This window comes from Nostoc sp., assembly GCF_036917655.1.
Taxonomy (GTDB): domain Bacteria; phylum Cyanobacteriota; class Cyanobacteriia; order Cyanobacteriales; family Nostocaceae; genus Nostoc.
Genome location: NZ_JBALCY010000031.1, coordinates 1 through 50,115 on the forward strand (window position 1 = coordinate 1; position 50,115 = coordinate 50,115).

Here is a 50,115-nt window from a genome sequence, read left to right on the forward strand (position 1 = left end):
AATAGCTGCGATGCTTTTAGTAAGTTTTTAATACAATTTTTAATCTTATTTTACGGGCATAGCTAATAATTTGGCATAGCAAGTACTGAAGAACCACTGAATTAGAGGTGGGCTATGTGGTTTTGGGAAAAAGAATCGGTTGAGTACGAGGTATTTAAGAAATACGAACGAGCGCTGGTAACTATCGGTGTGAATTTTACCGATGTGGAAGTCCAAGACGTTCTTGAAGGTTGTTCGTATGATTTAGAGGATGCGTTGCGAAGTGCAATTGAATATGCACTGTGGTTGCGTGAACATGAGAAAGATATTTTCCCGAATGCCTTATTAATTCGTGCGCTACAGGATAATTGGAAGCCGAAAGCATGGCGTGATGAATATTTAGAAAGGGAGATGTTTGAATCGCCTGGGCAACGGTGGTGGAATGCCGCAGCTTCTATGTGGGGACGCGATGTGCGTAATCTATTGGTTGTTGATGTATTTTATGACGAAGGTAGAGAATTTATCAAATTCAGCAACGGTAAAGAAATACTAGTAAAAACTGCATGGGTGTGGGGATGGGAACGATTGCTTGAATATGCCAGCCCAATATCTGTTTAACGATAATGACTTTTTTTGTTGCCTTTGGAGAATGCGGCACACTCCCAAACTATTTAACTGGAGAAAGAGACATCATCTGCGACAATTTGTTGAGCAGGGCTATTTCTAAGTAACTCTCACTACCTCTCGATCGCCACATCCCGATGCTGGTGGATCTCGATAAACGCTTCCAAGTTATGGATATGTTCGGTAAGAATTACCGTCAAATTCTGTCGCTGGCCTCGCCGCCAACTTCCCCGACTATCAAAGTGAGGATAGTATGCACATATTTACTTCAGCATTCGAGGAGCGGGGCCACGAGTGGTATCCAATCCTGACACACGAGGTAGGGTAATGGTTTTGCCTGTTTGTGCGGCTTGGTAAATTAACGCTATCAGTTTTTGGTCTTGCAAACCTTCTTCACCAGGAGTATGGGGTTGCTTATTCTGAATCACACAATCTGCCATGTGATCAATTTCTAAAGCGAACTGATTCTTCTCGCCCATCCGCACTTCGCTGACATTTTCTGCCATGCTGTTAGTTGGCGATTTACGTGAAATCATCATCCGCAAACCGTTGTAAGAGAATGCCGGATCGAGTTGTCCCCAAGCATCAGAGCCGAAGATGCGAAACCGCCGCGCTTCGTGAAAGCCGTAGCTAGTGGAGCAAATCGCTAGCACTCCACTGGGAAACCGCAGCTGGAAAGTAACACTTTCTTCCACCTCTTTGAAACGCGCATCGCCAGGAGTGCTGAAGGTTTGGGCGCTAATTGCGATTGGTTCTTCTCCCGTCAAATAGCGAGTCGCATTCAAGCAATAAATTCCCACATCCGGTAAACAGCCACCTCCAGCTAGAGCGTGTTTCAACCGCCACTGGTTTAAGTCACCACCCTGGTTTTGTCCGTTGTCTGCCTGAATCACCTTCACAGTTCCCAATTCTTTGCTGCGGATTATCTGAATCATGGCGCGATGGTGCGGCTCATATTGGCAGCGATAAGCAATCATCAGCTTGCGATCGGCTTGTTTGCACGCGTCGATCATCTGTTGAGCATCTTCAACCGTGGTTGCCATTGGCTTCTCACACAAGATATGCTTCCCGGCTTTGGCACCACGCACCGTATATTCCCGGTGCATACTGTTGGGCAGCACAATATAAATCACATCAACGTCTGAATTGTTGCGGAGATTGTCGTAATTTTGATAGTTGTAAACGTTCTGCGGTTTGATGCCATACTGTTGGGCAACTTGATTCGCTTTGGCAGCATCGCCACTAACTAATGCAGTTGGCTTTGCTAGTTTACATTCTGCAAACGCAGGCATGATTTCTTCCAATGTCAGTCTGCCCAGTCCAACGATCGCAAATCCCAAGCGTCGCTCTGGAGGCAATGCAGTCGGAGGCCCACCCGTATCCACTTCGGTCTGTGCTGAGATGGAGGGAAACTGAATCTGAGGCGGCAGAGTTCCTCCGTGTGGTGTGGCTTGCTCAGTCGGTTGTTGGGCAGCAACCTGTTCACCCATACTACCAAGTGCGGCGGCTGAAATGGCTCCTAATCCAGCAGTAGTCAGAATCTGACGACGAGAAAATTCCCCTTTAAACAATTCAGGCATCGTGGTTCCTTAATGATTAAATTTTGGACTGATATCAAGTCCGCTTAATAACCGTCATTGTGACCGTTCGCTACTTAGTACAGCATTTCATTAATTCCTAGCAAATTAAATTTGGCAGTCCGTTGCAATGCCAGTGCGTCGGCTGCAATGTTAATGCGTCCCCCTGCAATGCCAATGTATTCCGATACAATGTTAATGGGTCGGCTGCATTGTTAATGCGTCCCCTTACAATGCCAATGCATCCCTTTGCAATGCCAATGCATCCCGATACAATGCCAATGCGTCGGCTGCATTAAAAACGCTACCCTTTTACGCAAAACTGTACTTAACGTTTTCGCAGGGTAGGGAAGCAATCCCAAAAACCCTGCGATTGTGTCATTTAACTCGCAATTGACTAATTACCTGTGATTTACCGGACATCATATTACGGGGTAGTAGTTGGAGTTGGGGTGCTAGTTGAAGTTGGGGTGCTAGTTGAAGTTGGAGTGCTAGTTGGAGTTGGGGTACTAGTTGAAGTTCCAGGATTAACAATGGAACGAACCTGTTGCAGGTGTTCTTGGAGGGTTGGTAGCGCTTGAGCCGCAAATGCTTTCACGTCTGGATCTTGTCCTTGTTGAGCTTCACTTTGAAATGCAGCGACATCCTTTTCATGATCTTGAAGCATCTGATTCAGATATTGGCGATCAAAGTTAGTACCAGAAAGCTTGGATAAGCGTTGCTTGACTTGTTGATTTTTGCTGCCGATACTAGTTGGCAGCGTGACACCTTTTTGAGTCGCCAACTGTTTGAGTTGATTGTTCACCTGGGTGTGATCTTGAACCATACGCTGTCCATACTGTTTTACTGCATCACTAGTTCCATGTTGTGATGCCAGTTGTCCTAGTTGGACTTCTGCTAAACCACCTTGAGCTGCTTCAGTCATGAACTTTCTGTCTGAAGAACTGAGGCTATTTTGCCCTGATGCAGTTGGGGACACAGTTGGAGATGGATTCTCTGTCGTTTGTACAGGCACAGCAGATGGAGCTTCCGATGTATTCTGGTCATGCGGAGTAGTTGGTGTGCAACCAGTCGCCAGAGATAAGGCGATCGCTACTATACCAGTAGAGAATATTTTGAAGTTGGACATAATCAATGCTCTCCTTAGATAAAGCTATATTTTGCAACAGAGAATGAAAAACAAACGCGATCGCCCAATTGGGTACAATCAGTAATGCGATGACGAGTTGAAATCACGAACCAGAAACAAAGCCGATTAATGTGAACTAGATGCCGTCGGTGTGAATTGTGCAAACAGATTTAACTCCAGGTTTTATTTAATAATTTGCAGTTATGATTCAACAGTTACTCCTGCTTCTAACTCCAAAGCTTTGATTAATGCCGATGCATTTTCTTCCCCCCATCCTTGATTAACTGCTGTTTTAATGGTTTCTCTGACAATTGCAGCCGCAGGCATTGGAGAATTTAAATCTTGGGCAAATCGGGCGATCAAATTGGCATCTTTGAGCAAATGCTTTAACGCAAAACTCGGCGTGAAATCGCGATTCACCAGCATTTTGCCTATGCCGTCAAAAATCGGAGAGCGAAAATCTACCACATGCAGCACATCAAGAACGTCTTGTGAATTCAGTCCGGCTTTGGTTGCCAGAATTAGCGCTTCTCCTAACGCTTCGATTTGGGTTGCCACAATCGAGTTACCGATGAGTTTCATCGATGCGCCTTTGCCAGTGTCGCCCAGATAATGGATCGTTTTGCTCAAGGGCTCCAAAATTGGTTTAACTTGCTCAAATATCTCCCGTTTGCCACCAACGACAATCCATAATCCCCCAGATGCGGATTCGTTTTTACTGCCGAAAACGGGAGCATCAAGAAATTCGACGTGCTTTTCGGCATAGGCTGCGGCTTCTTTGCGGGACGTGTCAGGATGAACTGTACTCATGTCGATCGCAATTTGTCCCGATCGCACGTTCGATAAAATGCCATCTTGCCCAAAGACAACTTCTTCAACCACATTATCATTCGAGAGCGAGTACATAATTGCCTCGGCATTTTCTACAGCTTGTGCAGGTGTTTGTGCTTGTGTTGCACCCTGTTCAACTAGAGGCTTACAAGACTCTGGGCTGCGATTCCAAACCGTGACTTCGTAGCCCGCTTTCAGCAAGTTGGTTGCCATCCCACTGCCCATGATGCCGAGTCCTAAATATGCAATGCGTTTCATAATGATGTTTTAAATGGTGTCTTACTTCAAGGAAATAGCGATACTTTTGGCACAGACAAAGTGTGTCAAAGTCAACCGATTTGTACTCTCCCTTCACATCATCGAAGCTTTGAGGATAAATTCATCTTCCAATCGATAGACTCCGCAGCATTCAAGACCGGCATAGCAGTAAATACCCCTGGCTTTTTGTGAAAATGCATCGACTCAAGTGACACAAGAATTGATTTTGAGAGGATGTGCATAACGCATCAACTCAATCTATCTACACCTGCAAAATTGCGTAGGCGTAGCCCGTCGTAGACATCGCTGTTTGCATAAAAACACAGTTGAATATAGTATTAATCTTTACCCCAGAAAAGCTGGATTCATCGCTGTAGTGTCATTTTGGTTTGTGGTCTTATATCGTTCGTACAGCCCTTTAGCCGCTGCCTCACGGGTACGCGCTAACAGTGCTGTAACTTGTGCCTGATCCATTGGCTTAAACGTGCGAACTGCCTCAAACGCTTGGTCTAAAATTCTCATGCTATCGATACCCGTAATTACAACTGAGGTTGGCAAATTCATTGCGTAGTGCAGGCAGTCAATCGCACTGACAGTGTTGCTTCTGAGAATGTAAGACTCCCCGATCGATTTCATTCCCAGCACACCAATGTTGTTTTTTACCAGCACAGGTAAAACCTGATGTTCAAAACTTCTAAAATGGGCATCCATCACATTCAATGGCATCTGTACGGTGTCAAAGCGGAAACCATTTTGTGTGGCAGTTTCCAGCATCTGAAGGTGAATCAGGGGATTCTTGTGTCCTGTGAAACCGATATAGCGAATTTTGCCCGCTTTCTGCGCTTCGACAACTGCTTCCATCGAACCGCCAGGAGCAAAGACGCGATCGGGGTCTTCAAAGCGCAGTATTTCATGATGCTGCACTAAATCAATGTGATCTACCTGCAAATCTTTGAGCGATTCATCAATCTGCATCTTGGCAGCACCTTTGGTGCGACCATCAATTTTCGTCATTAGGAAGACCTTTTGACGATAGCCCTCCTTAAGAGCATTTCCCATCCAACGGTGGCTACGTCCGTTGTGATAGTCCCAAGAGTTATCCATAAAGTTGATGCCGCGATCGATGGCACTGCGGATCAGCTTGATACTTTCTTGCTCCTCTTCAATTTTTCCAATGTGAAAGCCACCCAAGCCAATTACAGATACTTGTTCTCCGGTGCGTCCGAGGTTGCGATACAACATTTCGCCGCGTCGAGTTGGAGTGGGTGAACTTTGGGTTAGCAGTTGAGTCTTTTCATCAACAGGTTCTGTTTGAGCTAGGAGCGGCTGCAAAAATCCTTCCGAAACTGCAAGTCCTGCCGCCACTAATCCCGAAGCAGAAGCAGTTTTCAACAAGCTGCGTCTACTGATTTCCATAATTGTCTCCTACAAGCAACAACAGGAATGAGCCGTATAGTAGCACGACTATCTGGCACAGGGACTCTAACTAAGGTGTGTTTTGAAACATACTTCGTAAGAGGCATTCACAATGCAAGCCGATGCATTCCCAATCTAAGTTGATGCATTCCCAATCTAAGTTGATGTATTCACAATGCAAGTCGATGCATTCACAATGCAAGTCGATGCATTCCCAATGCAAGCCGATGTATTCCCAATGCAAGCCGATGCATTAGGAATTTCTAAGAAATCATCGAAGCAGAACGAACCACAGAGGCCCAGAGGGCACGGAGAAATGAAGAGGAGAGAGGATTGTTGTAGAAGATTTTTGGATGTTTTTTAATTTGGAAGTCCCTTAAGAATGCAAGCCGATGCGTTGCAAAAGGCGAATAGAATTCGCTACTACACAAACGAAGTTCACCTTTCCTGCGGAACGCTACGCGAACGTGGACTAAGAGAAAATCAAAGATTTTTAACCCACGGAGGTGGGTTTTGTCTGTCTAGCCGCGACTTCTAGTCGCCAGGGCTTTATATCACTGGTAGTTTTTTGGTTGTAATGGGTACATTAGATGTACACTATACGACTGTATATATCTATGACTATCCAAGATACAACACGCCGTTTGCGCCCTCAAAGCATCAGTCAAGATATTAGCTCATTTCACGGTTTGCAAACCGTCAGCACTTACAACACAACTCGTGCTGATGCCTCGGCTGCAAACTTACAGGAAGTTTATCAGGCGATGTTGATTTCTCAACAAACTGAAACCGAGAAACTAGCTTTATACCGTGCTGCTTCTGATGCTGCCCGATTAGGAGAATGGGAATTTCATAATGCTGTATTAGCTATGAAAGAAGTTGTGCGTGGGCAATATGGCTCAGATAGCGATCAAGCTCAAGCTGTGGGACTGAAGAAAAAATCAGACCGCAAGCGTCCTTCTCGCAAAAAGCCAGTTGCGATCGCCAGTTAATCAACTTAATTGGGTTTGGAAACGAGCGATCGCCAATTGTATGATTGAGCTTTCATCGTTTCGGCAATGCCTACGGCTGGCTACGCCTACGCATTTGCAATATTCGGCGTTGCAGTTGATGAGAGATGCGATCGCACGATTCCTTAAAGCTCAACGGCAGCAATTAAGGGACTGACAAAAAATAAATTATCCAAAATTATTTATCCGTTTGTAGGGGATCTTGTCCTTGCGCCCCTACGATGGGATGTTTTTTTAACTGGAAGTCCCTAATCTGTTATCTCATATCTTGCATTTGCTGATTGCTCGGACGCTCCAGCTCCAAATCTTCCCAAGAAACTGGATCTTCTACAGGTTCCAGGTGAGTTGTAACGTGGGTTGAAGGCAGCACCCGAAGAATAGTAAGCTCAATTACCTCGCACAAATCATGCCCTTGTTGCACTGTCCAAGATCCAGGCACAAGAACATGAAAGGAAACAAAGCGGAGGGTTCCAGCAGTGCGGGTTCGCAAGGCATGGAACTGAATGTCCTGATGTTTGTACTCGTCAAGGATGCTCTTAATTACGTCAATTTCTTTTTTAGGCAAAGCTGCATCCAGTAACGCGCTACTAGTTTCCCGCAGCAAACGAAATCCTGTCCAAGTAATATTTGCTGCTACTATCAGTGCGACAATAGGATCAAGCACGAGAGCGCCTGTTACTTTGACGAGCAAGATTCCAACTACCACACCACCCGAAGTCACTACATCGGTAAATAGGTGGTGAGCATCAGCCCTCAGTGTAATGGAACGCAATCTTCGCCCTGCCCGTAGCAAGATAAAGGCAACAACACCGTTGATTGTGGTTGCAAATAGGGAGAGTGCCAACCCCAATCCCAGCTGTGTTAACGGTTCTGGATGCAACAAGTGTCCCCAAGCTTCAACAGCAATGCTAATGGCTGCCACTATAATCAACGCACCTTCTGCACCACTGGAGAAGTATTCGGCTTTAGAATGCCCAAAGGCGTGTTCGGTATCGGCTGGTTTATCAGCATAGGTCAATGCCCATACAGCGACCAATGCTGCCACAAGATTTACAATTGATTCAATAGCATCTGAAAGCAAACCTACTGACCCGGTTAGCAAGTAAGCGCCAAACTTTAGGGCAATAGTAACGATTGCTGCTGCAATTGACACGAAAGCGTAGGAGCGGGCTGTTCGACTACTCATCTCGGTCACGGAGGTAACTACAGTGATTCCGAACTAAGAGTACCAAATTTGACTTTAATCGTCATCAGCCCTGAGACTTCTACTGATTGGTAAAAGAAACTACAGGATATCATTGCCATCGCCGAAGTGTGATTGAGCTTTCATCGTTTCGGCGATCGCAAATCTATCTAAAGCAGCTTGTCTAATGTAATTGGCAAATCACGTCCGCGCTTACCTGTGGCATGATAAACAGCGTTAGCGATCGCCGCCGCAGTTCCGGTAATCCCAATTTCACCAATTCCTTTGACACCAAGCGGGTTGATATGTGGATCGTGTTCATCAACAAACAACACCTCAATATGAGGAACGTCTGCATTGACTGGTACGTGATATTCAGCTAAATCGGCGTTGACAACATGCCCCGATGAGGGGCTGTTACCGTGTGTTCCATTAACGCCATACTGATACCCAGGGTTAGCGCATCTCAAATGCTATTGGATTTCGTGACCAATGATTGCTATCTACGCACTCGTCGAAGTATTTTTACTCAAAGCTTCTGCTTTCCTTTTTGCATTCACTTTGGGATATTTGCTTAGGACAGGAGTGATTACATCTATTTTTTCCGAAAATGGTATTGACATGGATGCATTAGAGCTAATCTCTTTTGTTTGAGGCTTGTCCTCTATGGTAGCTTCCCATGAGTAGTTGCAGATTTTACTGTGAAGTAGTGTACCTAGTGTTACATTAATTACAAAGGCAAAGGAATCTACAAAGATTATGTCCACAGCCCGATTAATCATGAGTCCCTCTTGAGCTAAATTGAGCTTCAAGTGATAGTTGAAGTAGACTACACCAGGCATTATGCCTTTTCCAGAAATCTACCGAAAACGGCATTGCAATTTGGGTTCGGTAGCTTGATTGCATATAAAAGAGGGAAAACTGAAAATAGTTGGAAATAACGCGATCGCACAAGCAGCAAAGCTTACCCTATGGTGAAATCTGGGCAATTCGCATTTTTCCATCTGTACGTGTCAATGCCACAGACTAACATACCGTCCCCATACTCGACCCCATGATAATTAGAGCAACTAGCCCTTTCAAGGTGGGTAAAAATTTTGGTCAATAAATTCCTCTTTAAGCTCTTTACTCTGTGTCATCTGCGCCTAATAAGGTTAAAAAAATTACTTTTAAACCGCATAAGTACAGAGAGCGATGAGAAAAAATAAGAGATTTTACGAGTCACCTTCAAAGGGCTAATTTCTAAAAAGCTGCCTGCAAGTAACGGCATCCATCTTTCTACTTTGATGATGAATGGTGGCATAATATATCTCTCTAATCAAGCCATGTTAATCACGCTAAACCACAACTCATTACCAGAATATTCAGCATTTAATTAAATCTTTATCTGCTCTTTAATTAGATTTAATCGGAAAATTATCCAGCATTTCTTTCAGTTATATTTTTATCTCAATAAATAAAAATGTATGTTTACAAATAGTTTAGATTAGCACTTATGAGCCTTAAATAACAGATGCTTATTCTCATCACCAAGATGTTACAGTTTGTCACTACAATCGGAGAATTTTTTGGGATAATTGAAAAGATAATAACTTTACTTTCTGGCATTTCGCAATTATGAACCCTAACCTTAAAGAGATATCCCCAAATTTGCCCCGGCGTCAAATTATCAAAACTGCTCTCACCTTTGTGGCTGGTTTAACTGCGACATCACTGGTATCTTTTTTGATTCCCAAATCCACAAAGCCAGCACAAGCAATTGTTGTGCAACGACCAAATGAGTTTGAACTTAAGGGCGAAGATACTGACATTCAGTATTCAATTCTCAATGGAGTTCCACAGCTTGATTACAGAACTCAAAACATTTCCACTCATTTCAGTGGTAACGAAATTCAGACATTAGCTACTGATATCGGTACACTACTGACGGTAATTATTAGCAAGCCACCAAACCCTAATTTAGGAGGAAATAGAGTCAAACTGAGCTTACTCTTACCAATTATCAACCTAGCTATCGGGACTAAAGAAGCTCCTGTCCAAACCGAAGCCATTTTAACTACTGAAAAAACATCAGGATTTATCCGTACTCCTCTGTTTGGACAATTACAGTCATATCAGACTCTCGTACTCAAGGGAACCGCTAGATACCGCTAGATACGGCAAGTCAGGAGACATCACTCCTTAAGAAATATCTAGCAGCCAACTCAATCATCAGTATGTTCAACTTAGTTACAGTCAGCCGTCTCTGTGACAACTGACAAATACAGTAGTGCCTCTGTACCACGACTGATTCGAGGCACCCAATCTTTCAGATTTGAGTGTTGGCTCTGATACCCATGTTTCACTTCGTTACACGGCAAGGGTGCGGAGGGAAAAGCTCTTTTATGAATACAGTGGAGAGCGATCGCTTGCGGCATTTTGTTCGCGATCGCTCTTTTGGTATGGGTTGTGAATATCTCCAAAATATTAAAACGCCTTTTCGTACCGTATTGCAATCCAAATCTGACCAAAATCTCTAATTTCTATGCTGGTTCCATATATTTAGATCAGCGGGAAACCAAGAGCTTTAGCTTTCGTTTATAAGAGGTAATGAGAAGATTGGGAGCGATCGCTTTAACGATAAAATCTTAGAGCGCCAAAGTGAAAACTTGTTTTCACGAAGCCATCAACAGATTGCTCAAGAAACAAAATATTAAGCCGTTTTGGTTCTATCTTCCGATTGTGATTCTTTCGTTTCCGGCATTTTCAGCCAAAACCATAGAAGTCCGATGGCAGCGATTACGCCTAGTGTGATAAAACCAATCTTATAACCAGCTGCTTTGACAATCACCATATAGCTAATTGCAACGGCTAGGGTAGCGATCGCAATCAGTAACCGTTTGTGACCGGAGGCATCAACTAGCGCACCCGTTGGCGTTTGTGCCAGAATTCCAGCAATGCTTGTGGCCGATAGAGCAATACCCACTTGGGCAGGATTCCAATGACGATCTGCGGCTAAGAAAATTGCCAAGTAAGGTTCAAAAACATCTCGCACATCGCCCAAGGAAAGGTTGAGCCGATCCAGACTACGAACAGATGTGCTTTTAGAATTACCCAAGGAATGTTTATAACGACCAAAAAGCAGGTTATTAATCTTGCGTTTAAGTTTTTGCATAAATCTGCTTTGGTCTGATTTGTTACTATTAAAATAAAAATATTAATAATATGTAATATTATTGGTCTCATTCTTCAGACTGATTATTAATAAAAAAATTAACTAAAATAGATGATTTCGTAGTCTGAAATTTGACGTTAGCAAAAAGATATGAAGACTATATAAAGACTATGCCTTGATTAGTAAAGCTTTTAGTAAGAGCAGACAGACGGTAATTTTTGATAGCTTCTGTTGGGAGAGTTTTAATTACCACTAATCATACTGTAGGTAGATTCCAAATAAATGAGAAAATATCGAAAATAGAGTTACAAATATTAATAATTTTCGACTGTAGATGAATATACTGTGTCGTTGTTCCTGGAGATGGAAAAATGGTTTTTATGGAAAGTAAGCGCTTGTTTTTCGTTGCTGACTTTCCATCTGTACAACTTGATAAAGACTTTTCTCAACCTTTAGTCAAAATACCGCCGTCACCGCATTGTGAAGTTTGTGTAATTGTTCCAGTTCGCAATGAAGCTCAGACGTTGGCAGCAACCCTTACTGCCTTAATACATCAAGTTGATCTAGAAGGACAGCTTTTAGATCCCAGACGCTACGAAATAATTTTGTTAGCAAATAATTGTAGTGATGATTCAGCAGATATAGCCCGGACTTTCGCTCAACAACATCCAGATATAGTACTGCATGTAGTTGAAAAAACTCTGCCTCCTGCGGAAGCATATATTGGTCGAGTCCGTCAGATTTTGATGGATGAAGCATACCGCCGTTTGTGTAGCTTAGGACGTACAAGGGGGGTAATTGCTTCAACTGATGGAGACTCGCAGGTAAGCCCAACTTGGATTGCTGCCAACCTATACGAAATTAACTGTGGTGCTGATGCTGTAGGTGGGCGAATTCTTGTTGAACGCGCTGGTCGTGCTGATTTAGACCCTTACGCCAGAGCTTGCTATCTGCGTGAAGTAGGCTACCGCTATTTAATTACCGAATTAGAAACTTATCTTGATCCCGACCCTTATGACAGCTTTCCCCGCCATTATCAACACTATGGGGCAAGTTTGGCAGTAACAGCAGAAATGTATGCACTCGCAGGAGGCTTACCGGCAGTGCGGACTCCTGAAGATGTAGCTTTTTACCGTGCCTTAGTACGGGTAAATGCCCGTTTTCGTCACAGTTCCCTAGTGCGGGTAGTAACTTCGGCAAGACAAATCGGACGTACCAATGTTGGTTTAGCAAATCAACTGAGTAAATGGATAGAAATGGGAAGGCAACAGCAACCATTTGTAGTCGAGCCAGCAGGGGCTATCGAAACTCGTTTTGTTGCACGTCGCCAATTACGAGTGATGTGGGGGTGCGCTCTCAATGGCTATCAGCCAAGTCATCACGGCGTCGTCTCCTTGGCAGAGATGCTGGGAGTTTCAAGCCAATGGCTTGTGCAGAAATTGAGCCAACCTTATACCTTTGGTCAGTTGTTTGAACAAGTCGAAGAACGCCAGCAGTCAGAAGAAACTTGGGCTTCGCGCTGGAAATACGTGGAAATTGAACAAGCAATTGGAGATTTGCGTTTGCGTCTTGAGAGTTTGCGTCAGTAATTGCTAAGAGGTTATATCATGTCCGCCAAATTACTACCCATAATAAAAGAACCCCACCCCCAACCCCTCCCCGCTCTTCGGGAGGGGGCTATGATGTACCTCATGTGATTAGGAAACGCTATATTAGCTCTCGTTATTACTGAACAGGTACTAAGTAAGTGGGTCAAATTAAATATAAAACCTCACCCTGCCTCCGGCTTCCCTCTCCTTACTAAGAGGATGTTTGAAAAGTCATGATTGATGTATCAAATATTTTTTTACCCCACCCTAACCCTCCCCTTATAAAGGGGAGGGAACTGGATTTTCTTGTTTCCCCCCAATATATCGGGGGGATTAAGGGGGGTAAGAATGTGATTAAAAGCACAATATACCACTTTTGAAACATCCTCTAAGGAGAGGGATTGAGGGTGAGGTTTGATCTTATATTTAATTACGTCTACCTACTTAACAAGAAGCTATTACCCTACAGTAGGGTAATGCTTCCAAAGTGGTTTCTTCTAAAAGTTAAAATCTAAACACCAAAAAATAAGGTAGGTTTTATTTCTTAAACTCGCTCGAATAAATCAAGTCGATATTCTTCCTCCCGTTGACCTTTTAAATGCCGCAGTTTATTTGGGGCCAATTCAAAAAACGAGTTATGAACTTCATCCCCACTCAAGGGATAATCACGGGCATAGAGTGTCCAATGAACTAATAATAAATGTCCTCCAGGTTCCAGGTGTTCTAAAATGCACTGTTGGGATTTTTTCAGGTCTTCCCAGCTCCAGTAATAGCCAACTTCTGAGACTAGGGTCAAATCAAACATCTGATCAGGATATTCCTCTGGGACACGCATAATCTGGAAGTTGACATTGGAGAGATGCTGACAACGCTCTTTTGCTCTATTCTGCGCCAGTTCTGATACATCAACTGAGAATAATCTGTCACAACGCGCTTGTAGCTTCTCAGTTAAAACGCCAATGGAACCACCGATTTCAAAGGCAGACCGATAGCGCTCTTTGGGTAAAGCTGCGATCGTGGCAGCATATTTGTTAGCTTCGTATTCCCTCGTCTCAAACTTCCACGGGTCGGGGTCTTCGCTGTAGAGTTTATCGAAGTAGCTGGGTGGTAAGGAGTCTGATTGTAACGGGTTCATTGGATTTCCTCTATATAAACTTCCCAAGGATGAGTAAAGTTTGCTAACATTTCGGCACTCAGGCGAAAGCCTTCTGGGTCATCATCAATTAAGTCTGTAATTTGGGAAAGATAAGCAGCGATCGCTTGCTGTTTCAACTCCACCACCGTGCTAATATTTAACCGCCAAGTTGTCACCTTAAGAGATGTGGGCAGACTCTCCCGTTGCTCTGAGTCCCAATCCCAAATCGGATACTCAATCAATCGGGGGGATAAGCGCAAATCATCCAGTGCTGCATGAATTAACTTCCACGTCGCTCGGTGGTCTGCGTGAGGGTCATATCGCCACGGTAAAAAGATAATTTCTGGGGCGATTTCTGTGATATAAGCACGACAACTCGCTACTGCACTTTGATATTGTGTTGGAATTGACCCATCCTGCATTCTCAAGAAGGTGACGTCATTAATCTCAACACCCAATAATTTCAATGCTGATAGCGTTTCCGCTTCCCGTAAATCCCGGAGTTTATCTGCCGGATATTTCTGGGAACGAGGGTGTGAAAGAGTACCATCACTGATAACTAAAACTTGCACATGACAATTTAAAGACCGTAACAGAGCGATCGCACCCCCACAACCTAATGTTTCATCATCAGGATGGGGTGCAACGATTAGCGCCCGACTACAAGCGATCTCGTGAACTGAACGCCAGGGCAAAACGCTAGGATTGTTTAGTGGTAATCCAATCAAGCCGAACTTATTCATCATTCCAAAGCATTGAAGCAGGATTACTTTGCTGCAAGACATACTGACCGACATTTGCCAAGGCCGCATCAAAAGCCGGTTGACGCAGATATAGAGTCAAATCTCGGATAATGCGTTCCATCGGATTTGGTGGTAATAAGCCGCGAGTCCCAACAGAACGTTGACACAAATGCATTACATCAATGCAAATTTGCTCAATTGCTGTCCTCACCATGTTTGCATAAGCTACGAGTTGATCTGCTTGCGGGTGGGGATCTGTAGGATTGCCACCAAATACAGGCGCATAGGCTGCTACCTGATCCGCAGCCCCCCGCAGCCAGAGATTACCACTTTCAATGGCGATCGCCATTTTGCCAAGCCGTTCCCGTTGATATGGATCATTTGTATATTCCAACTTTTGGAGATACTGGCGAGTCAGGTTAAACAATGCTTCTGCCCCACCTAATTGCACAGCAGCAAACCGAATCACCCCAACAGACAACCAAGGTTGGCGAAAGTAATCTCCTGGTTGGCCAATTAAAGCGCTCTGATCCAACTCTACACCGCTAAAATCCACTTTGTAACTAGCAGTAGCTCGCATCCCAGAAGGTTGCCACCAAGATGGATCACTAACTGTTGTCACTTCCTCCATCGGCACAATGCATATTTGCCAACCGCCGTCTGGCAATACTCCATTCACGAAAGGACGTTCAACATAGCCTGCACCAGTACAAAACGTTTTAGAACCTTCTAGGCGATAACGTCCATTCTCAAAAGGAATTACCTTGACACCATCAGAGGCTTCAGCATTCCAAACGCCAAATATTTTCTGGCGATCGCGGGCATCACGAGCGTAACTTGTGATTTGTTCTACAGTACCAAAGGTTTGAATCAGTTGCAGGGCGTTGATATGTCCTTCATAAATTCGGCCAACTGCCAGATTGCCATGCCCTATCTGCTTTAATAGGATCAAAAGCTCGTAAGTAACATTAGCATCTATTCCTGCACCCCATCCGCCTAATTCTTTTGCCAATGGTGCAGCTAACAACCCAGCCTTAGCAATCAGATCGAACTCCTGCTTAGGAAAAGCACTATTGCAATCTATAGCACTGGCATTGTTTGCACAATAATCAGCAATTTCCTTAGCATGTTTTAGATCCAGAGCAATGTTGGAATCATGCCATTTTGGGGTGACGACATTCTTTGATAGTTGGATGCTAATAGCTGACTCCTTTTTGTAATATTTCTTTATATACTATCGATATTAATGAAATTAAGTAGATTAATACCTCTATCTTTTGTGTGATTCTATACTCAATAAAAAGGGAGAAAATTAAAATACCTCTAATATCGTGTCCGGCTAAAGACTTATCATTAAGGCTGCAAGGGGGCAGGGAGTTCTTAGCAGGGGGAGAAAGAGCAGCGCGGGCGGCAGTTGAGTTAGCACTAGCATCGGGTGTTTTTCATAATTACCAATTACAAGAAGCAACCAAACTAGCCACTATCTCAACTAGTTCTTCTGGAGCAATCGGTTTAGATACATGAGTGTCAAAGCCAGCTTCCAAGGCACGGATACGAGCCTCACTATCAGCATAGGCTGTTAAAGCAATAGCCGGGACTCGTCCACTATTCTTTGGTTTGAGCGCCCGGATTTTGGAGATGAAACTGTAGCCATCCTCCCCAGGCAACCCAATATCACAAACTAAAACATCGGGTTGCAATTCGGACAAGACTTTGCGTGCCGCTGCTGCTGATGTCACTGCTATAACTTTTGCTCCATCCATTTCCAACACAGTAGTAATGAAAAAGCGAGTATCATCATCATCCTCAACTACCAGGATATCTAAATCAGCAAGAGTTCCAGAAGGTTGCATAATAAACGACATTTTATCCTTACTTGCTGTGACTTTTACCCCATTTAGAGCTTCTTTTAGAGCAGATTTTTGGTTCACAAAAGTAGATTGATGTCCTCTGAGTGTTGATGAGATACCAAAGCAGGCTCTTTTAACAAAAAATGATTCAACACCATAATTCCAAAAATATAGCTTGGTGACTACTACCGCTTTATCCATTTTCCTACTGCAAGGCCACTTCGCACAAATGGAATTTAAGCGTGATTAGGAAGTCTCCAATCATCTCGATTATCTATCCACTAGCCAACATCAGCACGGCTTCTGATTTTCAAAGGGAGTGTGGATGGTTTGAGCGATCGCATCCAAGAACTATTTGACCAACTCACACTTGAACAGGTGATGTCTGTCTCTTCTTATAACTTTATCCTAGAAGCACTTTTCTATGCGGCTTCACATGAAATTGGTTTTAGTCCTCTTCTGTCACTTTCGGCAGAGAGTAATCTCAAATCCCTATTTTTACGTCTTTTGGCAACAAGGAAAGTTAAATGACAAAATATGAATGCACCAAAATATTAAATATTATTAAGCATTGGATAGAGCCGAAAATGTTGGAAGGCTCCTATTTTAAGGGCAGCAAAATTACCACCAATAATTATAAAATTTATAGTGCGATACCTTCTCTACGAGATGTACTCGCGTTCGCTAACGCACTCTTTCAACAGATACACAAATGCGATCGCTTTGTAGGGCAGGCATTACGCCTGCCTTTAAGTTTTGGGTGTTCTGACAAATACGATACTGCTCGCCGATAAATGCAAATGAAAACCACTTATGCAAAAGACTGCATAAGCTGCGCTCACAAAAAGCAATAATAATTTATTTTCCCTATTCCCTACTCCCCATTCCCTATTGTCAAGACAGGTTTATAAATTTGGACTTTTGAATTAACTACAGGAGTAGACTACTTCGCTTGAATTGGTGTTAGGGCTACACCTTGATAATAATGTCCCAAAATTTGCAGGTGGTTCACTCCTTGCCGAGCTAGATTGTACGCGCCCCACTGACTCATACCTAAACCATGACCAAAGCCAAGCCCTTGCAGTACAAAACTACCATCGGCTCCCTTGGTGACAGTAAAGCGGGTACTTTTTAACTTCAGGGCTGTCCGCACTTCCTCACCCTGTAGCACCTTCGTACCCCTGTTGCCGACAATTTTCAAGACTTTAACACTGCGGAAAGGCGAGTATGTCTCTGGAATCATATCCTTGACATTGCCCACCTCAGGAAATTTCGCGCTAATTTCAGTAGGTGAGAAGGTTTTCACCCAACTACACTCGCGGATATTTTGATCGTAGTCTTGAACAGCACGTAGATAAGGCTCGTTGCTTCCCCAAACGTCTTCCACGTTTTCGGTATGTCCTCCAGAACAAGCGTGGAAAACTGAGAGAATAATCCGGTTTTTGTAAGTTAGTACCTGCCCTAGTGTGGAATCGACTGCGGCGTAAGTAGAAGGAGCTTCACTGATTACACCTTTGTAAATTTGCCAACGATCCGGGGTATTGCCTAAATCGTAAACGGGATTATTCCGTTGTTTTTCTCGTTCGTAGAGGGCATAAGTACGGGCTGCGATCGCCTGGGCTTTTAAAGCTTCTTGGGGCCAGCTAGCATCCATTTCGCCACCGAGAACGCTGTAGAGATATTCTTGGTCATCAACCCAGTTAACAGCGGTTAAGCCTTTTTCTGTGGGAACAACCAGAGTTCTGCCGCGATACCAGCGATCGTTTATATAAACAAATCCTTTACCTGTTGGCTCAATCCAAAATAAACCAGACTGCCACTTATCTAAAGCAACTCCGCCAGGAATGGCTTGGGCATAATATGCACTCATCGCTGGTAACTGTCCGAGAGTCCGGCCGGTACTATCCTTGACGATCCCAGTGGTGGAACTGCCGACTTTTACCTGATTAACCCCTCTTTCAATTGCCACGCGCAGAATTACAGACGCTTGGGCTGGGGCAACCAAAGCAATCCACAAGAGGACACTTACCCACCAATGACGGACTTTAATCTGGGAAAATAAAAAGCCTAAGTAAAGTTGGAATTTCATGCTGGTCATCTAATCACACTAGTATTTAATTGACGCTCTGGATTATGGCGTCTACTACTTTAAGATGAGACACTTCTCCAACGCAGGAGGTTGCCACCTCCTACTAATTATGCATTTTGCTTTAGCTATAAGGTAGAAATCAGTTAATCTTGACACTTTATCTTGGCAAAAGTGTCTACCTCTGGTATTAGCGATCGCGCTTACCGGAAGTTGCCATCCGTGGTTCATCCTACAAATATCAGCGCGGTTGCATTTGAAAACCGCTTAAAAGAGGACACGGGAACACAGGTTTTAAGAGCGTTGCCCTTCGGGTGACGCTACCCACAGTCGCTAACAAACTCGACGGAAACCGTCTTCCTGGCCACGTTTCCCACTCTTTGCCTCTTCTTCAGTCTACGATGCCAAGACCTTTTGAGAATTGCTCACTTCATTAGCGATAATTCCGATTAAATTCAACTTACTCAAAATTTCTGTAGCTTGAGTCAGTTCAGTTCGGGTCACTTTCCCCATGCGTTCTACCATTACGATACCATTACAAAAAGATGCCACAATCCTGGCATCAACTGTGCCTAAAATAGACGGAGCATCTATCAGTACTAAGTCATATGTTTGCTCAAACAATTCTATTAGTTCTTTCATCCGTTGAGAACTAAGCAACTTCACCGTGTCTTCTGGTTCCGGCCCAGCAGTCAAAATATCAATGGAGGGGTGAATGGGCTGAATGTATTCTTGAAAATGAGTAGTTGTCTCATCAACTAATAACAGAGATAGTCCCCAATCATTGGATAGTCCCAGTATTTTGTGCAGGCTGGGATGATGTAGGTTAGCATCAATTACTAATACCCGTCGATGCATTCGGATAGCACTAGCTACAAGCCCTAATACTAAGGTTGTCTTTCCTTCGCCTGGTAATGCTGAAGTCAACATCAGCGACTTGAAAGGCAAGGGATATTTTAATATTTGAATATTTTGGTAGATCATGTCCAGCGTTTCATGGACGGGCAATCTAGTAGTGGCTTCTACTACAGAGTCATCTGAACTGCGCCGCCCATTCCAAGGCAGTCCCAGCCGTCGCTTTTTTACACCACGCAACGGGAGTTTTGGTACTGATCCTAGTACACGGAGGTTTGTCAGTTTCTTTAAATCTCCCGCACAATAAATAGCGTCATTAAACTTTTCCAAAATTAGGGCTGCTAAGATACCTAAAATTGGCCCAATTACCACTCCCCCAACCAAAAGTAATAATCTGTTGTTTCCCATATAATTACCCAGAGTAGGTTCTGCCAAAACTTGCCAGTTATATCCTTCCTGAGCAATTTTTAGTCCCAAGGACTGTTGCGCCTGGAGCAGTTGTTCAAGGGTTTTGTGACTAGTTTCTACCTTTGGCAACAGACGGTTATACTCTGCTATTAAGCTTGGGTATTTGTTTAGATCAGAACGGAGTCGCTGTTCTGACTCGGCGAGATTCTTTTCATTGGCAGTTAGTCCTAATACAGTTGTCTGCACGAGAATAAACTCGTCTACTAGCGTTGGATCAACTCCTACCATTTGCCCTTTAAAGAGCGGCTCTCCCTTACTGCTAGTAGTAATAGCTTTCACCTCTTGTCGTAATAGCGACAGTTGACTTTGGCGTTGCTGCTTTAGCTTTTGTACCGATGGGTAATCGTCTGTATAGCGCAGCCGCTCCTTAGCCAATGCTAGTTCAGTCTTTTGAATTTCACTCAATAGTGCTTGGTAGCTGCTTGAGTGATTTAAACGAGAAGAAATTAGTTCATTCTGCTGGGACGAAGACGCTATTTGTTGCTCTAGGTTATCGTAGCGAGCGTTTACATCTTGAAGGTTGGCACGAGTTGTTTGTAACTGTTGTTGAATATCGGCTAGAGATTCTAACAGGATTTTACTTTGGACTTCAGGATTGAGTAATTTATGTTTCTTGCGAAACTGTTCCAAATTTTTATCAGCTTTACTCACCTCTTTTTTTATCTCAGGTAGGCGAGCGTTTATAAAACCCAGTCCCTGATTCAGACGTTCTTTTTGTTGCTCTTTGTTGTAGTTTTGATAGACTTGCTGTAGAGATTGAAGTACTTTTTGTGCTTTGAGTGGATCGTCATCATTGAAGGAAACTTTAAATACTTGACTAAAAACTTTATTAGCTCCTATGCCTCCCTCTTGTGGAGCCACTTCTAGAGATGCTTTTTTGTTCGGTTCTGTTTGACCATTGATATCCTCTAAGGTAATATCAGGATAATCAGAATGAAGTAAATCTACTGCTTTCTGAAGCAACTTAGAACTCAGCATGAGTTTCATCTGAGTAGTGGAATCAAGAACTTGAGAATTGGAATCAGCAACCTGAGTATCTGCCTCTACTGGGATATTATTTGACTGTGCCCCTTGAGATAAATTAGAACTCACCAATATCTGCATATTGCTCTGGTAAGTAGGTTTGGCAATGGCAGCCAGGAGGCTAGTAGCTGATATAACTACACAAGAAACTCCCAAGATCAGAAAGCGGCGGCGAAGCAAAATAGTAGATAGTTGTCTGATGTCAACTGCGCGTTGTGCTGAAGTAGTAACCTGTTGCTCTTGATTCAGACTAGTCTTAACCACTATCAAACTCCTCTAATATCAAAACACTATATTTATTGGGAAGATTTCTGAGAAATGTGATTTTTTTACACCAATAGCCGCAATAGTATACTTAATTTTTCTTCCAACAATGACAAGCTCACTTGGCACAAGATTATGCCAACTGGCGCTTTCATGTTCATCAATTCATGCATATCAATTCTTAATCAGTGTTGGAAGAATAAATTTTCGATAAATATTTTATTTAAGGAAGAAAAATCTTGACGAAAAATTAATTATTTTTCCTAAGTATTGAAGTAAAAAATTCTCTGAGCTACAACATTACTATATGTTAAAGTTATTTTGATAACTTGTAATATAAAAAACACATTAAGAAAAATATTTAAACCATACTATTTGTATATTTTTGATACACTTAGTCAACTGTAAATTATTGGTTAATTAGTTGACTTCCTCTTAAAACTAAACTGCCGTCTATTTGCTGGCCTTATGAGTGGGACTACTAAACTCCAAAATAGAGACTAGTTTATTCTAGATTTTAGATTAGAAGAGTTCAATAGGAAATCTAAAATCTTTCTTGGAAAGTTCTGATGCCTGCGGCGGGCTGTGCCAACGAGTCTGCGAACGTGGGAAACCTCCACACCCTGCCAGAAGCCGCAGAAGCGTCTACAGACTTTCCGCAAAATCCAAAATTTAAACGCCTACCTTGGTTAACTCTACTTCCCGTCGTCTAGGTACTTCATGAATCATGAAATCGTAAGCCATATCAGTACGGGGAAAAATAGCACGGGCTTCCTGAAGGAGATCCTTCAATTCCAAGGTATTGCCAGGAGCATAGCGGGGACTGAAATGACTCATAATCAGTCGATGTGCCCCAGCAGCTAAAGCTGTTTGCGCTGCCATTGTGGTTGTGGAATGCAATCGCTGAAAAGCCATGTCTGCATCTTGATGGGCAAAGGTCGCTTCGTGAATTAATACATCTGCATCATGAGCTAATTCCACTGCACCATCACAATAAATTGTGTCTGTACAATAGGCAATCTTTCGACCAATTTCTGTAGGGCCGCATAATTGGGTGCCATCAATTACCCGTCCGTCGGCAAGCGTAACTGTTTCACCGCGCTTGAGTTGACCATAAATCCGACCAGGAGGAATTTGCAACGCCTTGGCTTTTTCTATATCAAAGCGTCCTGCTCGGTCTTTTTCAGCTACGCGGTAGCCGAAAGCTGTAATGCGGTGATGCAAATTACCGCAGCTAACGGTGAAGTCATCGTCTTCATAAATTACCCCTGGACGGATGGCATGGACTTTAATGGGATAAGAAAAGTGCGTGTAGGAGTAACGTGAGGCGGCTTGAATGTAATCATTTAATCCAGGTGGGCCATAGATATCAATTCGTTGCACATTGCCAGCCAAGCCGCAAGTAGCAAGAAGCCCCATTAAGCCAAAGATGTGGTCGCCGTGCATATGAGTGATAAAAATTCGGGAGAGCTGACTAATTTTCAGTTCACTCCGCATAATTTGATGCTGAGTACCTTCGCCACAGTCGAATAACCACAGCTCTGCCCTTTGGGGTAATCTCAGGGCGACACTGGAAACATTGCGCGATCGCGTGGGTACACCGGAACTCGTCCCTAAGAATGTTATCTGCACAGCGTTCTTTAGTCTTCCTATTGCTCAATTTCCAGCTCTAATTTCTATAGTGACACGGTTCACGAGCAAAATACTTTTCAGAGGAAGTCGCCTTTTTGAACCCAACACTTGGGATGTGGAGACAATCAGAGTACAAGAAGACAAAGTAGAGCAAGATTAGACCAGCCATAGTAAACTTTGGAAAAATCTCCCTTGGCGCAAGTTCCAGATTAAATAGAGAGGTGTGGCGAGTAATACCGCCCATTGATTCTACGAAATGAATTTTCTAGAAAAAGCTAAAAACTAGACTAGGCAAGAAATACAGATGATCCGACCGCGTAAGGTCTTTGCTCAACATTGGCTCAAAAGTGAAAAGGCGCTAGACGCAATTATTCAAGCAGCAGATTGTACACAAAGCGATCGCTCCGCCAATGCTAAGGGCGATCGCATCTTGGAAATTGGGCCCGGAACCGGGATTCTGACTCGTCGTTTACTACCCCTAGCGCAATCTCTGGTTGCAGTTGAAATAGACCGCGACTTATGCGAACTATTGGCAAAGCAACTAGGTAAGACTGAAAATTTCTTATTGCTGCAAGGCGATTTTCTCACCCTGGATTTACCATCTCATCTACTAGCTTTTCCCAATTTCCAAAAGCCAAATAAAGTAGTAGCCAATATTCCCTACAACATCACAGGGCCAATCATTGAGAAACTATTGGGTACGATCGCTAACCCTAACCCTGAACCATTTGACTCAATAGTGTTACTCGTACAAAAAGAAGTAGCAGAAAGGTTGTATGCTAAACCAGGGTCAAAAGCCTTTGGGGCGTTGAGCGTGCGAGTCCAGTATTTGGCTGAATGTGAGTTAATTTGCACCGTTCCCGCCGCCGCATTCCATCCACCGCCAAAAGTTGATTCAGCAGTGGTGCGATTGCGTCCCCGGAAAATAGAAATACCCGCACTTAATCCCCGACAGTTAGAGAATTTCTTAAAGTTGGGATTTGGTGCCAAGCGCAAAATGTTACGAAATAATTTGCAATCTGTTATAGAACGCGATCGCCTGACCCACTTACTGGAACAATTAAAAATAAATCCCCAAGCCAGAGCCGAAGATATCAGCGTTCAGCAATGGGTGATCCTAGCAAATCAGTTAGGAGTAGAGACGCGATTAATCGCGTCTGTAGAGGAGTGAGGAGTTAAGAGTGAATATGTAGATGATTGCTTTGATTCAAAACCCAAAATTCACCGATTCCCAACTAGCAACCCATAACCCCTAACTTCTAACTTGCAAAATGCGTTCCTACAGCCTAATTGCCCCTGCTAAAATCAACTTGTATCTGGAAATCATTGGCAATCGTCCTGACGGCTATCATGAGTTAGCCATGATACTTCAAAGTATCGGACTTGCAGACCAAATTGATGTGCGTTCCATTAGCAATGACAGCATCCGCGTTCATTGCAACCACCCACAAGTACCGACAGATAAAAGTAATCTAGCATACCGAGCCGCAGAATTAATGGCAAGGCAATTTCCTGAAGCCTTTGCTAAATATGGGGGCGTGGAGATTACCCTCAACAAGCAGATTCCTGTAGCTGCTGGGTTGGCTGGGGGTTCGACAAATGCAGCAGCTGTGTTGGTGGGGATAGATTTACTGTGGAAATTGGGATTAACTCAGTCAGAATTAGAGGAGTTGGGAGGTACACTCGGTTCAGATGTACCATTTTGTGTAGCGGGTGGAACTGCGATCGCCACAGGTAGGGGTGAGCAACTTTCTCCCCTGCCGAGTTTAGATAATATATATGTAGTATTGGGGAAATACCGCAGTCTGGAAGTTTCCACGCCTTGGGCATACAAAACCTATCGACAGCAGTTTGGTAATTCTTATATTAGAGATAGCGACAACTTGGTAGCGCGTGCTAACGCAGTTCATTCAGGAGCAATAGTAAAAGCTATCCTGGATAAAGATGCAGGAGAAATTGCCCAAAAACTGCACAATGATTTAGAGCGCGTGGTATTGCCAGCCTATCCCCAAGTCTTGCAACTGCGAGAAGTGTTTGCAAATCAGGAAGGCGTTTTAGGAACAATGATGTCTGGTTCTGGGCCGACAGTATTTGCTCTTTTTGAGTCTCAACAGCAGGCAGAACTAGTTTTGCTGCAAGTAAGGAAAGCAATTCTTGATGAAGACTTAGAATTGTTTGTAACTCGGACAATCACACATGGGATTAAAGTGGCATCGTCTGTTTAAATAATTCTTTTTCGTTAATCAAACATCGGGAATAGACAAGAATTATCCTAATAGCCCAATCCAAAATCTAAAATCTAAAATGGTATGAGTGACCAAAATTTAACACCACAAACGGATACTAAAATAGAGGCAGCAGCGAGTCCGTTACGCTGTTTTACTGGGGCGGTAATTTCTGGAGGAATGGGATATGCAGTGTATTCGCTGATGATTGCGATCGCTACAAATTTCGCTACTAAACCTATCCATTCAATTAATCCATTGGTAATTAAGATTTCTACTGCTGTTCGGACTCTGGTTGTTGGTGTAGTTGCTTTAGGAAGCGGAATATTTGGTATAGTAGCAATTGGTTTGTTGGCTTTGGGAGTGCAATTATTAGTGCAGCAGTTGACCAAACAAAAAAGTAGTGAAAACTAGTAATTTGTTTTTAATGGTCAAAGAAGTTTATCGGCGCAATTTATCTTGCTGCTATTATCTGGCTTAATTGATGACACGCCCTAACTGACGACTACGCCCATAGGCTAATGCCACAACTAAACCAATTACAGCCAATAAAGTCAAAATGGTGTGCAAATCACCTTGTTGCAAGCTAAATCCTAACCATCCCCAAGAAAACAAGGAAATAATTTCGAGTAAACTTAACAATACATCGACTTTACTATTTTGCTGTCGTCGAGACAATTCTTTAAACTTTACAGGGCGGGAATTCCACAGACTGAGAGTTGCTGCACAAGTAGTACCAACGAAAAAAACCACCATCGGTATAAACCACGGTTTCCCGTTGACTATCAAAACAATAAACAGTGGTGATATCAATAACCAGATCGGAATTAATGCTGCCAACAACTTCAATTGATGCAGCTTTAAACTATTTACTGGTGAAGATTTGAGCAAATCTGGTGCTTCTTCCCCAGAAACGCAAATTCGCATTAAATTTGATGTCAAAGCTTCTGCAAACACTAAACTCATCCCTAAAATAGCACCATTGTTATGTTGTCGTAATATACTCAAAAATGAGAATATGAGGACAAATATTTGCAGAAATAGGCGGGAAATTAAATAAGGATTGCGCCGCATAATCCGCCATTCTTTGAGTAAAGCAACACGATTCAAACCACCAATAAGGCGAGTCGCTTGGGTAGGGCGCAGTTGACGGTGTTCACTTGTAATTTCCTGCTGTGTACCTGCAATAAAATAACGATGTAAAACTTCCACCGTTAACCACGTCAAACTGATACTAATTAACAACACTAACCCTACTGACACGGGATCAAAGAAAATAGCCCTTGCAGGAAACCAAACCCAACTATCTGCACTCAAAAAGTTTCCTTTTGCTAACCAATGTTCTAACCTAAACCAAATTGATCCCGTGTTTCCATCCGTTTTTTTCAGGAGATTAGGTAACTGAGAACTCAAATATATAGTGATGATAAATAAAGCTGTAAGAACTTGAGCAAAAGTCCGCGTCCGTTTTGCACCGATAACACGAACTAGTGCTAAAACAAATAACATTGCTAAACTTGTAGCACTTAAGCTAAGACCAATCAAAGCCGGGTAAAGCCCTAAAAGTTGAGGAATACCGAGTAATAAAGCGATTAAACTTAGAGGAACTACAAATAAACAACCACTGAAAAAAGTTTGCAGGGCAATTCTTAACACTTGACTCGCAAAAATCACTTGACTCGAAATTGGTGATGACACGAGTAAATCTAAATCCCCGCGTTCAAATAACCCCATCAAGCTACTTCTCATCGCTTGGATAAAGCTATAGTAAAACCCGAACAACCAAACAACTACTGCTATCCAAATAGCAGAATCTGGTATGGTATTAAATGATATCGCACCTCGAATATTACCAAATGTAACCCATAACCAAGTTAAATAAACACTACCCAAAAGTGCAAAAATACTGAAAAAAAATATTACTACAGGTCTAACAATAATTTCACGCCACCACAAACTTAATTCGTAGCCCAAAAGCCAAGGTAATGTCCCTACTTTCATCTTGCACCTTCAACATTCTTATCTTGAGTTAATTCTAAAAAGACCCTCTCCAAACTACCGCCTACTTCACCACTTTGAGTTCTAAGTTCATCTAAAGTACCTTCGGCAACTAAATACCCATGATTAATAATCCCAATTCGCTGCGCCATCCGCTCGGCAATTTCCATAATGTGAGTAGTTAAAATTACCACACCACCTTCGTTTACATACTCGGCGAGCATATTTTTGACTAAGCGGGCTGCGGCTGCATCTAATCCTGTTAACGGTTCGTCTAAGATAATAATTCTCGGCTGATGAATTAATGCCCCTGCTAAAGCAAGTTTTTGCTTCATCCCTCGCGAAAAAGTTTCACAAAAATCTCCTCTGTTGTCCCACAAATTTAATTGTGTGAGGAGTTCTTCGGCAGAAGATTGAGCTTTAGAAGGAGGAATTCCCCAAAGTCCGGCGATAAACTCTAAATACTCTATCGGACGTAACTTGTTGTAGAGTAGAGGTTCTTCAGGTAGGTATGCTAAAAGTTGCTTTGCTTTTTGAGGCGATCGCCGGATACTATGTCCTAAGATCATAATATCCCCGTTATCTGGTTGTAGTAACCCTGCAATCATTCGGAGAGTAGTAGTTTTTCCTGCACCGTTGGGACCTAAAAGAGCATAAAATGAACCTTCCGCAATCTGCAAGCTGAGATTGTTCACAGCTTGGTGAGAACCATAATTCTTGGTAAGTTCGGAAAGTTGAAGTGCGATTTTCATATGTTGTGATTATGCTTAATTCAAACGAAGCAGAACCTTTTATTGAGGAGATTATGCGAGCGATCGCCCAAGAATATCAATGCCCAGAAGTATTTCCAAAAGAGAAAGGCGTTATTGAGTTGGCCGATGTTACCGCCTATACAGAAATGCATACAATTGGCATATTTCTGGCGTGATTTCATGACGACGAATTTCTTTAACAACACGCTCAATTTCTACTGATGGTGTCTCTAATTCCATGACGATAATCATTGCTTTAAATCTTCTAAAAATATTGCAATCATTTGTTTAGTTAGAGTTCCTAAGTTTGAGAATATTGTTTATCGAACCATCAAATATCAATCAGTCTAGTTTTTTAGTTTTATGAACCTATCCCACTAATAATATTTGTGCTACAAAGCTTAAGCTTATTGAGAACCGAAAACGAAAAATCAAGGTTTTCAAGCACATTTTACGAAAAGAAGTAGGGGTTTTTTGAATAGTGGGATAGGTTCATGCAAGATACGATAAATTCTATATTTCACATTCCGCCCTTCAAAATGTCATACCTTAATGCTTCAATATATTTCACAAAAAACACTTATTTTATTAAGTATTAATACTTATACTTTCTCGGCTTTTAGCGTAGGCGTAGCCCGTCGTAGACATCATTATTCAACTACAATTAGCCCCAAAACTGTAATATCAGCGTGCTACGAAATGTGGGTTGTAATTCGGTATATAGTATAACCCTCGACTTTAACAGATTCCAGGTTGACACTTTATAGACTGGCTCAAGATTCACAAATTTATGCGGAATTGATACCAGAGGCACTGAAGTTGATAGCAGCAACATCACTTATAAGCAGAATTATGAACACAACTAAGAGATATTTTTTACCCCTTATTTTTCTGACAATGATTGTCAGCCTCAGCAGTTGTAGTTCTAACCCCACTGCGGGTAATATTGACAGCAAAACGCCATCCCCTACCCCAACACCGACGAATAGCGTATCGTCTCAGACTCCCAGCCAAATTTCTAGCGTAGCTCAGTTGAGAGAAAAATCTCCCAATCAAGAATCTCCTAAGGAAAATACGCCTTCTTCATCAATTTCTAAAGCTGCCACTAGCAAAACTACCAACGTCACACTATACACAAGTGATACTCAATGTCAAAAACTAATTCCCGAAAAGGTTTCAGTACCAGCCGAGGAACCAGTAAAAAATGTAGTGGGTAAAATCATAGATAAACGAGATACAAGCGACTTTAGCTTGTCTGGGTATCGTGTCAACATCAAAAATGGCATTGCTACAGTTGATTTGCGAATCTCTCCTGATTCAAAGCGGCAAATAACTTCTCTTTCTAGTTGTGAACAGTTTGCTCTGTTTGGCAGTGTCCGCAAAACCCTAACGAGTAATGCCCAATGGAATATTAAAGAGGTTCGCTTCACCGAGCGAGGTGAGGACATTGTTCTTTAGTTAAATATGAGAGTAAGTGCCGTGATCAGCTAGCTAAAAAAATTTCCTAATCTGAACAGCCACAGCACTTATACATCAGCAGTTGCCAAAACAGTATATGTTCTAGCCAATTGAAAACAGCTGTAAATAGTGGTATAGTTCGTTTTAGCCCCAAGTTATGGCAGCAATTCGCGGGTGTAATTCAGTGGTAGAATCTCACTTTCCCAAGGTGATCGTCGTGGGTTCGAGTCCCATCGCCCGCTTTAAAATCAGAACCTAAGCTACTTATATAATTGCTCCGGGTAGTACACTCGCTTATGAGTTTGTTGAGTCAGACTTCACTAGGCGTCTAGAGCCTGCGGACATCGTTACTACACTGGATATATAGCAATCCGATTTGATTTCTGAAATTATTTGCGTAGGCTGGGAGTAGGGAGTAGGGAGTGGGGAGTAGGGAAGAAGCCTCTTTGAGTTGTACTGAGTTTTTTCAAAAATCAAATATGAGTCCTATACTACAGGTTGCTGATAAAGCCCCGACGTTCAATAGACTGATATTTCTATTGGGAATTTTAGGCAGCAGGGAGTCTAAATTTGAGACCATACTTTGTCGAGGCAATTGCGATCGCTTTTTCGAGATCGGCGGAATTAATAGCTCCCAACTTAATAGTATTATCAGCAGTTTTTTAACAATTTACGCACAAGCATCTAATATTATGTCCGCTTGATTACTTATTAAACCCGGAGAACCCCACCCCGCCAAAGCTGTGCTTTGTCTCCCTGCCCCTAATCCCCAGAGGGGGCCCCGAGTTCCCCGCAGGCTCTTAGGGGTTGGGGGTGGGGTTCTTTTATTATGGGTAATTTGGCGGACATGATATAAGTACTCGCTAATTGATGACAGCTAATGGTAAAAACAATTAGCGATTCGCAATTAGCACTATGGCAAATTTTCTCCAACCGCCAAGGTTACGCATTGGTGAAGACACTGAAGAAGAACGACGCGCCACTTGGCTAGAACTTTTTTATGATTTGGTTTTTGTAGTTGCAGTTTCTCAACTCGCCCACAATCTCAACGAGGATATCTCTCTATCAGGATTATTTGGGTTTGTAGTTTTATTTATACCAGTTTGGTGGTCATGGATTGGCACCACATTCTATGCCAACCGCTTTGACAGCGATGATGTGGGACATCGGCTGCTGATTGGTATACAAATGCTGACAGCAGCAGCAATGGCTATTAACATCCACCACGGTTTGGGTGAGAATTCCCCTGGTTTTGCCATTTCTTATGCTCTCGGTCGGGCTGTGCTTGTAATAGAGTATGTCCGGGCTGGAAGACATATCCCTTCAGCGCGTCCTTTGACCACTCGCTACGCTGTTGGTTTTGCGATCGCAGCCTTCTTCTGGTTAATATCAGCATCTGTACCCATTCCTTGGCGATTTGGACTTTGGACATTGGGAATCATCATTGACTTTGCCACACCCTTAATAGGACGTAAGTTTCAGATCGGGTTACTCCCCCACGCCTCCCACTTACCGGAACGTTTTGGGCTGTTCACCATTATTGTCTTGGGCGAAGCAGTAATTGCGGTGGTCAATGGTGTTTCTGAGCAAAAATGGGATACTTTAACCGTGATTTCCGCCGTGTTTGGTCTAATTATCGCTTTTAGCTGGTGGTGGGTCTATTTTGATAATCTGGGTGGCACACCCATTCAGATGGCACGAACACATGGAAAAGTTGGTGTTGTCAATCTCTGGCTCTACACCCATTTACCGCTAGTAATTGGGATTACTGCTGCTGGAGTTGGCGTAGAACAAATCCTGTTGAGTGAGGCAACTTTAGCACTACCCGATTCCCAGCGATGGCTCATCTGTGGTTCAGTAGCCTTATGCTCCCTAGCTGTCAGCATTCTCCACAGATTTGGGGTGATCCGTTATTGCAAAATTCGTTCCCAGTATCGACTTGGGGGTGCAGTTGTGCTGGTAGCGATCGCCATCTTAGGCAAAGGTTTGTTACCTGTTGCAATCATTGCCCTTGTAGCTGTAGTTTCTGCTGGGCAAGTAGTTCAAGATTTGTATCAGAGTCGTCCCACTACCCGCTTGGTTGACCCAGATATCTAGCTTATAGCGTATTAGTGGCGCACAGATGTGCGCCACTAATACGTATCCGCGTAATTTAAATATCAGGCATTTTTTGAGACGCATCTATCCTATGGAGGAATTTATACTAAATATAAATAAATATTTATATAGTTATTTAAAGATAATGTAATCTCAGCATTCAAACCCGACGCTGTAATGCTGAGAACTCAACGCGTTACCGTCTATCAGAGGTGACAGAACCAAAGGAGGAATGTCAAGATTAGGAGATGTACCTTTGGGTAGTGAAGTCAAGTGGCTGAAATATTTATTAATATTATTAATAGCAAGTGTAAATTCAGCGTCAGGAGTCAGAAAAAATTCTTAATGGCAGGTATTTCGTATCAATCAGCTAATTTCTCAGCAACGGAACACAAGATCATGAAAGACCGAGAACCATCAGACTCTAAGGAATTCGTCGGAAATCTCAAGAATGGGATTTGGCTGTTTGGACTGTCATCCTGGGTATTTGGCATTACCGATCGCAGTATTGCTTCATTTGCAGATGGTTATCTATCGGCTTTGGATTTGACGCAACTATTCACGGCGGCTACGTTCTTTGTGGCGTGGCTATTTTTGAAACCGACATCCAGAGTTTAAGATTAGGTGACTGGTTGAGTATCGAGTCAATCTTCCCGCTAGTTATGTGAAGATTCGGAAAGTTATCTAAAGGAGAACACTTTTGATCGCCATAAGGGGTGCTACACAGAATGTATCGATGCTTTTGCATTCATAACAATCGGGGTAATTCTGTAAAATCTCAGAATTACCCTGATTTCTAGTTTTCACTAAATAACCCAAGTTGCTAGTTATGGAAGACGGTAACAGAAGATAAATAGATAATTTTTTAACCTAACTTACGAGGAGAATCAGGATCTACACCGAGTTCGCGCAACCTTTGTGCCAGTATTTGGGCGCGTTCTTCCGGCGTTAATGAAGAGTGCTGAGTTCCGAGTTCCCAGTGCTGAGTTAAAAGACCGCCCACAAGGGGCGGGGTATCAACCAACTCAGGAATACAAAGATTCCGCCACGCCACAAGCTCTACTTGGCTACAAGCCAAGACCGCAGTGGCTCCACAAGGGGCGGGGCTTTTACCATAGGGCAAAGATACTGAGTATTATTCTTACTCAGCACTCAGCACTCAGCACTCAGTACTGAGTATGGTAAACGTCGTTCTTGCTCGTTATACCAGTACAGCCACTCTCGCGTGATACCCTGATATGTTCCTCGTTCTATGCCAATTCCCAAACCTACCTCTGGTAGCCAAACAGGTTCTTAAATTGTAGCTAGATTGTATCTTTTTCCTTTTGAAGTCAGAGTTCTAGCTTTTTTGATTTGGGTGTATCCAGAAAAATTTTTCTAATTTTCCGGAATTGATTCTGCTCAAGTGGTAGTCTTTATCAGACAAGCGATTTATACTGAAACTTTATAACGAAACCTTCGGGGTATATAACCCCATATCAAAAGCCCGGTCATCAAGACCGGGCTTTTGATAAGGAATTAAAAAAAATTGGGGTAACTCTGGAAAATCCCAGAATTACCCCGAATTTTAAAAGTTAGAAGTTAGGAATCGTTCCTAACTCCTAACTCCTAACTCCTAATTAAGTTAGGCAAACGCAGCGGTTGTCACATCGTTATTCGATAGAATTTCTTGCAACTCTTCGGCGTCAACCGTTTCTTTATCAACCAACATTTGCGCTATCTGCTCTAAAATGTGGCGGTTACGCACCAAGACTTCTTTAGCGCGTGTATAGGCTACATCCACAAGTTTGCGGACTTCTTCATCAATAGCGGCGGCGGTTTCTTCAGAGAAATCACGCTCTGACATAATATCCCGTCCCAGGAACATGTTACCTTGTTGACGACCAAGGGCAACTGGGCCTAAGCGATCGCTCATCCCAAATCGGGTGATCATCTGACGCGCAACCCGTGCTACTTGTTGGAGGTCATTAGAAGCACCAGTGGTCACTTCTTCTTCACCAAAGATTAATTCTTCAGCAATCCGACCACCCAAAGCCACAGCCATCTGATTTTCCAGATAAGCGCGGCTGTACAAACCAGTGTCCATCCGGTCTTCGCTGGGGGTAAACCAAGTTAAACCACCTGCGCGACCACGAGGAATAATGCTAATCTTCTGCACAGGATCATAGTCTGGCATCAAAGCACCAACCAAGGCGTGACCAGCTTCGTGATATGCCACCAAGGTTTTGCGCTTTTCGCTCATTACCCGGTCTTTCTTCTCTGGCCCAGCTAATACGCGATCGATCGCGTCGTTGATTTCATCCATCGAAATTTCAGTCAAATTCCGGCGTGCTGCCAGAATTGCGGCTTCATTCAACAGGTTTGATAAATCTGCGCCAGTAAATCCAGGGGTACGACGGGCGATTTTATCCAAGTCCACATCTTTCGCCAAGGTTTTGCCACGGGCGTGAACCTTGAGAATTTCGCTGCGTCCGGCATAATCGGGACGGTCTACCACAACTTGACGGTCAAAGCGACCCGGACGCAACAGTGCTGCATCTAGGACATCAGGACGGTTAGTAGCGGCAATAATGATGATGCCAGTGTTGCCTTCAAAGCCGTCCATTTCGGTGAGCAACTGATTGAGGGTTTGTTCCCGCTCATCGTTACCACCACCTAAACCGGCACCCCGTTGACGACCTACAGCGTCAATTTCATCGATGAAGACGATACAAGGAGCATTGGTCTTAGCTTGTTCAAACAAATCGCGGACGCGGGATGCACCCACACCTACGAACATTTCCACAAATTCCGAACCGGAGATCGAGAAGAAGGGTACACCTGCTTCACCAGCTACAGCACGAGCGAGGAGGGTTTTACCTGTACCAGGAGGGCCAACTAACAGTACACCTTTAGGAATTTTTGCACCAACGGCGGTAAAGCGGTCGGCGTTTTTCAGAAAGTCTACGACTTCGTTTAATTCCAACTTGGCTTGGTCAATACCAGCAACATCGCCAAAAGTCACCTGAGTTTGTGGTTCCATTTGGACTCTGGCTTTGGATTTGCCAAAGTTCATCGCTTGGCTGCCTGGGCCACTTTGAGCGCGACGTAGCAAGAAGAATAAGCCAACCAAAAGCAATACAGGGAAAAATAAGCTGCTTAGTGCTTTAAACCAAAATCCTTCATCGGTTTGGGGCAAAACAGAAATATCAACGCCTTTTGAAGTCAGAGTATTGATCAGGTCTGGATCGTTGACTAAGGTCACAATCTTTTTATTTGGGTCATATTTGGGTGTAACCAGTGCTGTAGAGCGATCTGCACTCAAACTGACTTTTTCTACTTTGCCTTGTTGAATTTCTTGAATAAAGCGACTGTATCGCCATATCTCTCTGCTTTGGGGTTGTTTGTCAAAGAATGCTGTTCCCAGCGCAATGACGACAATAAACAGCAGCGCGTACAGCCCTGCATTTCTCCATCTTTTATTCACTAAGGTCTATCCTCCTGTATTTTTCGCGCCATCGCGTAGCGTCTCTGTTCGGAGAGGTCATTATTAAGAATTATGTTAACTTATCTTAAGTGTAACAAAGTGGCGTAGCTATCATGCTAGAAAAAGCTCCCTGATTTGCTGAAAACTAGGATGGTAGGGATTATATTGTAGCGATCCTGTGGGCTGATGAACGGTATGAATAGGAATAATTTCAACCACACTATTAGTGTAGGCGATCGCTTCAAATCTCTGGACTAACTCGACGCTCCAAGTTTCTTCCTGTACTGGCTGCTGGTGGTTTTGCAACCAGTTTACAAGTTGCGATCGCAAAATTCCTGGCAAAATTCCTGCATTTATTGGCGGCGTCCACCAACTGCGATCGCACCATCCCCAAAGGTTGCCTGTGCTGGTTTCTAGCCAATTTCCTTGGGCATCGACTAATATTGCTTCTTGAGCATCTAAGCTAGTTCTTGCCAGCCAAGCACTCAAATAGTTTCCGGTTTTATGAGAGGGGAGAGAGCGATAAAATTCAGGGCTAGCAAGGGCGCACTTAATACCATGATTTTGTTTTTCTGTCAAATCCTCTGGTAAGAATCTGCCAGTTATCCATTCCCGTCCATCAGGAAAGAGGGTAATTCTGAGAATGGGGAAGTGTGAGAGGAGAATTTGGGCACCTTGACGCACACGATTCCAGTCTGGTTGCTGCCAACCAAAAGCTTGTATTGAGAAAAGTAAGCGATCGCAGTGTGAGAGCCAATTAGTTAAACTACTATCTAGGGAGTTCTGATAAACCCGCAATGTTGTAAAAACAGTCGCCCCATAAAGTAAACCTGGATCGTTAATGTCTAACTCTAGGGTTTGGGAGTGAATTAATTTGCCGTCATACCAAAAAATATTATTTGTCACAACCAAATTGCTTGTTGCTACAACTCCATTGAAAAGTGATGACTTGTAATGCTCATACGCTGCATGAGATAAAACCTGTGAGCTGCAAATCGCTGAACACCAGAATCTAGACTCAGGTGTTCACACTGATGATTTTTTGCATATTCAATTAGCCACTGAAATAACTGTTGACCATAACCTTGTGACCGCTTCAATTCATCAACAACTAAGTCATCAATATATAAAAACTTTCCTGATGCTAAACACGTAGAAATGCGAAATCCAGCCACTGCCACAGCTTGCTCCTCTACTTCCATGAACGCAAGTTTATATCCTTCTTTCATTTGATATAGAACTTGTTCTACAAACTTAGCCTGCTCAAGGTGACGACCCAACTGGGAGATAACAGGAAAACACCCTAATATTTGAAAGTCAGATTCTGCTAATTGTATTGACATCACTATTGCTCCTAATGATATTGCTTGTGTTCATCTTACTTTCCAAAGCTATCGAGAGGTTCGCCATTTCAAAAAATTTTATTTTTTTTGCTGTTAAATGCTATGAATAAAAATTTAATCCTTTGGGGGAAATAGAATTTTATTAGTACCTTCAGGAGTTGTAATTACTTTTCCTCCCAAAGCTTCAATTTCCTTAATTGCTCGTTTTTGAGTTCTCTCATCAACATGATTATTTAAAACCATTGCCCAGGTAGAAATTTGAGCATATTTACTGTTAGGATTTCGACTCAGAAATTCCGCAGTTTTCTGGGAAGTATTAGCTACAAGCTGACTCTCTGGATCTGAAAAGTTACTAGCCCAATTTGCCGCCATTGCAAAAGACTGTTGGGCAGCTTGAGCATTGCCTAAAAATAATAACTCATCAATTCCTTTATAACGCCACACGTAATAAGACTTTTCGGGAACTGAGGGAGATAGTGATTTTAAGCCTTTCTCTGACAGTGCGATCGCGCGTTCTGGCATGGCAGCATACAATGAAGTACTAATAGAAAGACTTTGATAGACGGCTAAAAATCGCGGGTCACGTTCTAAAATGACTTCAAAATATTCTGGACTTAAACTGTAACCTGTCTTATCGCGAACTTCATCATCTCCAAAGTACTGTAAAAATTTGAGATATGCCAAATCTGCAATAAAATTATCATAACCAAAAGTAGGCATTTTTTTGAGAAAATTAAGACGGAGATTTTCTGTTTTAATGTCTTTATTTAGAGTTTCTAACGAGGCAGTTTGTTTGCTAATTAGCAGTTTTTGCAGTCGAGGAAATTGAAGTAAGCCAAGTCCTAATATACATAGACAAGCTACTAAGGGTGTAACAAAAGCTTTACGCGACAACAACATATTCTTCTTGCCTTTCTCAGTATAGTCACATCATTGTATACATAGTGGCATAGAAAAAGTTGGCCAGCATCTGCGCGTCAATACAAAGATGATCCAGATTAAATCAGACTTTCTAAGAGGATGTCTGAAAAGTTTTTTTGTATACACCTAACCCTTGGAGATCCCCCTAAATCCCCCGATAAATTGGGGGACTTTGAGACTCTTATTCCCCCTTTTTTAAGGGGAGCCAGCGCTCCACTTGGGGTCTCCCCAAGTGGAGCGACTGGCGTGGGTTAGGGGAGATCAACAAATTTTTGATACTTCTCAGACATCCTCTAATTACGAATTACGTATTATGAACTTTTTTCACCAGCTGCCAACATTGTTGAGCGATCGCCCAATCTTCTTGAGTATGAATAACTAATACTCGCACTGCTGAGTCAGTTGTAGCAATATCTTCATCTACTGGTTGCTGCTGATTTTTCTCAAGATCAAGTTTCAATCCCAAAAAACCAAAGGCTTCACAGGCAGCTTGGCGAATTTGCGGAGAGTGTTCACCCACACCTGCTGTGAACACCAAAGCATCTAATCCGCCCAAACTGGTAAGCATTGCACCGATCGCAGAACGCAAGCGATGTACGTAGATATCCCAGGCCAGTTGAGCGCGGGAATTACCTTGAGCAATCGCTTCTCTCACCTCACGCATATCGCTAGATACACCCGAAATTCCCTTTAACCCAGAAGCTTTATTTAATATATCATCCAACTTTTCGACGGAGTAATTGCAGTATCGCAACAGATAAATCAGAATCCCCGGATCAACTGAACCAGAACGGCTACCCATCATCAATCCTTCTACGGGCGTGAATCCCATAGTGGTATCAATACTGCGGCCATTTTTAATCGCTGCTAAAGAGCAGCCATTGCCCAGATGACAGGTAATTAACCGCTCAGGTGGAACATCTTGACCGAGAATTTGGGTCGCACGTTGAGAACAGTATTGGTGACTGATACCATGAAACCCATAGCGACGGATACCTTGCTCTACCCACTCATAGGGGCCGGGATAGATTGCTGCTGCATCGGGTAGAGTGGCATGAAATCCGGTATCAAAGACTGCTACTTGGGTGACATCTTTTAAGATTTTTTCAATTACTTCTATGCCTTCCAAAGCAACTGGATTATGGGCTGGAGCGAGGTTAGATAGACGTGCGATCGCCTTTTTGACATCCTCCGTAATTACCACAGTATCTCGATAATCCTGTCCACCATGTACTATCCGATGCCCCACCAAATCGATTTCTGACAACTGATCAATTACCTTGGTAGCACCATCGCTAAGTGTATGTAGCATATAGGTGAGGTGTGCCTGTGGGGAATCACCAGAGATTGATTTTTGCAGCGTTGCACCCGTAGCAGTTTTCACCTCAATTTCTGCCACACTCCGATCTTGAGTCCAGTTGATTTTGCCTTCCCAAAGGGGTTGGGCTGCTTGGGTGGAGAGAGCCTCATCTGCAATCTCATACAGACAACTTTTTTGGGTACTCGATCCGGCATTCAGCACCAATATCTTCATAAGACAACATAAAAACATGACCTACTTTGATCATGTCACTAAATGTAGCCTCATGCTTCTAGCCTATAGGCATAATATGGGTAGAGGAAATTCCTCTAAGTAAAGCTGCGTTGCCTCTCTCAAGCTAGCAATTGCCTGTTCGATTGTCTCTCCCTGATCAACCGTACCAACTTCGGGACACTCAGCTATATACATGTCGTCCTCTTTATAAATGAAGACTGCAAAGCTGCGAGTTTTCATCCTACTGTATCCTCAACACTTTTTATAGCAAGCATAGCATCACCACTCCCTCACTTTTAAAACATCCTCTAATCAAAGTTTTCCGAAAGTAACTGTTTAGCTGGGTACTCAGAAGGGAAATTTGACATATATTCTTTAAAAACTTTAAATATTTTTATTAGTTTATTATCAAAATCTTTATTGATATGAAATAATTCATTGTTATTCAGATACCCAAGCGTAACTGCTTCCAATCCAAAAGCAATTGCTTCTCGATCCCACACTAATTCATTTGGATTAGCAATTACACTTTCAATGTCTTCAATAATTTTTAATACCATCTCAATATTAGAATTTCCATTATCCCAATAGCCAGAAAGAAAATTTATGAATGATTTTTTTTGAGCGAGTGTACAAGTAGTGAGCAATGATAATAAATGGGTGTCAACAGAATATCGATTTGAAATAGATCGTAAAATTCGTCCTAATTTCCACGAACGCTCAAAGCCATATTCAAATGAAGATGGAGATTTTAATGTATCTAATAAACATTGAATTACAGCATCGTGAGAGTAGTCATTCAAAAAAGTATCGATTTGATTTTCATGTAAATCAAAAATTTCCCGATGTAAGAAATCTTTTATCTTTTGATTTGAATTCATAATTTAATATTTCACTCCTACATTTAGTCCTGCTTCAGCTTGAGCTTTACTTGTAGCTTGTCTAAGTTCTAAATCACCTAGTCCTGGGTCATAATACCTCGCTCTGTGATAATCCAATCCAGTAGCACTATCCCTTTAGCATCACCCTTTCTCTATAAAGATCGCCGTCATGTACATCCATCAGTGGAGCGATCGCTTTCAGCAACCATAAAAATAAAAGTATTTGTCTTGCAAATACGATCGCTGCTAATTCAACAACGTAATCTCATACTACTAAAGTTTTATTCTGGCTAACTCGGCAAATTATTAACCCGTATCAAATCCAATTGCCGTTCAAATATTTCATCAATGGGTAACATTTGACCATCAACAGTCATAAATTTATGGTCTTTTGTTGCCCGAATCAATGAACCATCTTCCAAACAATACTCAAACACCTCTTGTTGTCCGCGATCGTGCCACTGTGCCACAGGTTGCGTGTAAATATTTCCATTATTATCAACGCTATATACAGTACATTCAATGCGTTTTTCTACAATTTCTCCAATCGGCAACAATCCATATTCTACTGTCAATATTTCAGTTTCATAGGTTAAACAATATTCAGCAAACTTCAACATTTGCTCAAATAATTCATCGGCAACTTTTTTCTGAACGCCATTTTTCGCTGCGCCATCCACGAATTTTTCTCGCTGCTTTTGCATCTCAGAAACTTTCTTTTTACCCATCGCCCGACGCAGCAGGTCAGCTTGTCCTAAGGTATATCCAGCCATATCCTGAGCAATTTTCATGATTTGCTCTTGATAGACCATAATTCCATAGGTTTCGTCTAATATTGGTTCCAGAATGGTGTGTTGATAATCAATGTTTTCTCGCCCGTGTTTGCGGTTAATAAACTTCGGAATTAGTCCCGCATCTAATGGCCCCGGTCGATAAAGTGCCAAAATTGAAGAAATATCTTCTATATTAGAAGGCTTCAAATCTCGGACTATCTGACGCATCCCAGAAGATTCTAATTGAAATATCCCTTCTAACTCACCTGCTTCTAATAGTTCATAGGTTTTTTGGACATCTTTTGGCAGAGTAGTATGTTCACCTTTAGCTAATATCTTCTGTGCTTTTCTTTCCTGGCGAGGAATTTCATCAGGGTCAATACGATATCCTCTAGTTTCTTGAATTAAATCAACGGTTTTTTGAATCAGCGTCAGGTTCCGTAAACCCAGAAAATCCATTTTCAACAAACCCATTGATTCCAGGTCTTCCATGAAATACTGGGTAATCACTGAACCGTCATTATTCTTCTGTAGTGGGACAATTTCATCAAGTGGATCGGCAGAAATTACCACACCTGCTGCATGAACACCAAAAGTTTTGTTAGTTCCTTCAATTCGCATCGCCATATCAAGCCAATGGCGCACATGTGGTTCTTTATCATATTTCTCTTTAAACTGTGGTTCTGGGGTTTCATTAGAAATCATTACCTTGAGTTTTGTTGGTTTCCCCCGCACTACAGGAATTAATTTCGCCATTTTGTCTGCTTCCCCATAGGGAATATTCAAGACTCTGGCGACATCTTTCAAAACTGCTTTAGAAGTTAGGCGGTTAAAAGTAATAATTTGGGCAACTCTATCTGCACCATATTTATCAGTTACATATTCAATAACTTTATCCCGTTGTTCAATACAGAAATCCGTATCAATATCAGGCATTGATTTCCGTTCTGGGTTCAAGAAACGCTCAAAGAGTAGCCCATGATGTACAGGGTCAATATTAGTAATTCGCATCGCATAGGCAACTAATGAACCAGCCGCCGAACCACGACCTGGCCCCACAGGAATGTTATTATCTCTAGCAAATTTGATGTAGTCCCATACAACTAAAAAGTATTTGGAAAAACCCATCTGCTGAATCATTTTCAGTTCGTATTCCAATCTTTCTTTATAGACGGAATCGACTTCCTGGCGAGATTTACGATTTAATCGTTCTAAAAGTCCGCTCCATGCAACATCTTCGGCGTAAGTGTCAGCAGTGTGACCAGAGGGAATTGGGGGTGTAGGAATCTGAGGCTCACCCATAATATGGTAAGGCTCAACTTTATCAGCGACTTCTTCAGTAGTGGCGATCGCTTCGGTAATCACATCATCCGGTAAATGGTCACGAAATAGCTGCTGCATCTCCTCACCAGATTTGAGATACTCTGTGCCGCTATAACGCATCCGCTTATCTTCGATAATTAGCTTGCCAGTCTGAATACATAGCAAAGCATCGTGGGCTTCAACGTCAAAACAAGAAATAAAATGGGAATCATTAGTAGCAACAAATTTAATCCCTAGTTCCCGCGCAATTTTGACTATTTCAACATTAACAATTCGGTCTTCTTGGGAACCGTGGTCTTGAATTTCTAAATAATAATCATCACCAAATACATCTTTATACCACTGAGCCACTTTCCGAGCTGCATCTGGTCTACCGCTGAGAATCGCTTGGGGAACTTCTCCACCCAAACAAGCACTGGTGACAATCAAGCCTTCATGATATTGTTTTAGTAAATCTTTATTAATACAAGGACGAGAAAAAATTCCTTTTCCTTGAACACCTTTGAGGTGAGAAATTGTGGTTAATTTAACTAAATTTTTGTAACCTTTGGTATTTTTAGCTAAAACGACTTGATGATATTTGGGACGGCGTTCTTGTTTTTCAATATCGCCGTTAATTACATACATTTCATTGCCGATAATCGGCTTAATATTTTGACTACGGCAGATTTTGATCAATTCAACCGCGCCATACATGACGCCATGATCAGTCAAGGCGATCGCTTTCATCCCCAGTGCGATCGCTTGATCCACCAACTCTGGTAGCTGACTTGCCCCATCGAGCAGACTGTAGTCACTGTGAATATGTAAAGGGACAAAAGACATAAGCATCTCCAACCACAAGCCAAGACAACTCTAGGGGACTACCTTGTGGTATACCCTTTCGAGCTAGATTTTGCAAAGCAACGGAATCTTAGATTAACAGTTTTTACCCAAAATTAAAGCTGTTCTTTTTCTGGAATTATCACTATCATTAGTGTTGTTTTAATAGTTACAGCAGTTAACCAGTATCTAGCCAATGAGTCAAACAGAGAGTACTACTTCGCCTGAAACCAAAGCTAGCCCTTGGTGGCAGCGTATCCCTCTCACTTTACAAATTGTCATCGCCTTAGTAGCCGCAGTCAGCGTCGGAATTGCCCTTGGTGCGGGGAATCCCAATCCCAGCAATGCCGTCTTAATCAACAATTTAGCAATTCCGGCTGAATTGGTGTTAAAGGCTCTCCGTGCCTTGGCTACACCTCTGATTCTGGTAGCGGTGCTGCATACCTTGATGACTACCAACATCCCTGGAACAGCCGGACGGCGGTTGGCAGTGCTACTTTTAACTAATACTACCGTAGCTATTTTAGTGGGACTTTTCGTAGCAAATCTTCTGCATCCGGGGACTTGGGGCAATGTAGCCACCTCAACGAGTACAGAAATAACTCCTCAGAATCTTGATCCTTGGGGAATACTCAAAGATGCTGTACCGGAATCTGTCCTCAAGCCATTAGTTGATAATAATGTCATCCAATTAATTGTGATTGCCCTGAGTTTTGGGATTATCCTGCGGGGATTAAAATCTGAACAAATTGCCCAAGATAAGAACGGATACCAGTCGATAGAGGATGTGATCGGGATTTTATTTGAAGCGGTAGTCGGTGTCCTCAACTGGGTAATTGCCTTAGTGCCTTTCGCAGTTTTTGGGATTGTTGCCAAAACCGTTGCTATGCAAGGATTTACACCGTTTAAATCTTTGGGTGCATTTATCGTGGCGGTGCTGTTAGCGCTGGTATTGCAAGCGTGCTACTACCTAATTAGAGTAAAATTTGGTTCTTGGGTACACCCGTTAAAATTTCTAGCTGGTGGTTCTGATGCCTTTTTGACAGCTTTCTCAACTTCTTCCTCTGCGGCGGCAATGCCCATAACCTTTGAGGTTTTGCAAACAAAAGTCGGTTTAAGGGAATCTTCTGCTGCCTTGGGGGCATTAGTCGGGGCAAATTTCAATAATGATGGTACTGCCCTCTATGAAGCAATGTCTGCGTTGTATATTTCCCAACTAATTGGACAACATCTGAGTTTAGGACAGCAGTTAATTGTCATCCTTACCTCGATTTTTGCATCTGTAGGTGCGGCGAATATTCCTAATGCTGGACTGGTAACAATGACACTGGTGTTCACTTCTGTAGGCTTACCTACCCAGTACATCGCTTTGCTAGTTACTGTAGACTGGTTTCTAGATCGCTGCCGCACCGCGATTAATGTCATGGGAGACATGACTGTCAGTGCTTTACTTGACGGCAAAAAGCCACATTCTGTAGACGAGGCTTAGTTTGCTACCTTTTAGTTGAGTGCAGCAGCTTTTCAGATATCTAATGCTGTTGAGGCCCTTTGGCGTCACATTCTTTAGTCCAGCAGCGTTCTAGAAGTTGAAGACGCCAGATCAATGCAAAGCGTTGAGGATTCAATACTAATTTAGGATCGCGACTAAATAAAGGCTGGTTCAGATACTGCCAAAGGGGAAATTTAGTTTTGGTGTGTTTTGGAGTCATAAGAACAACAAAATATTATAAAAGTTTAGTGGCAATAGTTGGCATTTTGTCTAGCAACTGCCTGATACTGTTTTTCTAGTTAAAGACTACACTGGGTTTTTGCACTTGTCTTGGTGGCAATTGCGGAATTTCAGTAAGTGAATTTATGTTGTTTCCGTTTTAATACTTAAATTCGCGCACCATTTTTTTGATTGCACATCCTGTGAAAAGTCATACCATTTCACCACATTCCTGCTACAGATACGTTGGTAAGGGCGTACATCTGTCATGAGTGTCAACTTAAGCCCAAACCCCTTTAAAACCTCGTTAAGAGCTTCTGGCTGGAAATGCTTCTCATTGGGCTGCTGCCGTCATTACCGTCACTAACAGTGTAAATAAAGCTGTCAGTGCCTTTGTAGTTGGCATTAGGAGTGTAAACGAAGTAGTCGTCGCTAGTATTATCAGGATCTAAGCCTTAATCTGATTCCCATCAAAAAACATTGCCGCAATTATCACGTTGTAATAATTTCCGCATCACCGAAAGTTCAGACGACAATCTTCATCATGCCCGTAGACCCAAAGAGATAGGCCAGCGCGGTCTTCTCCCTTGGCTCTAGCCTCTCCCAAAGGGAGAACTACGGTGTACACACAAGTCGAAAAAAGCTCAATTTCCCATTATTCTCTCGTTTATCTCGTTCCCATGCAAAGCTAGGAATGCCTGATTAGGGGCTGCTGCCTCCAGTCAGATATTGAGTCTCTGACTCAATGAATGCATTCCCAGTCGAAGACTGGGAACGAGGAAACGAAGAAAGTTTTATCAAGCTAGGTTTTTAGGACTTGTGTGTACACCGTAGCAAAGGGAGAAGGGGAGACGATGCCGCGCATAGCGCAGCGTAAAGCCAACTCTTAGAGAGGCTGCACCAATGGCATGGCTTCGCTTAGAGCGAGTCCGCGAGCGTCAGGGGGTCTTCCCCATGAGCGACTGGCGCACCCGGAGGGCTTGTCACCAGACATCGCCTTCAACAGGTCGTCAGTGATAGTATAAATGGTAATTATTTTCTAAACGCATATACCCCTCCAAATTTTCCGACTGGAGGGGATTTTGTTGCTTAACTGACATCCAGCGTAGGCGTAGCCCGCCGCAGGCATCGCTCTCCCTCATAACTAGCAACTTGGGTTAGTAAATGACCAGAATTGGTCAAAACAATGCAATTCTTTGTGACACTCCCTAGCTTCTCAAAGACAGGACTTTTCAAATTACTCTGAGCTAATTGTTCTATATCCGAGGTAACTAGTTCAAGGAGGCAGGAGGTAAGAAAGGTTAGAATATCAGCCTTTGCGTTATTTCTAACTTTATAGTTATTTTTGCCTTGATGTACTACTTGGATGTGTCCAAGATCCTTTCCCGCACTAATTTCTTACCTCTTCGATTCCACCATAATGGTAATTTTAGGCATTTTGGGGAGTCGAAATATTAGTTTGTTCCGATGCTGGGCGGGGAAAATTTGGCAAATCAATGCCGCTGTGACTAGCATTGCGAGTTTTGAGTGCTAAACGGTAACTCACACTTTGCAGTTCTGCTTGTAGTTGGCGGTTTTCCCGTTGTAGCATTGCTACCTTTTCTCTCACTGGCGTCATCCGCTCCTCAAACTTCCGACGGTAAATTTGAGGCAACTCTTGTACTACTTGCTCCAACATGCGACTGCGATCGGTGAGTTCTTGAACTGACTGTCGCAATTGGTAAATTTCGGAGTCACGAGTTGTAATTTGCTCTTGGTAGAACGCCACCTGCTGCTCCACAGCTTGGAGTTGTTCTTGCAAAGCCTGTAACTGGGTCAGATCGCGCTCAAGCTCCGGCTGCTGGGGCATAAAACTAGTGTTACCCTTTACCAGCCGGAAGAGTTCTTGAGATAGTTGTTGCACTAGTTGATCGCGAAGTTGCAACTCTTGGCGTAGCTGCGATACTTCCGTAGAGAGAACTTGAATATTGGGTGTATCAGATTGGTTCACAGTAGCTTACAGCTCCCATTCAGAATCTTGTCCACTCTTAGGTATAACTGCGGAAGTACTACCTTTGGCAAGTATTTGTTAATTTAGCATTCCCAGACAAGTCACTAAAAAAGAAAAAGACAAAATTTTACTGATTGGGGATTGGGGATTGGGGATTGGGTACTGGGTACTGGGGATTAGAAAAACTCTTCCTTATCTGCCTAGTCCTTAGTCCCTAGTCCCTAGTCCCTTAGACCGTTGCAGCTACTTTAGTGGGCTTTTCCTTTTCTTCTTTAGGAGGTTTTTCCTCTGCAATATCCTGCTTAACTGTCAGATAGCGAATCACTTCTTCACTCAAGCGCATGGCGCGTTCAAAGGGGGCGATCGCAGTTGCAGGCGCACTGTAGTTTAATTGGATGTAGATACCATCGCGGTGTTTTTTGATTTCATAAGCGAGACGACGCTTACCACGATTTTGAATATGGATATCCTGGGCGCCTTGGTCGCGAAGCAAATTCTGATATTTAGTAATTGCTTGCTCTGCCTGTTCGTCTCCCAGGTCAGGACGGAGAATGTACATTGTTTCGTAATTTGTAGTCATATTTTTCAGTTTCCTCATGGACAAAAATGGCTGCTGATGTTAATTTATACCTGATTTAGATTTAAAATATCAGTATTAATCAACATCTGAAGCAACAAGGAACTATAATCTTACCAGTTTTCAATTTGAATCATTAGCCAAATCGCCGAAGTTTGGATTTTTTGGATGTCCAATTATGAAAACTAGGTCGGGATACGACCCCGATATTTCTTTAGCAAGATTAATTAAGCTATCAGCTTCGCCAAGGGGTATCTTTCCCTAAGGGCATTTATAGCGATCGCTTTTTTGCTCAAGGCTCAATCGGTTTGCTAAAAAGCTAACTGAGAATTGCTACCCGCTCACAGTTTCTAATCGCAGATAAAAGGATATTCATCAAGGTTATGGCGCAGCGCTATGTGCGAATTCAAAATCAAGAAGGACAGATTTACTATGGGATACTACAACTATCCCTCAACGTCCAGGTGCTAGATGCTCCGCCCTGGTTACAAGGACAAGCCACTGATTTAACTTTGACACCAGAAAATTACCAAATTCTGGCTCCCTGCGCTCCCTCAAAAATTGTGGCGGTGGGTAAGAATTATGCAGATCATGCAGCCGAAATGGGAACTCCAGTCCCTTCTGAGCCACTAATCTTTCTCAAGCCACCTACGTCTATCATTCCGTCTGAGAGGGAAATTAAGTATCCTCCCCAGTCAGAAAGAGTTGACTACGAAGGAGAGTTAGCATTAGTGATTGGCGATTACGCATTTGAATGTACACCAGAGGTAGCCCAAACCAAAATTTGGGGCTACACCATTGCCAATGACGTAACAGCGCGGGATTTACAAAAACGGGATGGTCAATGGACACGAGCCAAAGGTTTTGATACTTTCTGTCCCTTGGGGCCTTGGATTGTGCGGGAATTAAATCCAGGAGCGAGATTGCAGACTTTTTTGAATGACGACGCCAATCCAGTCCAATCTGCCTGTATCGATCAGATGGTGTTTTCCCCCGATGTTTTAGTTTCCTATATCAGTCAGATTATGACGCTACTACCCGGTGATTTGGTGCTTACGGGTACGCCGGAGGGTGTAAGTCCATTGCATCCAGGCGATCGGGTCCGCGTAGAAATTGAAGGTATTGGTCGCCTGGAAAACATCGTAGTGGCCCGTTAACTTCTAACGCACTTGCATATACACTGCATCAGAAATCGCCGGAATTTCCGCATAACGCCCGCTTACAGACTGGATGACTGAATATGCAACTGCTCCCACGATGCCAATAAAAATCGTGGTGGATAAGGTTTGGATTGCAAAACCACCAACGGGAACTAGTCCCACAACATCAGTCAGGATGCTAAACAAAAAGATAATGATGTCCAAAAGGATTGCTTGCATGGTGTTGAAACGAATAAAGTGACTAATTTTTTCGTTTCTGACTACCAGCAAAAATAAAGCAAAGAAAATAATCATTCCTGCATAACGCACGCCGTAGTAAATTCTCAACAATGGCAGAAGCGGCAGAAACAGCAGTTGTAGCGGTGGAAACTCTGAGAGCAAATATCTACCAAATACAAAAACCTCAATTAGAGGAAGCAAGTAAGGCAAGCAAGCAAAAATCCGATCTGAAACCGTTGTAGACCCGCGCCAAGACATTATGCGTTCTCCTGTGGTTAAATTTCTATAGTTACTTGAGCTTAGGATAACGCAGTTGCCTGGTCTTGCTGGCAAATTCAACTATTCTATATAGGCGATGCGAAAGCCCATCATACACTCATACTGGTCTGGCTGCTGTTGAGTAAGTTTGCGAATGGCTTGACCACAGCGCAGTTGACCTCCACGCCAACGGGGTTGACCGCTCCCGTCAGCGAGTAAACAAGACTGGCAAACTTGCTCAGGGGCAAGGATTTGCTCGTCCATTAAAATGACTAGCATCGAATCCCTCCTGTAAATCCTCATTGTCACCCACATTTCACTCAGGTGAGGACACGCTTCATCTGTGGCTCTTTAGACCTCTTGCAAAAGTCCCTAACACCACACCCCCAACCCCTCCCCGCTCTTCGGGAGGGGTTGGGGGTGGGGTTCTTAATTTTTGATTTATGCAAGAGGTCTTTTGAACCGCTTCAGGTAGGTTGAGCGCATTTTGCTTTTGTTAAGTGTTGTGATTTGCGATGGCGCTTTGCGCCCGGTGTGGGCGATCGCAGAGTCCACTAAGAGCCACATCCTACCTCTTTGTAGCAAAAATGTGGTCAATCACAATTCAATAAAAATTGTCAAGTGAATGTTAATTTATTGTATGTTGTGTCTATTGCAAATTGGACATCTTAGTAAAATATAATACAAAATTCTTCGCACTAAGGTTGAGCAGAGACTACCAACGGTATTCATCGCATCCCTGTTAATTTAGCACTGGAGAGTTTCAAACTTAATATTTAGGAAACAACAAAAGCTTTACGCACAAGCAACACGGCGACCCATTGAAATTCCCTTGACGCGACTAGTTAAAGTGCGAAAATTAAAGTAAGTAAAACTGAGTTAACTTGATAGCCATTTAAGTGATGCATTTATAAAATACTGAGGTAAACTTGCAAGCAAGGTAATACACAATATAACTGTGCGGCTCGTCGGTCTGGGCATCACTCACAATGGAACACTGGCAATTTCTGATACAGAAACAAGGCGCTCGCTCGTGGCATATCCTAGAATCGCCAAATTTGGAAATTTTGGAAGGGCAGTATAGAGTTTTGGCTCGTTCTAACCTTCCGAATACAAACGTGGAAGTGCGGGTAACTCACTCTTCAACCCAGGAAGTTCAACCAACGCGGCGAATTTTCAAGCGATCGCGTCGCACTAACTCAGAAGGCTTAATAGCGGTAATTCCTTTTACCTACTTCCAGCAAGGAGTTTGGGAGTTGCGCTGTTGCGGCGATTTAATGTCGGATCTGTTTGGTAAATCTTGGCAATACGGTGTCCAACTTCAAGTATTGTCCCAGGAAGCAGAAGGTGAGCAAGGGGAGCAGGGGGGACAGGGGGAGAATGTAGAATCAAATTCACCTGATCAGCCAAATACTGTATCTGGAAACTTGGAATCTACTGCCCCAGCAGAACCCACAGTTACCTTAGATGAAGCGATCGCTGTTTCTACAGAACTGGCAATTACTACATACAGCAACCCCGCTACCACTGTTCTGCCAGATGAATGGAACTTGGAATCTATTACCCCAGCAGAACCCGCAATTACGTTAGATGAAGCGATCGCTGTTTCTACAGAACTGGCAATTACTACATACAGCAACCCCGATACCATTGTTGTGCCAGATGAATGGAACTTGGAATCTACTGCCCCAGCAGAACCCACAGTTACCTTAGATGAAGCGATCGCTGTTTCTACAGAACTGGCAATTACTACATACAGCAACCCCGCTACCACTGTTCTGCCAGATGAATGGAACTTGGAATC

49 protein-coding genes, 1 tRNA gene and 3 pseudogenes are annotated in these 50,115 nt (G+C 42.9%); 21 read left to right on the forward strand and 32 right to left on the reverse strand.

Annotated elements, in window-relative coordinates; translation table 11 throughout:
* The first annotated feature begins 114 nt into the window (after positions 1 to 114).
* The gene (locus V7K30_RS13415; protein ID WP_334999855.1) at positions 115 to 597 is read left to right on the forward strand and encodes a hypothetical protein; all 483 of its coding nucleotides are present in this window, start codon (positions 115 to 117) and stop codon (positions 595 to 597) included.
* Positions 598 to 866: 269 nt separating this feature from the next.
* On the opposite strand, the gene V7K30_RS13420 is transcribed toward V7K30_RS13415, so the two are convergent.
* The 4 genes from V7K30_RS13420 to V7K30_RS13435 all read right to left on the reverse strand — a co-directional run bounded on the left by V7K30_RS13420 (position 867) and on the right by V7K30_RS13435 (position 5,814).
* Complete coding sequence (locus tag V7K30_RS13420) at positions 867 to 2,183, reverse strand: Gfo/Idh/MocA family protein (RefSeq protein ID WP_334999857.1); 1,317 nt, start codon at positions 2,181 to 2,183, stop codon at positions 867 to 869.
* A gap of 424 nt (positions 2,184 to 2,607) precedes the next feature.
* Complete coding sequence (locus V7K30_RS13425; protein WP_334999859.1) at positions 2,608 to 3,309, reverse strand: DUF4142 domain-containing protein; 702 nt, start codon at positions 3,307 to 3,309, stop codon at positions 2,608 to 2,610.
* 201 nt (positions 3,310 to 3,510) lie between these two features.
* On the reverse strand, positions 3,511 to 4,398 hold the full coding sequence (locus V7K30_RS13430) for an NAD(P)-dependent oxidoreductase (protein ID WP_334999861.1): 888 nt from the start codon (positions 4,396 to 4,398) through the stop codon (positions 3,511 to 3,513).
* Between the two features lie 345 nt (positions 4,399 to 4,743).
* A complete protein-coding gene (locus V7K30_RS13435; RefSeq protein WP_334999863.1) occupies positions 4,744 to 5,814 on the reverse strand; it encodes an aldo/keto reductase in 1,071 nt (356 codons plus the stop codon).
* A gap of 382 nt (positions 5,815 to 6,196) precedes the next feature.
* Here V7K30_RS13435 and V7K30_RS13440 point away from each other — a divergent pair, with 382 nt between their 5' ends.
* The 3 genes from V7K30_RS13440 (at position 6,197) to V7K30_RS13450 (ending at position 6,981) form a co-directional block, all read left to right on the forward strand.
* Complete coding sequence (locus V7K30_RS13440; protein WP_334999865.1) at positions 6,197 to 6,352, forward strand: hypothetical protein; 156 nt, start codon at positions 6,197 to 6,199, stop codon at positions 6,350 to 6,352.
* 79 nt (positions 6,353 to 6,431) lie between these two features.
* Positions 6,432 to 6,806, forward strand: a complete 375-nt coding sequence (locus tag V7K30_RS13445) for a hypothetical protein (RefSeq protein ID WP_334999867.1) — start codon at positions 6,432 to 6,434, stop codon at positions 6,804 to 6,806.
* A complete protein-coding gene (locus tag V7K30_RS13450; protein ID WP_334999869.1) occupies positions 6,790 to 6,981 on the forward strand; it encodes a hypothetical protein in 192 nt (63 codons plus the stop codon). Before V7K30_RS13445 ends, V7K30_RS13450 begins: the two co-directional genes overlap by 17 nt.
* Positions 6,982 to 7,080: 99 nt before the next feature.
* On the opposite strand, the gene V7K30_RS13455 is transcribed toward V7K30_RS13450, so the two are convergent.
* From V7K30_RS13455 to V7K30_RS13465, 3 genes and pseudogenes are all read right to left on the reverse strand, one after another.
* Complete coding sequence (locus tag V7K30_RS13455) at positions 7,081 to 8,010, reverse strand: cation diffusion facilitator family transporter (protein ID WP_334999871.1); 930 nt, start codon at positions 8,008 to 8,010, stop codon at positions 7,081 to 7,083.
* A 167-nt stretch (positions 8,011 to 8,177) separates the two neighbouring features.
* Positions 8,178 to 8,467, reverse strand: a pseudogene (locus tag V7K30_RS13460) (xanthine dehydrogenase family protein molybdopterin-binding subunit); the annotation flags it as partial.
* A 43-nt stretch (positions 8,468 to 8,510) separates the two neighbouring features.
* A complete protein-coding gene (locus V7K30_RS13465) occupies positions 8,511 to 8,849 on the reverse strand; it encodes a hypothetical protein (protein WP_334999873.1) in 339 nt (112 codons plus the stop codon).
* Between the two features lie 775 nt (positions 8,850 to 9,624).
* Here V7K30_RS13465 and V7K30_RS13470 point away from each other — a divergent pair.
* Positions 9,625 to 10,161, forward strand: coding sequence for a hypothetical protein (locus V7K30_RS13470; RefSeq protein WP_334999875.1), 537 nt, complete (start codon positions 9,625 to 9,627; stop codon positions 10,159 to 10,161).
* A gap of 230 nt (positions 10,162 to 10,391) precedes the next feature.
* On the forward strand, positions 10,392 to 10,526 hold the full coding sequence (locus V7K30_RS13475; RefSeq protein WP_334999877.1) for a hypothetical protein: 135 nt from the start codon (positions 10,392 to 10,394) through the stop codon (positions 10,524 to 10,526).
* Between the two features lie 173 nt (positions 10,527 to 10,699).
* On the opposite strand, the gene V7K30_RS13480 is transcribed toward V7K30_RS13475, so the two are convergent.
* Positions 10,700 to 11,161 (reverse strand): MFS transporter, encoded by a 462-nt coding sequence (locus V7K30_RS13480; protein WP_334999879.1) that lies wholly within the window; start codon positions 11,159 to 11,161, stop codon positions 10,700 to 10,702.
* A 371-nt stretch (positions 11,162 to 11,532) separates the two neighbouring features.
* Between V7K30_RS13480 and V7K30_RS13485 the strand changes: the two genes are divergently transcribed.
* Positions 11,533 to 12,750, forward strand: coding sequence for a glycosyltransferase family A protein (locus V7K30_RS13485; RefSeq protein WP_334999881.1), 1,218 nt, complete (start codon positions 11,533 to 11,535; stop codon positions 12,748 to 12,750).
* 544 nt (positions 12,751 to 13,294) lie between these two features.
* On the opposite strand, the gene V7K30_RS13490 is transcribed toward V7K30_RS13485, so the two are convergent.
* From V7K30_RS13490 to V7K30_RS13505, 4 genes are all read right to left on the reverse strand, one after another.
* A complete protein-coding gene (locus V7K30_RS13490) occupies positions 13,295 to 13,885 on the reverse strand; it encodes a class I SAM-dependent DNA methyltransferase (protein WP_334999883.1) in 591 nt (196 codons plus the stop codon).
* A complete protein-coding gene (locus tag V7K30_RS13495; protein WP_334999885.1) occupies positions 13,882 to 14,631 on the reverse strand; it encodes a PIG-L deacetylase family protein in 750 nt (249 codons plus the stop codon). Before V7K30_RS13495 ends, V7K30_RS13490 begins: the two co-directional genes overlap by 4 nt.
* Positions 14,621 to 15,859, reverse strand: coding sequence for an acyl-CoA dehydrogenase family protein (locus tag V7K30_RS13500; protein ID WP_334999945.1), 1,239 nt, complete (start codon positions 15,857 to 15,859; stop codon positions 14,621 to 14,623). The genes V7K30_RS13495 and V7K30_RS13500 overlap by 11 nt, the downstream gene beginning before the upstream one ends.
* 217 nt (positions 15,860 to 16,076) lie before the next feature.
* A complete protein-coding gene (locus V7K30_RS13505) occupies positions 16,077 to 16,481 on the reverse strand; it encodes a response regulator (protein ID WP_334999947.1) in 405 nt (134 codons plus the stop codon).
* A gap of 327 nt (positions 16,482 to 16,808) precedes the next feature.
* Between V7K30_RS13505 and V7K30_RS13510 the strand changes: the two genes are divergently transcribed.
* Entirely contained in the window at positions 16,809 to 17,009 is a 201-nt protein-coding gene (locus tag V7K30_RS13510) for a hypothetical protein (RefSeq protein WP_334999887.1), read from the forward strand.
* Entirely contained in the window at positions 17,006 to 17,272 is a 267-nt protein-coding gene (locus tag V7K30_RS13515) for a hypothetical protein (protein WP_334999889.1), read from the forward strand. Before V7K30_RS13510 ends, V7K30_RS13515 begins: the two co-directional genes overlap by 4 nt.
* 149 nt (positions 17,273 to 17,421) lie before the next feature.
* Here V7K30_RS13515 and V7K30_RS13520 read toward each other — a convergent pair whose 3' ends face one another.
* On the reverse strand, positions 17,422 to 18,567 hold the full coding sequence (locus V7K30_RS13520) for a SpoIID/LytB domain-containing protein (protein ID WP_334999891.1): 1,146 nt from the start codon (positions 18,565 to 18,567) through the stop codon (positions 17,422 to 17,424).
* Between the two features lie 171 nt (positions 18,568 to 18,738).
* Here V7K30_RS13520 and V7K30_RS13525 point away from each other — a divergent pair, with 171 nt between their 5' ends.
* A complete protein-coding gene (locus tag V7K30_RS13525; RefSeq protein WP_334999893.1) occupies positions 18,739 to 18,882 on the forward strand; it encodes a hypothetical protein in 144 nt (47 codons plus the stop codon).
* Between the two features lie 78 nt (positions 18,883 to 18,960).
* Here the strand turns inward: V7K30_RS13525 and V7K30_RS13530 are convergent, their stop codons facing one another.
* The gene (locus V7K30_RS13530; protein WP_334999895.1) at positions 18,961 to 21,174 is read right to left on the reverse strand and encodes a GumC family protein; all 2,214 of its coding nucleotides are present in this window, start codon (positions 21,172 to 21,174) and stop codon (positions 18,961 to 18,963) included.
* A 672-nt stretch (positions 21,175 to 21,846) separates the two neighbouring features.
* Positions 21,847 to 22,806: a ribonuclease Z gene (locus V7K30_RS13535; RefSeq protein ID WP_334999897.1), complete on the reverse strand. Its 960-nt coding sequence runs from the start codon at positions 22,804 to 22,806 to the stop codon at positions 21,847 to 21,849.
* Positions 22,807 to 23,110: 304 nt separating this feature from the next.
* Between V7K30_RS13535 and rsmA the strand changes: the two genes are divergently transcribed.
* From rsmA to V7K30_RS13550, 3 genes are all read left to right on the forward strand, one after another.
* A complete protein-coding gene (gene rsmA, locus V7K30_RS13540) occupies positions 23,111 to 23,977 on the forward strand; it encodes a 16S rRNA (adenine(1518)-N(6)/adenine(1519)-N(6))-dimethyltransferase RsmA (protein WP_334999899.1) in 867 nt (288 codons plus the stop codon).
* Between the two features lie 100 nt (positions 23,978 to 24,077).
* Positions 24,078 to 25,031 carry a 4-(cytidine 5'-diphospho)-2-C-methyl-D-erythritol kinase gene (gene ispE, locus V7K30_RS13545; protein WP_334999901.1) on the forward strand — a complete coding sequence of 318 codons (954 nt, stop codon included), beginning with the start codon at positions 24,078 to 24,080 and terminating at the stop codon, positions 25,029 to 25,031.
* 84 nt (positions 25,032 to 25,115) lie between these two features.
* Entirely contained in the window at positions 25,116 to 25,445 is a 330-nt protein-coding gene (locus tag V7K30_RS13550) for a DUF3082 domain-containing protein (protein WP_334999903.1), read from the forward strand.
* Between the two features lie 63 nt (positions 25,446 to 25,508).
* Here V7K30_RS13550 and V7K30_RS13555 read toward each other — a convergent pair whose 3' ends face one another.
* Together V7K30_RS13555 and V7K30_RS13560 are read right to left on the reverse strand one after the other, a co-directional pair.
* Positions 25,509 to 27,032 carry a hypothetical protein gene (locus V7K30_RS13555; protein ID WP_334999905.1) on the reverse strand — a complete coding sequence of 508 codons (1,524 nt, stop codon included), beginning with the start codon at positions 27,030 to 27,032 and terminating at the stop codon, positions 25,509 to 25,511.
* The gene (locus tag V7K30_RS13560; RefSeq protein WP_334999907.1) at positions 27,029 to 27,781 is read right to left on the reverse strand and encodes an ABC transporter ATP-binding protein; all 753 of its coding nucleotides are present in this window, start codon (positions 27,779 to 27,781) and stop codon (positions 27,029 to 27,031) included. Before V7K30_RS13560 ends, V7K30_RS13555 begins: the two co-directional genes overlap by 4 nt.
* 11 nt (positions 27,782 to 27,792) lie before the next feature.
* Between V7K30_RS13560 and V7K30_RS13565 the strand changes: the two genes are divergently transcribed.
* The 5 genes from V7K30_RS13565 (at position 27,793) to V7K30_RS13585 (ending at position 31,954) form a co-directional block, all read left to right on the forward strand.
* Entirely contained in the window at positions 27,793 to 27,957 is a 165-nt protein-coding gene (locus V7K30_RS13565; RefSeq protein WP_334999909.1) for a hypothetical protein, read from the forward strand.
* A gap of 676 nt (positions 27,958 to 28,633) precedes the next feature.
* A complete protein-coding gene (locus tag V7K30_RS13570) occupies positions 28,634 to 29,239 on the forward strand; it encodes a sporulation/spore germination protein (protein ID WP_334999911.1) in 606 nt (201 codons plus the stop codon).
* Between the two features lie 170 nt (positions 29,240 to 29,409).
* A tRNA-Gly gene (locus V7K30_RS13575) sits at positions 29,410 to 29,481 on the forward strand.
* A gap of 673 nt (positions 29,482 to 30,154) precedes the next feature.
* A complete protein-coding gene (locus V7K30_RS13580; RefSeq protein WP_334999913.1) occupies positions 30,155 to 31,336 on the forward strand; it encodes a low temperature requirement protein A in 1,182 nt (393 codons plus the stop codon).
* A gap of 399 nt (positions 31,337 to 31,735) precedes the next feature.
* Positions 31,736 to 31,954 carry a hypothetical protein gene (locus tag V7K30_RS13585; protein WP_334999949.1) on the forward strand — a complete coding sequence of 73 codons (219 nt, stop codon included), beginning with the start codon at positions 31,736 to 31,738 and terminating at the stop codon, positions 31,952 to 31,954.
* A 247-nt stretch (positions 31,955 to 32,201) separates the two neighbouring features.
* Here the strand turns inward: V7K30_RS13585 and V7K30_RS13590 are convergent, their stop codons facing one another.
* From V7K30_RS13590 to V7K30_RS13630, 9 genes are all read right to left on the reverse strand, one after another.
* Positions 32,202 to 32,414 (reverse strand): hypothetical protein, encoded by a 213-nt coding sequence (locus V7K30_RS13590; RefSeq protein ID WP_334999915.1) that lies wholly within the window; start codon positions 32,412 to 32,414, stop codon positions 32,202 to 32,204.
* A gap of 546 nt (positions 32,415 to 32,960) precedes the next feature.
* A complete protein-coding gene (gene ftsH3 / locus V7K30_RS13595; RefSeq protein WP_334999917.1) occupies positions 32,961 to 34,802 on the reverse strand; it encodes an ATP-dependent zinc metalloprotease FtsH3 in 1,842 nt (613 codons plus the stop codon).
* A 111-nt stretch (positions 34,803 to 34,913) separates the two neighbouring features.
* The gene (locus tag V7K30_RS13600; protein WP_334999919.1) at positions 34,914 to 35,708 is read right to left on the reverse strand and encodes an aminotransferase class IV; all 795 of its coding nucleotides are present in this window, start codon (positions 35,706 to 35,708) and stop codon (positions 34,914 to 34,916) included.
* 17 nt (positions 35,709 to 35,725) lie between these two features.
* Positions 35,726 to 36,145: a GNAT family N-acetyltransferase gene (locus V7K30_RS13605; protein WP_334999921.1), complete on the reverse strand. Its 420-nt coding sequence runs from the start codon at positions 36,143 to 36,145 to the stop codon at positions 35,726 to 35,728.
* A 114-nt stretch (positions 36,146 to 36,259) separates the two neighbouring features.
* Positions 36,260 to 37,045 (reverse strand): hypothetical protein, encoded by a 786-nt coding sequence (locus V7K30_RS13610; protein WP_334999923.1) that lies wholly within the window; start codon positions 37,043 to 37,045, stop codon positions 36,260 to 36,262.
* A gap of 325 nt (positions 37,046 to 37,370) precedes the next feature.
* Positions 37,371 to 38,600 carry an acetate kinase gene (locus V7K30_RS13615; protein ID WP_334999925.1) on the reverse strand — a complete coding sequence of 410 codons (1,230 nt, stop codon included), beginning with the start codon at positions 38,598 to 38,600 and terminating at the stop codon, positions 37,371 to 37,373.
* A gap of 63 nt (positions 38,601 to 38,663) precedes the next feature.
* A complete protein-coding gene (locus V7K30_RS13620) occupies positions 38,664 to 38,840 on the reverse strand; it encodes a type II toxin-antitoxin system HicB family antitoxin (RefSeq protein ID WP_334999927.1) in 177 nt (58 codons plus the stop codon).
* Between the two features lie 68 nt (positions 38,841 to 38,908).
* Entirely contained in the window at positions 38,909 to 39,481 is a 573-nt protein-coding gene (locus V7K30_RS13625) for a hypothetical protein (RefSeq protein ID WP_334999929.1), read from the reverse strand.
* 290 nt (positions 39,482 to 39,771) lie between these two features.
* On the reverse strand, positions 39,772 to 42,402 hold the full coding sequence (locus V7K30_RS13630; RefSeq protein ID WP_334999931.1) for a DNA polymerase III subunit alpha: 2,631 nt from the start codon (positions 42,400 to 42,402) through the stop codon (positions 39,772 to 39,774).
* A 193-nt stretch (positions 42,403 to 42,595) separates the two neighbouring features.
* On the opposite strand from V7K30_RS13630, the gene V7K30_RS13635 reads away from it, so the two are divergent.
* Complete coding sequence (locus tag V7K30_RS13635) at positions 42,596 to 43,888, forward strand: dicarboxylate/amino acid:cation symporter (protein ID WP_334999933.1); 1,293 nt, start codon at positions 42,596 to 42,598, stop codon at positions 43,886 to 43,888.
* A 40-nt stretch (positions 43,889 to 43,928) separates the two neighbouring features.
* Here V7K30_RS13635 and V7K30_RS13640 read toward each other — a convergent pair whose 3' ends face one another.
* The 4 genes and pseudogenes from V7K30_RS13640 to rpsF form a co-directional block, all read right to left on the reverse strand.
* Positions 43,929 to 44,108: a hypothetical protein gene (locus tag V7K30_RS13640; protein WP_334999935.1), complete on the reverse strand. Its 180-nt coding sequence runs from the start codon at positions 44,106 to 44,108 to the stop codon at positions 43,929 to 43,931.
* A 295-nt stretch (positions 44,109 to 44,403) separates the two neighbouring features.
* Positions 44,404 to 44,529 (reverse strand): annotated as a pseudogene (locus V7K30_RS34235) (Ig-like domain-containing protein); the annotation flags it as partial.
* Positions 44,530 to 45,536: 1,007 nt separating this feature from the next.
* On the reverse strand, positions 45,537 to 46,097 hold the full coding sequence (locus V7K30_RS13645; protein WP_334999937.1) for an Npun_F5560 family protein: 561 nt from the start codon (positions 46,095 to 46,097) through the stop codon (positions 45,537 to 45,539).
* Positions 46,098 to 46,326: 229 nt separating this feature from the next.
* On the reverse strand, positions 46,327 to 46,677 hold the full coding sequence (rpsF, locus tag V7K30_RS13650; protein WP_334999939.1) for a 30S ribosomal protein S6: 351 nt from the start codon (positions 46,675 to 46,677) through the stop codon (positions 46,327 to 46,329).
* Positions 46,678 to 47,057: 380 nt separating this feature from the next.
* Here rpsF and V7K30_RS13655 point away from each other — a divergent pair, with 380 nt between their 5' ends.
* Entirely contained in the window at positions 47,058 to 47,831 is a 774-nt protein-coding gene (locus V7K30_RS13655) for a fumarylacetoacetate hydrolase family protein (protein ID WP_334999941.1), read from the forward strand.
* Positions 47,832 to 47,834: 3 nt separating this feature from the next.
* Here the strand turns inward: V7K30_RS13655 and V7K30_RS13660 are convergent, their stop codons facing one another.
* Both V7K30_RS13660 and V7K30_RS13665 read right to left on the reverse strand, forming a co-directional pair.
* The gene (locus tag V7K30_RS13660; RefSeq protein ID WP_334999943.1) at positions 47,835 to 48,311 is read right to left on the reverse strand and encodes a Tic20 family protein; all 477 of its coding nucleotides are present in this window, start codon (positions 48,309 to 48,311) and stop codon (positions 47,835 to 47,837) included.
* Positions 48,312 to 48,392: 81 nt separating this feature from the next.
* A complete protein-coding gene (locus tag V7K30_RS13665) occupies positions 48,393 to 48,590 on the reverse strand; it encodes a hypothetical protein (protein WP_334691554.1) in 198 nt (65 codons plus the stop codon).
* 710 nt (positions 48,591 to 49,300) lie between these two features.
* On the opposite strand from V7K30_RS13665, the pseudogene V7K30_RS13670 reads away from it, so the two are divergent.
* Positions 49,301 to 50,115 (forward strand): annotated as a pseudogene (locus V7K30_RS13670) (hypothetical protein); the annotation flags it as partial.

What these genes read in the sequence shown, in the direction of transcription:
- V7K30_RS13495 (WP_334999885.1), bottom strand. Translation starts at nt 14,631, where the DNA reads ATGATGAATAAGTTCGGCTTGATTGGATTACCACTAAACAATCCTAGC.
- V7K30_RS13605 (WP_334999921.1), bottom strand. Translation starts at nt 36,145, where the DNA reads ATGTCAATACAATTAGCAGAATCTGACTTTCAAATATTAGGGTGTTTT.
- V7K30_RS13430 (WP_334999861.1), bottom strand. Translation starts at nt 4,398, where the DNA reads ATGAAACGCATTGCATATTTAGGACTCGGCATCATGGGCAGTGGGATG.
- V7K30_RS13445 (WP_334999867.1), top strand. Translation starts at nt 6,432, where the DNA reads ATGACTATCCAAGATACAACACGCCGTTTGCGCCCTCAAAGCATCAGT.
- V7K30_RS13490 (WP_334999883.1), bottom strand. Translation starts at nt 13,885, where the DNA reads ATGAACCCGTTACAATCAGACTCCTTACCACCCAGCTACTTCGATAAA.
- V7K30_RS13485 (WP_334999881.1), top strand. Translation starts at nt 11,533, where the DNA reads ATGGTTTTTATGGAAAGTAAGCGCTTGTTTTTCGTTGCTGACTTTCCA.
- ispE (WP_334999901.1), top strand. Translation starts at nt 24,078, where the DNA reads ATGCGTTCCTACAGCCTAATTGCCCCTGCTAAAATCAACTTGTATCTG.
- V7K30_RS13660 (WP_334999943.1), bottom strand. Translation starts at nt 48,311, where the DNA reads ATGTCTTGGCGCGGGTCTACAACGGTTTCAGATCGGATTTTTGCTTGC.
- V7K30_RS13570 (WP_334999911.1), top strand. Translation starts at nt 28,634, where the DNA reads ATGAACACAACTAAGAGATATTTTTTACCCCTTATTTTTCTGACAATG.
- V7K30_RS13505 (WP_334999947.1), bottom strand. Translation starts at nt 16,481, where the DNA reads ATGCAACCTTCTGGAACTCTTGCTGATTTAGATATCCTGGTAGTTGAG.
- V7K30_RS13515 (WP_334999889.1), top strand. Translation starts at nt 17,006, where the DNA reads ATGACAAAATATGAATGCACCAAAATATTAAATATTATTAAGCATTGG.
- V7K30_RS13470 (WP_334999875.1), top strand. Translation starts at nt 9,625, where the DNA reads ATGAACCCTAACCTTAAAGAGATATCCCCAAATTTGCCCCGGCGTCAA.
- V7K30_RS13455 (WP_334999871.1), bottom strand. Translation starts at nt 8,010, where the DNA reads ATGAGTAGTCGAACAGCCCGCTCCTACGCTTTCGTGTCAATTGCAGCA.
- V7K30_RS13565 (WP_334999909.1), top strand. Translation starts at nt 27,793, where the DNA reads ATGCTTAATTCAAACGAAGCAGAACCTTTTATTGAGGAGATTATGCGA.
- V7K30_RS13435 (WP_334999863.1), bottom strand. Translation starts at nt 5,814, where the DNA reads ATGGAAATCAGTAGACGCAGCTTGTTGAAAACTGCTTCTGCTTCGGGA.
- V7K30_RS13585 (WP_334999949.1), top strand. Translation starts at nt 31,736, where the DNA reads ATGAAAGACCGAGAACCATCAGACTCTAAGGAATTCGTCGGAAATCTC.
- V7K30_RS13615 (WP_334999925.1), bottom strand. Translation starts at nt 38,600, where the DNA reads ATGAAGATATTGGTGCTGAATGCCGGATCGAGTACCCAAAAAAGTTGT.
- V7K30_RS13520 (WP_334999891.1), bottom strand. Translation starts at nt 18,567, where the DNA reads ATGAAATTCCAACTTTACTTAGGCTTTTTATTTTCCCAGATTAAAGTC.
- V7K30_RS13425 (WP_334999859.1), bottom strand. Translation starts at nt 3,309, where the DNA reads ATGTCCAACTTCAAAATATTCTCTACTGGTATAGTAGCGATCGCCTTA.
- rsmA (WP_334999899.1), top strand. Translation starts at nt 23,111, where the DNA reads ATGATCCGACCGCGTAAGGTCTTTGCTCAACATTGGCTCAAAAGTGAA.
- V7K30_RS13635 (WP_334999933.1), top strand. Translation starts at nt 42,596, where the DNA reads ATGAGTCAAACAGAGAGTACTACTTCGCCTGAAACCAAAGCTAGCCCT.
- V7K30_RS13475 (WP_334999877.1), top strand. Translation starts at nt 10,392, where the DNA reads ATGAATACAGTGGAGAGCGATCGCTTGCGGCATTTTGTTCGCGATCGC.
- rpsF (WP_334999939.1), bottom strand. Translation starts at nt 46,677, where the DNA reads ATGACTACAAATTACGAAACAATGTACATTCTCCGTCCTGACCTGGGA.
- V7K30_RS13610 (WP_334999923.1), bottom strand. Translation starts at nt 37,045, where the DNA reads ATGTTGTTGTCGCGTAAAGCTTTTGTTACACCCTTAGTAGCTTGTCTA.
- V7K30_RS13480 (WP_334999879.1), bottom strand. Translation starts at nt 11,161, where the DNA reads ATGCAAAAACTTAAACGCAAGATTAATAACCTGCTTTTTGGTCGTTAT.
- V7K30_RS13555 (WP_334999905.1), bottom strand. Translation starts at nt 27,032, where the DNA reads ATGAAAGTAGGGACATTACCTTGGCTTTTGGGCTACGAATTAAGTTTG.
- V7K30_RS13465 (WP_334999873.1), bottom strand. Translation starts at nt 8,849, where the DNA reads ATGCCTGGTGTAGTCTACTTCAACTATCACTTGAAGCTCAATTTAGCT.
- V7K30_RS13665 (WP_334691554.1), bottom strand. Translation starts at nt 48,590, where the DNA reads ATGCTAGTCATTTTAATGGACGAGCAAATCCTTGCCCCTGAGCAAGTT.
- V7K30_RS13560 (WP_334999907.1), bottom strand. Translation starts at nt 27,781, where the DNA reads ATGAAAATCGCACTTCAACTTTCCGAACTTACCAAGAATTATGGTTCT.
- V7K30_RS13655 (WP_334999941.1), top strand. Translation starts at nt 47,058, where the DNA reads ATGGCGCAGCGCTATGTGCGAATTCAAAATCAAGAAGGACAGATTTAC.
- V7K30_RS13420 (WP_334999857.1), bottom strand. Translation starts at nt 2,183, where the DNA reads ATGCCTGAATTGTTTAAAGGGGAATTTTCTCGTCGTCAGATTCTGACT.
- V7K30_RS13625 (WP_334999929.1), bottom strand. Translation starts at nt 39,481, where the DNA reads ATGAATTCAAATCAAAAGATAAAAGATTTCTTACATCGGGAAATTTTT.
- V7K30_RS13640 (WP_334999935.1), bottom strand. Translation starts at nt 44,108, where the DNA reads ATGACTCCAAAACACACCAAAACTAAATTTCCCCTTTGGCAGTATCTG.
- V7K30_RS13620 (WP_334999927.1), bottom strand. Translation starts at nt 38,840, where the DNA reads ATGAAAACTCGCAGCTTTGCAGTCTTCATTTATAAAGAGGACGACATG.
- V7K30_RS13440 (WP_334999865.1), top strand. Translation starts at nt 6,197, where the DNA reads ATGCAAGCCGATGCGTTGCAAAAGGCGAATAGAATTCGCTACTACACA.
- V7K30_RS13630 (WP_334999931.1), bottom strand. Translation starts at nt 42,402, where the DNA reads ATGTCTTTTGTCCCTTTACATATTCACAGTGACTACAGTCTGCTCGAT.
- V7K30_RS13550 (WP_334999903.1), top strand. Translation starts at nt 25,116, where the DNA reads ATGAGTGACCAAAATTTAACACCACAAACGGATACTAAAATAGAGGCA.
- V7K30_RS13580 (WP_334999913.1), top strand. Translation starts at nt 30,155, where the DNA reads ATGGCAAATTTTCTCCAACCGCCAAGGTTACGCATTGGTGAAGACACT.
- V7K30_RS13415 (WP_334999855.1), top strand. Translation starts at nt 115, where the DNA reads ATGTGGTTTTGGGAAAAAGAATCGGTTGAGTACGAGGTATTTAAGAAA.